Annotated in this window: 51 protein-coding genes and 1 tRNA gene (2 of these 52 cut by a window edge); 17 read left to right on the top strand and 35 right to left on the bottom strand. The window is 68.4% G+C overall.

All coding sequences use genetic code 11. The features are described 5' to 3' along the window. The 8 genes from LRA89_RS04060 to LRA89_RS04025 all read right to left on the bottom strand — a co-directional run. Positions 1-399, bottom strand: partial view of a class I SAM-dependent RNA methyltransferase gene (locus tag LRA89_RS04060; protein WP_230769104.1) — the 5' end (the start) only. It extends 831 nt beyond the left edge of the window; 399 of the gene's 1230 nt are visible here — the first part of the coding sequence; the start codon lies at positions 397-399; the stop codon falls past the left edge of the window. Continuing rightward, on the bottom strand, positions 390-1787 hold the full coding sequence (locus LRA89_RS04055) for an NAD(P)H-hydrate dehydratase (protein ID WP_329958503.1): 1398 nt from the start codon (positions 1785-1787) through the stop codon (positions 390-392). The genes LRA89_RS04060 and LRA89_RS04055 overlap by 10 nt, the downstream gene beginning before the upstream one ends. Then, positions 1784-2185: a hypothetical protein gene (locus LRA89_RS04050; protein ID WP_230769103.1), complete on the bottom strand. Its 402-nt coding sequence runs from the start codon at positions 2183-2185 to the stop codon at positions 1784-1786. The genes LRA89_RS04055 and LRA89_RS04050 overlap by 4 nt, the downstream gene beginning before the upstream one ends. After that, the gene (gene ilvD / locus LRA89_RS04045; protein WP_056494283.1) at positions 2166-3887 is read right to left on the bottom strand and encodes a dihydroxy-acid dehydratase; all 1722 of its coding nucleotides are present in this window, start codon (positions 3885-3887) and stop codon (positions 2166-2168) included. The genes LRA89_RS04050 and ilvD overlap by 20 nt, the downstream gene beginning before the upstream one ends. A gap of 10 nt (positions 3888-3897) precedes the next feature. Continuing rightward, on the bottom strand, positions 3898-4623 hold the full coding sequence (locus LRA89_RS04040) for an N-formylglutamate amidohydrolase (protein WP_230769102.1): 726 nt from the start codon (positions 4621-4623) through the stop codon (positions 3898-3900). A gap of 157 nt (positions 4624-4780) precedes the next feature. Continuing rightward, positions 4781-5608 carry a 4-(cytidine 5'-diphospho)-2-C-methyl-D-erythritol kinase gene (locus LRA89_RS04035; RefSeq protein ID WP_230769101.1) on the bottom strand — a complete coding sequence of 276 codons (828 nt, stop codon included), beginning with the start codon at positions 5606-5608 and terminating at the stop codon, positions 4781-4783. A gap of 14 nt (positions 5609-5622) precedes the next feature. Further along, entirely contained in the window at positions 5623-7206 is a 1584-nt protein-coding gene (locus LRA89_RS04030) for a tetratricopeptide repeat protein (protein WP_230769100.1), read from the bottom strand. A gap of 1 nt (position 7207) precedes the next feature. Next, positions 7208-8869, bottom strand: coding sequence for an electron transfer flavoprotein-ubiquinone oxidoreductase (locus tag LRA89_RS04025; protein ID WP_230769099.1), 1662 nt, complete (start codon positions 8867-8869; stop codon positions 7208-7210). Positions 8870-8991: 122 nt separating this feature from the next. Between LRA89_RS04025 and LRA89_RS04020 the strand changes: the two genes are divergently transcribed. From LRA89_RS04020 to moaB, 3 genes are read left to right on the top strand one after another with little or no spacing between them, the layout of a single operon-like run. Then, positions 8992-9714 carry a uracil-DNA glycosylase family protein gene (locus tag LRA89_RS04020; RefSeq protein ID WP_230769098.1) on the top strand — a complete coding sequence of 241 codons (723 nt, stop codon included), beginning with the start codon at positions 8992-8994 and terminating at the stop codon, positions 9712-9714. A gap of 29 nt (positions 9715-9743) precedes the next feature. After that, on the top strand, positions 9744-11486 hold the full coding sequence (locus LRA89_RS04015) for a lytic transglycosylase domain-containing protein (RefSeq protein WP_230769227.1): 1743 nt from the start codon (positions 9744-9746) through the stop codon (positions 11484-11486). Then, positions 11476-12003 (top strand): molybdenum cofactor biosynthesis protein B, encoded by a 528-nt coding sequence (gene moaB, locus LRA89_RS04010; RefSeq protein WP_230769097.1) that lies wholly within the window; start codon positions 11476-11478, stop codon positions 12001-12003. Before LRA89_RS04015 ends, moaB begins: the two co-directional genes overlap by 11 nt. A gap of 142 nt (positions 12004-12145) precedes the next feature. Here the strand turns inward: moaB and LRA89_RS04005 are convergent, their stop codons facing one another. Continuing rightward, positions 12146-12628: a YbjN domain-containing protein gene (locus LRA89_RS04005; protein ID WP_230769096.1), complete on the bottom strand. Its 483-nt coding sequence runs from the start codon at positions 12626-12628 to the stop codon at positions 12146-12148. Positions 12629-12679: 51 nt separating this feature from the next. Next, a complete protein-coding gene (locus tag LRA89_RS04000) occupies positions 12680-13012 on the bottom strand; it encodes a VOC family protein (RefSeq protein ID WP_230769095.1) in 333 nt (110 codons plus the stop codon). A gap of 158 nt (positions 13013-13170) precedes the next feature. On the opposite strand from LRA89_RS04000, the gene LRA89_RS03995 reads away from it, so the two are divergent. Then, positions 13171-14589, top strand: coding sequence for a M48 family metalloprotease (locus tag LRA89_RS03995; protein ID WP_230769094.1), 1419 nt, complete (start codon positions 13171-13173; stop codon positions 14587-14589). Between the two features lie 114 nt (positions 14590-14703). On the opposite strand, the gene recG is transcribed toward LRA89_RS03995, so the two are convergent. Next, positions 14704-16764, bottom strand: a complete 2061-nt coding sequence (gene recG / locus LRA89_RS03990; RefSeq protein ID WP_230769093.1) for an ATP-dependent DNA helicase RecG — start codon at positions 16762-16764, stop codon at positions 14704-14706. A 75-nt stretch (positions 16765-16839) separates the two neighbouring features. Between recG and LRA89_RS03985 the strand changes: the two genes are divergently transcribed. From LRA89_RS03985 to LRA89_RS03975, 3 genes are all read left to right on the top strand, one after another. Further along, positions 16840-17106 (top strand): FAD assembly factor SdhE, encoded by a 267-nt coding sequence (locus tag LRA89_RS03985; RefSeq protein ID WP_230769092.1) that lies wholly within the window; start codon positions 16840-16842, stop codon positions 17104-17106. Positions 17107-17217: 111 nt separating this feature from the next. After that, positions 17218-20676 (top strand): transcription-repair coupling factor, encoded by a 3459-nt coding sequence (gene mfd, locus LRA89_RS03980; RefSeq protein WP_230769091.1) that lies wholly within the window; start codon positions 17218-17220, stop codon positions 20674-20676. After that, a complete protein-coding gene (locus LRA89_RS03975; protein WP_230769090.1) occupies positions 20673-21293 on the top strand; it encodes a hypothetical protein in 621 nt (206 codons plus the stop codon). Before mfd ends, LRA89_RS03975 begins: the two co-directional genes overlap by 4 nt. A gap of 36 nt (positions 21294-21329) precedes the next feature. Here LRA89_RS03975 and LRA89_RS03970 read toward each other — a convergent pair whose 3' ends face one another. The 4 genes from LRA89_RS03970 to LRA89_RS03955 all read right to left on the bottom strand — a co-directional run bounded on the left by LRA89_RS03970 (position 21330) and on the right by LRA89_RS03955 (position 25404). Continuing rightward, complete coding sequence (locus LRA89_RS03970; RefSeq protein ID WP_230769089.1) at positions 21330-22058, bottom strand: ATP-binding cassette domain-containing protein; 729 nt, start codon at positions 22056-22058, stop codon at positions 21330-21332. Beyond that, positions 22055-23080 (bottom strand): hypothetical protein, encoded by a 1026-nt coding sequence (locus LRA89_RS03965; RefSeq protein ID WP_230769088.1) that lies wholly within the window; start codon positions 23078-23080, stop codon positions 22055-22057. The genes LRA89_RS03970 and LRA89_RS03965 overlap by 4 nt, the downstream gene beginning before the upstream one ends. Positions 23081-23090: 10 nt before the next feature. Then, positions 23091-23321, bottom strand: a complete 231-nt coding sequence (locus LRA89_RS03960; protein ID WP_230769087.1) for a hypothetical protein — start codon at positions 23319-23321, stop codon at positions 23091-23093. Between the two features lie 124 nt (positions 23322-23445). After that, positions 23446-25404, bottom strand: a complete 1959-nt coding sequence (locus LRA89_RS03955; protein ID WP_230769086.1) for a bifunctional diguanylate cyclase/phosphodiesterase — start codon at positions 25402-25404, stop codon at positions 23446-23448. A gap of 103 nt (positions 25405-25507) precedes the next feature. Between LRA89_RS03955 and moaA the strand changes: the two genes are divergently transcribed. From moaA to LRA89_RS03940, 3 genes are all read left to right on the top strand, one after another. Next, positions 25508-26509: a GTP 3',8-cyclase MoaA gene (gene moaA, locus LRA89_RS03950; protein WP_230769085.1), complete on the top strand. Its 1002-nt coding sequence runs from the start codon at positions 25508-25510 to the stop codon at positions 26507-26509. Beyond that, positions 26506-27273 carry an NAD kinase gene (locus LRA89_RS03945; protein ID WP_230769084.1) on the top strand — a complete coding sequence of 256 codons (768 nt, stop codon included), beginning with the start codon at positions 26506-26508 and terminating at the stop codon, positions 27271-27273. Before moaA ends, LRA89_RS03945 begins: the two co-directional genes overlap by 4 nt. A 68-nt stretch (positions 27274-27341) precedes the next feature. Beyond that, a tRNA-Asn gene (locus tag LRA89_RS03940) sits at positions 27342-27416 on the top strand. A gap of 115 nt (positions 27417-27531) precedes the next feature. Here LRA89_RS03940 and LRA89_RS03935 read toward each other — a convergent pair. Then, positions 27532-27870 carry a hypothetical protein gene (locus tag LRA89_RS03935; RefSeq protein WP_230769083.1) on the bottom strand — a complete coding sequence of 113 codons (339 nt, stop codon included), beginning with the start codon at positions 27868-27870 and terminating at the stop codon, positions 27532-27534. Positions 27871-28114: 244 nt separating this feature from the next. Here LRA89_RS03935 and LRA89_RS03930 point away from each other — a divergent pair, with 244 nt between their 5' ends. Further along, positions 28115-28735, top strand: coding sequence for a CC0125/CC1285 family lipoprotein (locus LRA89_RS03930; RefSeq protein ID WP_443024928.1), 621 nt, complete (start codon positions 28115-28117; stop codon positions 28733-28735). A gap of 94 nt (positions 28736-28829) precedes the next feature. Here the strand turns inward: LRA89_RS03930 and secA are convergent, their stop codons facing one another. From secA to LRA89_RS03915, 3 genes are all read right to left on the bottom strand, one after another. Then, positions 28830-31577 carry a preprotein translocase subunit SecA gene (gene secA, locus LRA89_RS03925; RefSeq protein WP_055755779.1) on the bottom strand — a complete coding sequence of 916 codons (2748 nt, stop codon included), beginning with the start codon at positions 31575-31577 and terminating at the stop codon, positions 28830-28832. A 92-nt stretch (positions 31578-31669) separates the two neighbouring features. Further along, positions 31670-31924, bottom strand: coding sequence for a hypothetical protein (locus LRA89_RS03920; RefSeq protein WP_156349025.1), 255 nt, complete (start codon positions 31922-31924; stop codon positions 31670-31672). A gap of 95 nt (positions 31925-32019) precedes the next feature. Beyond that, positions 32020-32745 (bottom strand): energy transducer TonB, encoded by a 726-nt coding sequence (locus LRA89_RS03915; protein ID WP_230769082.1) that lies wholly within the window; start codon positions 32743-32745, stop codon positions 32020-32022. A gap of 128 nt (positions 32746-32873) precedes the next feature. Between LRA89_RS03915 and argJ the strand changes: the two genes are divergently transcribed. Further along, complete coding sequence (argJ, locus tag LRA89_RS03910; protein WP_055755773.1) at positions 32874-34100, top strand: bifunctional glutamate N-acetyltransferase/amino-acid acetyltransferase ArgJ; 1227 nt, start codon at positions 32874-32876, stop codon at positions 34098-34100. On the opposite strand, the gene LRA89_RS03905 is transcribed toward argJ, so the two are convergent. From LRA89_RS03905 to LRA89_RS03855, 11 genes are all read right to left on the bottom strand, one after another. Beyond that, positions 34078-34680 (bottom strand): hypothetical protein, encoded by a 603-nt coding sequence (locus tag LRA89_RS03905; RefSeq protein WP_156349024.1) that lies wholly within the window; start codon positions 34678-34680, stop codon positions 34078-34080. The two genes, argJ and LRA89_RS03905, sit on opposite strands and share 23 nt — an antisense overlap. Then, the gene (gene trxA, locus LRA89_RS03900; RefSeq protein WP_055755769.1) at positions 34680-35003 is read right to left on the bottom strand and encodes a thioredoxin; all 324 of its coding nucleotides are present in this window, start codon (positions 35001-35003) and stop codon (positions 34680-34682) included. The genes LRA89_RS03905 and trxA overlap by 1 nt, the downstream gene beginning before the upstream one ends. Positions 35004-35052: 49 nt before the next feature. Next, positions 35053-38481, bottom strand: a complete 3429-nt coding sequence (addA, locus tag LRA89_RS03895) for a double-strand break repair helicase AddA (RefSeq protein WP_230769081.1) — start codon at positions 38479-38481, stop codon at positions 35053-35055. After that, positions 38468-41437, bottom strand: a complete 2970-nt coding sequence (gene addB / locus LRA89_RS03890; protein ID WP_230769080.1) for a double-strand break repair protein AddB — start codon at positions 41435-41437, stop codon at positions 38468-38470. The genes addA and addB overlap by 14 nt, the downstream gene beginning before the upstream one ends. After that, positions 41430-42185: a nucleotidyltransferase family protein gene (locus LRA89_RS03885; RefSeq protein ID WP_230769079.1), complete on the bottom strand. Its 756-nt coding sequence runs from the start codon at positions 42183-42185 to the stop codon at positions 41430-41432. Before LRA89_RS03885 ends, addB begins: the two co-directional genes overlap by 8 nt. Further along, complete coding sequence (locus tag LRA89_RS03880) at positions 42182-43153, bottom strand: aminoglycoside phosphotransferase family protein (RefSeq protein ID WP_230769078.1); 972 nt, start codon at positions 43151-43153, stop codon at positions 42182-42184. The genes LRA89_RS03885 and LRA89_RS03880 overlap by 4 nt, the downstream gene beginning before the upstream one ends. Beyond that, the gene (tsaE, locus tag LRA89_RS03875; protein ID WP_230769077.1) at positions 43138-43584 is read right to left on the bottom strand and encodes a tRNA (adenosine(37)-N6)-threonylcarbamoyltransferase complex ATPase subunit type 1 TsaE; all 447 of its coding nucleotides are present in this window, start codon (positions 43582-43584) and stop codon (positions 43138-43140) included. The genes LRA89_RS03880 and tsaE overlap by 16 nt, the downstream gene beginning before the upstream one ends. After that, on the bottom strand, positions 43581-45926 hold the full coding sequence (locus tag LRA89_RS03870) for a sensor histidine kinase (RefSeq protein ID WP_230769076.1): 2346 nt from the start codon (positions 45924-45926) through the stop codon (positions 43581-43583). The genes tsaE and LRA89_RS03870 overlap by 4 nt, the downstream gene beginning before the upstream one ends. Before the next feature lie 184 nt (positions 45927-46110). Beyond that, positions 46111-47520: an adenosylhomocysteinase gene (gene ahcY / locus LRA89_RS03865; RefSeq protein ID WP_055755755.1), complete on the bottom strand. Its 1410-nt coding sequence runs from the start codon at positions 47518-47520 to the stop codon at positions 46111-46113. A 97-nt stretch (positions 47521-47617) separates the two neighbouring features. Further along, the gene (locus LRA89_RS03860; protein ID WP_230769075.1) at positions 47618-48451 is read right to left on the bottom strand and encodes a sterol desaturase family protein; all 834 of its coding nucleotides are present in this window, start codon (positions 48449-48451) and stop codon (positions 47618-47620) included. 43 nt (positions 48452-48494) lie between these two features. Continuing rightward, a complete protein-coding gene (locus tag LRA89_RS03855) occupies positions 48495-49055 on the bottom strand; it encodes a YqgE/AlgH family protein (RefSeq protein ID WP_055755751.1) in 561 nt (186 codons plus the stop codon). A gap of 100 nt (positions 49056-49155) precedes the next feature. Here LRA89_RS03855 and LRA89_RS03850 point away from each other — a divergent pair, with 100 nt between their 5' ends. From LRA89_RS03850 to LRA89_RS03840, 3 genes are all read left to right on the top strand, one after another. After that, complete coding sequence (locus tag LRA89_RS03850) at positions 49156-49638, top strand: peroxiredoxin (RefSeq protein WP_230769074.1); 483 nt, start codon at positions 49156-49158, stop codon at positions 49636-49638. An 88-nt stretch (positions 49639-49726) separates the two neighbouring features. After that, positions 49727-50029 carry a hypothetical protein gene (locus tag LRA89_RS03845; protein WP_055755746.1) on the top strand — a complete coding sequence of 101 codons (303 nt, stop codon included), beginning with the start codon at positions 49727-49729 and terminating at the stop codon, positions 50027-50029. A gap of 72 nt (positions 50030-50101) precedes the next feature. Next, positions 50102-51553 carry an AMP nucleosidase gene (locus LRA89_RS03840; protein ID WP_230769073.1) on the top strand — a complete coding sequence of 484 codons (1452 nt, stop codon included), beginning with the start codon at positions 50102-50104 and terminating at the stop codon, positions 51551-51553. A gap of 6 nt (positions 51554-51559) precedes the next feature. Here LRA89_RS03840 and LRA89_RS03835 read toward each other — a convergent pair whose 3' ends face one another. The 5 genes from LRA89_RS03835 to LRA89_RS03815 all read right to left on the bottom strand — a co-directional run bounded on the left by LRA89_RS03835 (position 51560) and on the right by LRA89_RS03815 (position 56431). Next, positions 51560-52927 (bottom strand): porin, encoded by a 1368-nt coding sequence (locus LRA89_RS03835; RefSeq protein ID WP_230769072.1) that lies wholly within the window; start codon positions 52925-52927, stop codon positions 51560-51562. Between the two features lie 65 nt (positions 52928-52992). Continuing rightward, a complete protein-coding gene (gene lpdA / locus LRA89_RS03830) occupies positions 52993-54405 on the bottom strand; it encodes a dihydrolipoyl dehydrogenase (protein ID WP_056494203.1) in 1413 nt (470 codons plus the stop codon). A gap of 58 nt (positions 54406-54463) precedes the next feature. Further along, on the bottom strand, positions 54464-54853 hold the full coding sequence (locus tag LRA89_RS03825) for an acyl-CoA thioesterase (protein WP_055755739.1): 390 nt from the start codon (positions 54851-54853) through the stop codon (positions 54464-54466). Further along, the gene (locus LRA89_RS03820) at positions 54846-55064 is read right to left on the bottom strand and encodes a hypothetical protein (RefSeq protein WP_055755737.1); all 219 of its coding nucleotides are present in this window, start codon (positions 55062-55064) and stop codon (positions 54846-54848) included. Before LRA89_RS03820 ends, LRA89_RS03825 begins: the two co-directional genes overlap by 8 nt. 2 nt (positions 55065-55066) lie before the next feature. Beyond that, positions 55067-56431 (bottom strand): pyruvate dehydrogenase complex dihydrolipoamide acetyltransferase, encoded by a 1365-nt coding sequence (locus LRA89_RS03815; RefSeq protein ID WP_055755735.1) that lies wholly within the window; start codon positions 56429-56431, stop codon positions 55067-55069. A gap of 129 nt (positions 56432-56560) precedes the next feature. Here LRA89_RS03815 and LRA89_RS03810 point away from each other — a divergent pair, with 129 nt between their 5' ends. Together LRA89_RS03810 and LRA89_RS03805 are read left to right on the top strand one after the other, a co-directional pair. Beyond that, a complete protein-coding gene (locus LRA89_RS03810) occupies positions 56561-57016 on the top strand; it encodes a universal stress protein (protein ID WP_055755733.1) in 456 nt (151 codons plus the stop codon). A gap of 409 nt (positions 57017-57425) precedes the next feature. Next, positions 57426-57671, top strand: partial view of a M20/M25/M40 family metallo-hydrolase gene (locus LRA89_RS03805; RefSeq protein WP_230769071.1) — the start only. 1044 nt of this gene lie beyond the right edge of the window; the window shows 246 of its 1290 coding nt (coding positions 1-246); it begins with the start codon at positions 57426-57428; the stop codon falls past the right edge of the window.

The raw sequence follows: 57671 nt of genomic DNA, 5'->3' as shown, positions 1-57671 counted from the left end.
TTCGGCAAGGTCGATGATCCGGTGACTAGCGCTCTCGCTGAACCCCAGCGTCACCTGCCGACCGCGCCGTTCGGCGTGGAGCGTCGCCCGCCGCCGGGTGCGCGGCGGCGACAGCAGCGCCGGGCGCACCATCCCCGACAGCCCCTGCCCGGCAAGTGCCCCGCTCACCCGCTCGGTCACGAACGCCGCTTCGCTGGGTGGGTCGAGGTGCTGCAACCGGCATCCGCCACAGCCCGGGAAATGGCGGCACGGCGGCACCTGCCGATGCGGGCCGGCGATCAGCGTGCCGTCGCCGAGCAGGCGGTCGCCGGGCGCGGCCAGCGGCGCGTGGCGGCCATCGGCAGTCACCCCGTCGCCCTTCGCCGCGACGCGGACGATCACGTCGCCGTCTAGCGACATTCGGAAATCGCCGCCGGCAGATGGTCGATCAGCGCATCGGCGACGAACGCCGGCCCGGCAAGGCGCGCGGCACGGCCGTGCAGCCACACCGCCTGTTCGGCCGCCGCCGCCTGCCCCGGCCGCAGTCGCGCGGCGAGGATACCGGCGAGCACGTCGCCCGTCCCCGCCGTCGACAGCCACGACGACGCACCCGCCGCGACGACGGCTCGGCCATCGGGCGTAGCAATCACGGTGTCGGGTCCCTTGTGGACGATCGTCGCCCGTGCCGCTTTGGCAGCAGCTATCGTCATTTCGAGCTTATTGCTCGATCGTTCTGAAAACATACGCGAAAACTCTCCGGCATGCGGTGTCAGCCATGCCGGCCCGCGTCGCTGCGCGATCCGGCCGACCCCGTCGCTGCCCAGCAGCGACAGCGCATCGCCGTCAAGCACCAGCGGCGCGCTACTCGCCATCGCCGCATCGATCAACCGCCATGCCGCCGTGTCACGACCCAGCCCCGGCCCGACGAGCAGCGCCGCCAGCCGATCGTCACCCACCAGTTCGGCCAGCGCCGCGTCGCTGTCCACCGGGCGATGGACCAGTGCATCGGGTCCGCCCGGCGTCCCTTCTCCGGCAAGGACGACATAGCCCGCCCCGGCCGACAAGGCCGCCCGCGCCGCCAGTCGGGCGGCCCCCGGCATCGCCCCACCCAGCACGGCGACCAGCCCGCGACGATATTTATGCGCGTCGGCTTGTGGCGCGGCGATGACCGGCCGGGCGATGGTGCGGATCGCGTCGGGCAGGTCGATGCCCAGATCGGCCAGCACCACCGTCCCGCAGCGGTCCAGATCGGCGCAGTGAACCGGCTTGAGCGCACCGAGCGCCACCGTGACGTCGGCGCGTGCCGCGGCGGTCAGGTCCTGTCGCGCATCGGCGTCGCACCCGCTCGGCACGTCGATCGCCACGACCGTATCGGCCGCCGCGATCAGCGCGGCGAGCGGCCGGGCGACCTCCGCCGCCAGCGGCCGGTTGAGCCCGGTGCCGAACAGTCCGTCGACCAGCACCGCGCGCGGCGGCGCCTCGGCCGGCGGCGTCGTGCCGCCGCGCCAGCGCGCCCGCATCCGCGCCGCGCTGCCCTCGTTGCTGCCGGGCATCGCCGCGACGGTCACGTCATGGCCCCATTGGTGCAACAGCCGGGCAACGACGAAGGCATCGCCGCCATTGTTCCCCGGCCCCGCCAGCACCAGCACGTCGCGCCCCATCGCCACGCGCTGCACCATCTGCGCCACCGCAAGGCCAGCGCGCTCCATCAGATCGTCCTGATCGACCCCGGCGGCAAAGGCGGCGGCCTCGGCGTCGCGCATCGCCGCCGCCGACAGGATCGGCGCGGCGGATGGCAGACGTTTCAACGCTTCGCCACCGGTCCGACCGTGGCGGGCAGGCGATAGCGTGCGCCGCCAATCGCGACCTCGATCCGGTCCTTGCCCAATATGGCGACCTTTGCCGCTTCCGATCCGTCCGCCGCCACCACGCCGCGACCGTCGCGGGTGATGAGCAGGCGGTGGAATGCCCCGTCGCGCTGGTGGACGGTCAGCACCGTACCCTCGGTCGAGGCGGTCTGTTCGATCGTGCAGTCCCGCGCGAACGGCGCATCCGCACCGGGGGAACATTCGATCAGCCCGCTTTCCTCTGCCGCCGCACGCTGTTCGGCCTCGACATTGGCCAGCACGCCGGTGTCGGCCGTACCGCCGCCGCACCCGCCAACCAGCAGGGCGACGGCAAGACCGTTAAATATCCGCATAGACATGACGTTCGGCTTTCGCCCCCGGGTGCGTCACCGCCCCCTGCCAGGCGGGACCGACCGTCGTCGAATAGCGCCATAGCGCGCCCGATTGATAGTCGTTGACGCGCGGTTGCCAGCGCGAGCGCCGCTCCGCTAGCACGTCGGGCGCGACGTCGAGGTCGATCGTCCCCGCTTCGGCGTCGATCGTGATGATGTCGCCATCCTCGACCAGCGCGATCGGTCCGCCTTCGGCCGCTTCCGGTCCGACATGGCCGATGCAGAAGCCGCGCGTCGCGCCCGAGAAGCGCCCGTCGGTGATGAGCGCGACGCTCTCGCCCATGCCGAGGCCATAGAGCGCGGCGGTGGTCGACAGCATCTCGCGCATGCCAGGGCCACCCTTCGGCCCTTCGTAGCGGATCACCAGCACGCTGCCTTCGGTGATGCTGCGCGCCTCGACGGCGGCAAAGGCATCCTCCTCGCAATCGAACACGCGCGCGGTGCCGGTGAACTGCAACCGCTTCATCCCCGCGACCTTCACGATCGCACCGTTCGGGGCCAACGTGCCGCGCAAGCCGACGACCCCACCGGTCGGCGACAGCGGCGTCTTCACGTCGTAGATGACCTTCTGGTCGGGGTTCCACGTCACTTCGTCGATGTTCTCGCCCAGCGTCTTGCCGGTAACGGTCATGCAGTTGCCGTCGAGCAGGTCGTTCGTCAGCATCGTCTTCATGAGCATGTAGACGCCGCCAGCCTCATACATATCCTTGGCGACATATTTGCCGCCGGGCTTGAGGTCCGCGACATAAGGCGTTGATTTGAAAGCCTCGGCCACGTCGAACAGGTCGAAGTCGATCCCCGCCTCGCTCGCCATCGCCGGCAGGTGCAGCGCGGCGTTGGTCGACCCGCCGGTCGCCGCCACCACGCGCGCGGCGTTGATGAAGGCGGCGCGCGTTGCGATGTCGCGCGGGCGCAGGTTGAGACGCACCAGCTCCATCACCTGTTTGCCCGCCGCGACCGCGATTTCCTCGCGGCTGCGATAGGGGGCGGGGGTCATGTTCGAATTGGGCAGCGACAGGCCGATCGCCTCGCCGACGCAGGCCATGGTGTTGGCGGTGAACTGTCCACCGCAGGCACCGTGGCCCGGACAGGCGACCTTCTCCAGCGCGGTCAGATCGTGCAGCGGACACGTGCCGGCCGCATAGCGTCCCACCGCCTCGAACACGTCGACGACGGTCACATCGCGATCCTCGAACCGGCCGGGCAGGATCGATCCGCCATAGACGAAGATCGACGGCACGTTCAGCCGCAGCATCGCCATCATCATCCCCGGCAGCGACTTGTCGCACCCGGCGAAGCCGACCAGCGCGTCATAGCAATGGCCGCGCACCGACAGTTCGACCGAATCAGCGATCACCTCGCGGCTGACCAGCGAGGATTTCATCCCCTGATGGCCCATCGCGATGCCGTCGGTCACGGTGATGGTGTTGAAGCGGCGCGGCATGCCGCCGCCCGCGACCACGCCGGCACGCGCGGCATCGGCCTGGAAATCGAGCGTCGTGTTGCATGGCGCGCTGTCGTTGCCGGCGGAGGCAAGCGCGACGAACGGCTTGGCAATATCCTCTTCGGCGATGCCCATCGCGTAATAATAGGAGCGATGCGGCGCGCGTTCGGGGCCGACGGACACATGGCGGCTCGGCAGCCGCGACTTGTCGAAGTTCTGGGTCATGGGCGACAGCCTATGTCGCCAAGCCCCCTTCGAGCGCAAGAGAATTACGTACCCGCGCGATCATCCGCGCGAGCAGATCGCACCAGCGGGCCACCCCGGCGTCGTCGGCGATCAGGTCGTTGCGTACCTCGACCGAGAGCGAGGCGATGCCCTGCGCCACGGCATGGCGGTTGAGCGTCGCGTTCAGCCGCCGGCCGGAATAGGGTTCGTTGTCGCCGGTGACGATGGCCTGCTCACGCAGGAAGGCCAGCGCCGGCCGCGCCGCGCGATCGTCGCGGCCATAAAGGATGCCGGCTTCCCACGGCCGCGGGCCGCCGCCGGTTTCGAGGCGCGGCGTGAAGCTGTGAATCGCGACGATCAGGCGCGGCCGGTCGCGACGCACCGCCGCGCGGATCACACGATGATAGGGCGCATGGAACCGGGCGATGTGATCGACCCGGTCGGCACCGACGTTGCCCGGAATCGCATGGCCATCGGACACCACCGGGATCAGCCCGGGATGATCGCTCTCGCGGTGGAGATCGATGACGAGGCGCGAGACGGTGCCGAGGATCGCCGGCGCGTCCAGCCGTTCGGCCAGCGCGCGGGTCAGCGCGTCGGTGCCGAGATCGACCCCGACGTGCAGCGTGAGCAGGTACGGCGGAATGGCGATGTCGTCGGGCACGCCGGCCCCGGCATGGTCGGCCAGCAGCAACAGGCTGCGGTCGCCGCCATCGATGGTCGCGGCGACCGTCATGCGCCGTGCCCGACAGGGCGGACGGCGTCTGACGAGGCCGTCCACGGACGTCCCGCTCCTGGCGTCTGATCCGCGTGGGACTCCCAGCAAGGATCGGGCCAGATGCTCCACCCTGCGGGGCAACACCGGGGCCGTCCCGGATTGATACAAATCGCTGTCACGCGAGTGCCGTTTCGAGACACCACCAGCCCGGTTGCGCGGCGGCGACCGTGGCAGCGGCGGCCCGGCAGTCGGCGGCGTCGGCGAACAGCGCGAAGCAGGTCGCTCCCGATCCCGACATCCGCGCCAGCGTGACCCCCGGCTGCGTCTCCAGCAGCGCCAGCACCACATCGATCGCCGGGGCCAGCGCCCGTGCGGGCGCTTCGAGGTCGTTGCGCCCGGCCAGCGCGATCGTCAGCGCATCGCCGTGCGCCAGCGGGCCGCGATCCATCCGGTCCCAGCCGGCGAACACCGCCGCCGTCGACACCGCGACGCCGGGGTTCACCAGCAGCACCGGCCAATGCGGTGCTTCGATCGGCTCCAGCCGTTCGCCGCGTCCGCGCCCGATCATCGTCCGCCCGACCAGACACGCCGGCACGTCGGAGCCGAGCGCGGCGGCGATGGTCATCAACCGGGGATCGTCCGCCGCCACGCCCGAGCCGCGTGCCATCGCCCGCAGCGTCGCGGCGGCATCGGCCGATCCGCCGCCGATGCCCGAGGCGACCGGCAGATGCTTGTCGAGCGTGATCGCATGGGCGTCGCCCTCACCGAACACCGCGCGGAACGCATCGCGCGCGCGGGTGACGAGATTATCGCCCTCCCCCGCCAGCCCCGCGCCGAACGGCCCGGTGATCGCGAACGAATCGACGTCGGCGGGGGCGATCGTCACTTGGTCGCCATCGGTCACGAACGCGAACAGCGTTTCCAGCTCGTGATAGCCATCGTCGCGCCGGGCGCGGACGTGCAGGGCGAGGTTCAGCTTGGCGGGGGCCGGTTCGACGATCATCGTCCCCGCGCTTGCTACGAAGCCGGGCCGTTCGCAACCTTGTTCGCCAGCCGCCCGGCGTCCGCCTCGCTCGCCGATACCGCCGCCGCGCGCCACGCATAGCGTGCTTCGTAGCGTCGCCCGGCCGCCCAATACAGGTCGCCGAGATGCTCGTTGATCTCGACATCGTCGGGGGCCTGCCGCGCCGCGCCCTCAATCAGCGGCAGCGCGCCTGCCAGATCGCCCTGCCGGAACTTCGCCCAGCCGAGCGAATCGGCAATCGCCGGGTCCTTGGGCGACAGGGCGTGTGCGCGCTCCAGCATCGCCGTCGCCTTGCGCACGTCGCCACCATGTTCGATGTCGGCATAGCCCAGATAGTTGAGCGCCGCCGGCTCGTCGGGCCCCAGTTCGACCGCGCGCGCCAGCATCGGCCGCGCCGCCGCCCAGTCGCCCGCCTGATCGAGCGCCGCGCCGCGTTGCAGGTACAGCGTCCATTCCGCCCCCGCCCCGGCGCGCTCGATCGTCGCGGCATAGGCCGCCGCTGCCTCGCGTGGCTGCCCGGTGTCGAGCAGCAGGTCGGCATATTGCCGCTGCGCCGCGATATTGGCGGGCTGGGTCGCCGCCTGCACCCGCGCCAGTTGCGTCGCCGCCGCCGTGTCGCCGCCACGTTGCAGCAGGGCGATGCGCAGCGCCACCGCGCTGGGGTTGAACGCATCGTCGGGCGGGATCACCGACAGTTCGGCCAGCGCCGCCCTGCTCGCCCCTTCGCGCGCCAGCGAATCCGCCAGCGCGAGGCGCGCGCGGTGATAGCCCGGATCGAGCACCAGCGCGGCGCGCGCCAGCAGGATCGCCAGCGGTTCGGTCCCCTCCGCCGACAGGTCGCCCGCCATGCGCGCATAGAGCCGCGACACGCCGAAGCGCGCATCGCCCTTCTCGCCCCGCCCGATCGTCGCGGCGGCGCGCGCCAGCACCGGATCGCTACCCGCCAGCAACGCCCGCGCGGCATCGCGCTCCCCGGCACTGGCCAACAGTTGCGCAGCGTTGAACCGCAGGTCGAGGTTGCGGCTGTCGCTACCGAGCAAGGCGCGTACCGCCGCCGCGCCCTGTGTCACCGTCCGCCGGTCGGCCAGCAGCAGCAGCGCGCGGTTCTCGGCGCCATAGCGCCGCGCGATCGCCCCGCCGCTCGCCTCGGCCTCCGTCGGCGTCGCCGCGCCGGTCCATGCCGCCATCATGGGGGCGAGGAACGCGATCGGCGTCCCCTGCAACCGCACCAGCGCCGCGCGCTGCCCGGCGGCATCACGTGCGACCAGCGCATCGGCGAAGGCGAGCAGTTCGATGTCGGCCGGCGCGACATCGGCGGCGCGCAGCACCGCGCCCGCCCGCCGCGCCAGCGGCAGGTCGCCGCTCGCCAGCCCCTCGCGCAGCGCGCGCACCGCGATGACCGGATCGCCCGGCTGCGCGGCGAGCGCGGCGGCATAGCCTGCCGCCGCCACGCCCACCTGTCCGGCATCGTCCGCCGCACGGGCGCGGACATAGGCGGACAGTGCGCCGTCGGCGTTGCCGCGCGGCACATCGGCATAGGCCGGCACCGCCGCGAGTGCGGCGGCGATCAGCGCCAAGCTACATGTTCGGATAATTCGGTCCTCCGCCGCCTTCCGGCACGACCCAGTTGATGTTCTGCGTCGGGTCCTTGATGTCGCACGTCTTGCAATGGACGCAGTTCTGCGCGTTGATGACGAACTTCGGCTGATCGGTGTCCGCCCCCACGATTTCGTAAACCCCCGCCGGGCAATAACGTTGCGCCGGTTCGTCATACAGCGGCAGGTCGTATTCGACCGGCACGTTGGGGTCCTTCAGCGTCAGGTGGACCGGCTGGTCCTCCTCGTGGTTGGTGTTCGACAGGAACACCGACGACAACCGGTCGAAGCTCAGCACGCCATCGGCCTTCGGATAGACCGGGGCGCTCACCTGATCCTTGCGCCACAGGCTCTCGTGATCGGGATGATGGCCGAGCGTGAACGGCATCCGCAGGCCCCAATGTTCCGCCCACATCGTGGCATTGGCGACTCCCGATCCGACGAAATCGCCGAACTTCTTCACCAGCGGCACGACGTTGCGCACCTTGCGCAGTTCCTCATACACCCAGCTCGCCTCATAGGCGGCGGTGTACGCGGTCAGCTCGTCGCCCGAGCGGCCGTCGCGGATCGCGGCGAACGCGGCTTCGGCGGCCATCATGCCGCTCTTCATCGCGGTATGGATGCCCTTGATCCGGGGCACGTTCAGGAACCCCGCCGAACACCCGATCAGCACGCCGCCGGGATAGGTTAGCTTGGGCACCGACTGCCACCCGCCGTCGTTGATCGCCCGTGCGCCATAGGACACGCGCTTGCCGCCCTTCAGGATCGCGGCGATGGCGGGATGGGTCTTCCACCGCTGCATCTCGTGGAACGGCGAGAGGTGCGGATTGGCGTAGTTGAGCCATGTCACCAGCCCGAGTGCCACCTGCCCGTTCGCCTGATGATACAGGAACCCGCCGCCGTTGGTGCCGCGCGTTTCGCTGAGCGGCCAGCCCTGGGTATGGATCACCCGGCCGGGCACATGGTTCTCCGCCGGAATGTCCCACAATTCCTTGATGCCCAGACCATAGACCTGCGGCTGGCTGTCCTTCGCCAGATCGAAGCTGCGGATAATCTGCTTCGACAGGTGCCCACGCACCCCTTCGGCGAGGAACAGATATTTGGCGTGGAGTTCGAGCCCCGGCTGCCAGTCGGGCTTGCGCGTCCCGTCGCGCGCCACGCCCATGTCGCCGGTCGCGACGCCCTTCACCGATCCGTCGTCGTGATAGAGGATTTCGGCGGCCGCGAAGCCGGGGAAAATCTCGACGCCCAGCCCCTCGGCCTGTTCGGCCAGCCAGCGGGTCAGATTGCCGAGCGATCCGGTATAGGTACCCTTGTTCTGCATGAACGGCGGCAGGATGCGGTGCGACACCTCGCTGCTGTCCTGCTCGGTCAGCAGCCAGTGATGGTTTTCGGTGACGGGCACCTCCGCCATCGGGCAACCCTGTGTCCGCCAGTCGGGCAACAGCTCGTCCAGCGCGCGCGGATCGAACACCGCGCCCGACAGGATGTGCGCGCCGACCTCCGATCCCTTTTCCAGCACGCAGACCGCGATTTCCTCGCCGGTTTCCGCCGCCACCTGTTTCAGCCGGATCGCGGCGGCAAGGCCGGCCGGCCCCGCGCCGACGATCACGACGTCATAGGGCATCGATTCCCGTTCGCTCATCTCTCTCATGTCCTCTCGGGCGGCCCCGCGCCGACCCCTGTCGTCGCGCCGCTGCAACGGCTTGTCCTTGTACCCGATTTGGGCAGATTGACGGGGAGGTCAAGGACCGCCTTAACGGCGCGATGGGGGCGGACCAGCATATCGATTGGCATGAAGCGGCGGCGAGCACCCTCGAATGGTGGCGCGACGCGGGCGTCGACGTGCTGGTCGAGGACGATCCGCGCGACTGGTTCGCCGCGCCCCTGCCGGCCGCGACCCCCGCCGCCGTCGCGGCGACCGCGCTCGCCGCGCCCGACCTGCCGCCCGACACGCTCGACGCTTTCCTTGCGTGGCGCGGCGGCGACAACGCGCCCGAAGCGGCGTGGAACGCGGCCGTAGTGCCGCTCGCCATCGCGCCGGGGGTGCCGTTGCTGATCGTCACCGATCTGCCCGAGGAAAGCGATACACCCGAATCGGGTTGGATGACCGGCCCGGTCGGCGCGTTGCTCGACCGGATGCTGACCGCGATCGGCCAGTCGCGCGAGAGCGTCGCCATCGCCGGCGTAGCGCTCGCCCGGCCGCTGTCGGGGCGGATTCCTCTCAACGCGCTCGATACGCTCGACGACCTCACCCGCCGCCTCGTCACCCTCGCCCAGCCGCAGCAATTGCTGCTGTTCGGGCGCGAGGCGTGCCATGCCGTGCTCGGCCCCGACGGGCGGCGCGGTGGTTTACGCGATCTTAACCATGGCGGAATATCCTGCCCGACTGTCGCCACCCTTCATCCGCGGTTCCTGCTCGACCGACCGCAATATAAGGGTGAGGTGTGGCGCGACCTGCAGTTGCTTATCAGGGAAACCGACACGTGAAGCTTGCTCCCTTCGTGTTCGCGGCGCTGATGCTGCCCGCCCTGTCGACCCCCGCGCGGGCCGACGACGACGCGCCCCGACGCGGATCGGCCGTCGCCGCCGCCGAACCGCGCATCCCGCCGCAACTAAACCCCGAAGATCGCGAGGCGTATCGTGCGGTCTTCGCCGCGATCCGCTCCGGCGCATGGGCCGACGCACAATTGCGGTTGAACGCGATGAAGCCCGGGCCGCTCCACGCCGTCGCCCGCGCCGAACTGTTCATGGCCAAGGGGTCGCCGAAGGTCGAACTGCCCCAACTGATGGCGCTGCTTACCGAAGCGCCCGATCTGCCGCAGGCCCCCGACCTCGCCCGCCTCGCCAAGCTGCGCGGTGCCGATGCCCTGCCCGACCTGCCCGCGCAGCAACGCCTGATCTGGTTCGATGCCGCCCCGGTGCGCGTCCGCGCCCGCGCGGTGCGCAGCGACACCGCCGCCGCGCAGTTGCTGGAGGCGATGAAACCCTATGTGAAGGCCGACGACGGCGCCGCCGCCGAAGCGCTGATCGCCACCCGCGCCGCCGACCTCACCCCCGAAGCCCTCACCGAAATGCAGGGCCGCGTCGCGTGGATCTATTTCGTCGGCGGCGACGATGCCAACGCCCGCCGCCTGTCGGCCATCGCCCAGCGCGGGCAAGGCGACTGGGCGGCACAAGCCGACTGGACGCAGGGGTTGGCGGCATGGCGGCAGCAGGATTGCGCCGCCGCGCAGAACGCCTTCGCCAGCGTCGCGCAGCGCGCCGCCGACACCGAACTGCGCTCGGCCGGGCTGTATTGGGCGACGCGCGCCGACATCGCCTGCGGCCGGCCCGATCTGGTGCAGGCCCGGTTGCAGACCGCCGCGCAATATGGCGAAACCTATTACGGGCTGCTCTCGCGTCAGGCGCTGGGGCTGGTCGAGGGACGCGGCGACAAGGCCGCCCCCGTTACCGCCGACTGGCGCGCGCTCGAACGCCGCCCCAACGTCAAGGTCGCGGCGGCGCTGGTCGAGGTCGGCGAGGATACGCTCGCCGACCGGGTGCTGCGCCATCAGGCGCGGATCGGCGGGGCGGACGATTATGCTGCGCTCACCCGCCTGTCGGGCAACCTGAACCTCCCCGCGACGCAATTGTGGCTGTCGCACAACGGCCCGCAGGGCGCCCGTCCGCTGGCCGAAGCACGTTACCCGTCGCCCGACTGGACGCCCGAGGGCGGCTGGCGCGTCGACAAGGCGCTGGTGTTCGCCCACACATTGCAGGAATCGCGCTTCGATGCCGACGTCGTCAGCCCGGCGGGGGCCAAGGGGCTGATGCAGGTCCGCCCCGGCGCGCTCGCCGACTATGCCCGTGCCCATGGCCTGACGCTCGACAAGGCGTCGCTGGCCAAGCCGCAGATCAACATGGCGGTCGGCCAAGGCTATCTGGAGCAGTTGCGCGACCGGCCGTTTACCGGCGGGCTACTGCCCAAGGTCATCGCCGCCTATAATGCCGGGCCGACCCCGGTCGAGGCATGGAACCTGCAATCGCGCGACGGTGGCGATCCGCTGCTCTACATCGAATCGATCCCCTATTGGGAGACGCGCGGTTATGTGATGACGGTGCTGCGCAACTACTGGATGTACGAGAAGCAGGCGGGCAAACCCTCGGCCAGCCGCTCGGCGCTGGCGCAGGGGATGTGGCCGAAATTCCCGGGGCTCCCCGGTGCCGCCGCCGTCCGCGTCGTCGCCAACCGCGCGACCCGGGTGGCCGATGCCAATTGACGAAAGCCGGGCGTTCGTTCCGGTCCGCATCGCCGTCCTGACCGTCTCCGACACGCGCGGACTGGCCGAGGATCGCTCGGGCGACACGCTCGTCGCGCGGATCGAGGGTGCGGGCCATGTCCTCGCCGACCGGGTGATCGTGCGCGACGATGTCGAGACGATCGTCGCGCGGCTCCATGCGTGGATCGACGATTCGGCGATCGACTGCATCATCACCACTGGCGGCACCGGCGTCACCGGTCGCGACGTGACCCCCGAAGCGGTCGAGGCGGTCGCAACCAAGCTGATCCCCGGCTTCGGCGAACTCTTTCGCTGGCAGAGTTACGCCAAGATCGGCACCTCGACCATCCAGTCGCGTGCCACCGCCTGTGTCGCGCGCGGCACCTATATCTTCGCGCTCCCCGGCTCCACCGGCGCGGTCAGGGACGGCTGGGACGGCATCCTCGCCGAACAGCTCGACATTCGCCACCGCCCTTGCAACTTCGTCGAACTGATGCCGCGCCTGCTGGAGCGGTAGTGTCTGATCCACCCAACCAGAAGCGTCGCCCCAGCGAAGGCTGGGGCCTCAAGCGGCTCCTGCTGTGTGCTACGACGGGGAGATCTCAGCCTTCGCTGGGATGACGCCTGTTGCGAGGTGGAAGGATTAATTTTAAGGTCCCCTATTTCCCCGCGACCTTGCCTTTCGCCGCCTCGCGCTTCTCTTTCAGGAACGTCGCGAACATGCCGTCCATGTCGCTATACCACTGGACGACCTCGGCGAACTGCGCCTGGCTCATGCCGCCGACCACCGTCGCGTCGAGAAACTGGCGCATGTCGCCGTCCGAATCGACCGCGACCTTCAGGAAGCGCCGCTTGGCGTTCCATTCGTTGGCGACCGCCGGGGTGAAGATCGGCTCCTTCTTGTACCATGACGAAAACTGCATCGACTTGCAGTCCTTCAATCCGTCGCATTCATAGAAGTCGATGGTGAACGGGTCGCCGTTGGTCGCGCTCTCGATAAAGGGTTCGCCGTCCTTGTTGAGCTTCAACTGCGCCTTGTAGCCCGCCGCCTGCAACGCGCTTACCACATTGCCCGGCTGGCGCAGGTCGGCCGCCCCCGCCGCCTGCACGCCCAGCACCAGCGCCATCATCGTCCCGATCATGCCAATCCCCCCGGCTGTTCGCTACAACCTATCGCAGTGATCGGCCCGCTGTCACGCCTCTGCCACCATCGCCGCCAGCACATGGCCGTCGGGATCGCGGAAGTGGAACCGCCGCCCGCCAGGAAAGGCGAAGATGGGCTGCACCACCACGCCGCCCGACGCCTCGACCGCCGCCAGCGTCGCCTCCAGATCGTCGACCTCGATCACCGGCAGCAGCATGGTCAGCACCGTATCGGCGTCCAGTCCGACATCGGTATCGCCGCTGGTCGTCGCGGCGTAGTCCGGCCCGAAGTCGGTGAACGACCAGCCCATCACCGCCGCATAAAAGTCCTTGGCCGCCCCCGTCGCCGCGACCGGCAGTTCCAGATAGTTCAACCGCGCCATATCACTTGCCCCGTTCTTGCTTCGTTCCATACAAACCGATACGTTTGCGCAATGCAAGCGCAAAGGCCCAGCCGGCTCCGGCGTGCCGTTCATCCGCCATACGGAACCGTTGCCCTATCGCAACGTATTCGAGGGAAACGAACCAACGGGGACGACGAATGACGGCACGGATCTGGACGGCGGCGATGCTGGTGGCGGCAAGCGTCAGCGCACCCGTCATGGCGCAGACGCGATCGATTTCGCAAAGCGACCGCGCGCAGGGCGCGCAGGCCAATCCGCAGCTCATCGCCCAATATGGCGGTGCCTATGGCGGTCCACAGTCGGCCTATGTCGAACGCATCGGCAAGCGGGTCGCGCTGCAATCGGGCCTGTCGAACGCCAGCGGCGACTTCACCGTCACCCTGCTCAACTCGCCGGTCGAGAACGCCTTCGCCATCCCCGGCGGCTATGTCTATGTCACCCGCCAGTTGCTGGCGCTGATGAACAGCGAGGCGGAACTGGCCGCCGTGCTCGGCCACGAAGTCGGCCATGTCGCCGCGCGCCACAGCAATTCGCGCAGCACCCGCTCGACGATCGGCAATCTCTTCGCCGCCGGCCTTGGCGCGGTGACGGGCAGCGACATCCTCGGCCGCGTCGCCGGTATCGGCTCGCAGCTCTATACGCTGTCGTACAGCCGCAATCAGGAATATCAGGCCGACCAGTTCGGCGTGCGCTATGCCACCGCCGCCGGCTATGCCCCGATCGGCATGGCCGAGGCGCTGTCACAACTGAACGAGGCACAGGCGCTTGGCCAGCAGACCTCGGGTCGCGACGCCACTGCCGTGCCGACGTGGATGAGCACCCACCCCAATGGTGCCGAGCGCGTCCGCCGTGCCGAGGCACTGGCTGCCCAGGCCGGCGGCACCACCACGCAGCCGGCGCAGGACGTCACCTATCTGCGGATGCTCGACGGCCTGCGCTACGACGACGATCCCGCGCAGGGCGTGATCGACGGCAGCATTTTCCGCCACCCGGCCCTGCGCATTCGTTTCACCGCGCCGTCGGGCTACACCATCGCCAACGGCACCGATGCGGTGACGATCGCCGGTCAGGGCGGGCAGGCCGAATTCCGCATGGCGGCCGCCGGCGATCCGGCCAGCGTCGCCCGCCAGCGGCTGACCGCGCTCGGCGCGCAGAACGTGTCCGAACCACGGGTCACGCGGATCAACGGCATCGACGTCGCGATCGCCTCGACCCGCGCCACCGCCAACAACCGGCAGGTCGACGTGACGGTCGCCGCCTATCGCTACCCCTCGGCAACCTATCTCTTCCAGATCGTGACCCCGGCGGGCCAGGGCATCGGCCCGTTCGAGTCGCTGCTGCAAAGCCTCGCTCCGCTGACCCAGGCCGAAGCGGGCGCGATCACCGGCAAGCGCATCCGCATCGCCACTGTCCGCGCGAACGACACGATCGACAGCCTCGCCCGGCAGATGGCCTATGGCGACTATCAGCGCGAACGCTTCCTGACACTGAACGGGTTGGGTGACGACGCCCGGCTGGTGCCGGGGCAGTTGGTGAAGCTGGTGGTGAAGGGCTGACGTTCTCCCCTCCCTGAAAGGGAGGGGACGGGGGTGGGTAGGTTCGAGGCGGATGCTACCGTTCCCTCGCAGACCGACCCACCCCCAACCCCTCCCTGTCAGGGAGGGGAGTCATCATCCCGATCGCAACCGTTTCACACCACCATCGCGCTCGAACAGGTACAGCGCCACCCGCGCCGCCTGCCCCCTCGGTCCCGTCAGCCCGCCGTCGCGATCAATCAGCAGCCGCGCATCGTCGTTCGCGACCGGCAGCAATGCGCCGAGCATGTCGGGTTCGGCCAGCCGGAACATCGCCTCGCCTGACTGCCGCGTGCCGAGCAGTTCGCCGCCGCCGCGCAGCCGCAGATCCTCCTCGGCGATGCGGAAGCCGTCGTTGCTCTCGCGCATCAGCGCCAACCGCGCCCGCGACGTTTCCGACAGCGCATTCCCGCGCAGCAGCACGCACACCGACTTGCCGCCGCCGCGCCCCACCCGCCCGCGCAACTGGTGCAACTGCGCCAGACCGAAGCGGTCCGCCGCCTCGATCACGATCAGCGTGGCGTTGGGCACGTCGACGCCCACCTCGATCACCGTCGTCGCCACCAGCACGCCGGTCCGCGCGGCGGCGAACTCGGCCATCACCGCGTCCTTTTCCAGCGGCTTCATCCGGCCGTGGACCAGTGCCACCTTGTCGCCGAACCGCGCGCGCAGCGCCTCCGCCCGCGCCTCGGCGGCGGCGAGGTCGGACTTCTCGCTCTCCTCGACCAGCGGGCAGACCCAATAGGCCTGTTTCCCCGCCGACAGATGCCGCGCGAGGCCGTCGATCACCGCGTCGAGCTTCTCCTCGGGCATCACCGCCGTCTCGATCGGTTCGCGTCCCGGCGGCATCTCGTCGAGCCGGCTGACGTCCATCTCGCCATATTGCGCCAGCGTCAGCGTGCGCGGGATCGGCGTCGCGGTCATCACCAGCAGATGCGGCGGCACCGCCGCCTTGTCCTGCAACATCATCCGCTGCGCCACGCCGAAGCGGTGCTGCTCGTCGACCACCACCAGCCCCAGATCGCGGTAGCCGACCGCTTCCTGAAAGATCGCATGCGTGCCGATCAATATGTCGATCTCACCCGCCGCCAGCCCCATCAGCACGCCCTCGCGCACCCGCCCCTTGTCGCGGCCGGTCAGCACCGCCACGCTCACGCCGGTCCCGGCCAGTTGGCGTTGCAGCGTCGCATAATGCTGCCGCGCGAGGATTTCGGTCGGCGCCAGCAACGCCCCCTGCGCGCCGCCTTCGACGGCGATCAGCAGCGCCATCAGCGCGACCAGCGTCTTGCCCGACCCCACGTCCCCCTGAAGCAGCCGCAGCATCGGCTGCACCTGCGCCATGTCGCCCTCGATCTCACCGATCGTCCGCGCCTGCGCCCCCGTCGGCTTGTACGGCAGGTCCAGCCGCCCACGCAGCCGCCCGTCGCCGGTCAGCGCCCGTCCTTTGCGCGAGCGCGCCTCGCCGCGTACCAGCATCAGCGCCAACTGGTTGGCGAAGACCTCGTCATAGGCCAGCCGTTCCTTTGCCTTCGCGTCGGATGGATCGGCATGGACCCGCGTCAGCGCCTCGCGCCATGCCGGCCAGTCGCGCTTGGCGAGCAAACTCGGCTCGATCCATTCGGGCAAGTCCGGCGCTCGCTCGATCGCCTGCGCCGCCAACTGCCCCAGCCGGCGCGAGGTCAGTCCTTCGGACAGCGGATAGATCGCCTCGCGCTCGGGCAGGCTCGCCGCCTCTTCGGGCGGCAAGACATAGTCGGGGTGGACCATCTGCAATTCCTGGCCATAGGTTTCGAGCTTGCCCGACACCAGCCGCGTTTCGCCAAGCGGCAGCAGCTTCTTGGCCCAGCCCGACGATCCGCCGAAATAGGTCAGGTTCACGCTGTTGCCATGCGCGTCCTCGGCACGCACCCGTGTCGGCCCGCGCCCGGCGCTTACCCGGTAGTCGACGGCGGTCAGCGGAATCGCGATCACCCGCCCCGCATCCTGCGCCATCAACTCGTCGCGTTTCAGCCGGTCGACCCAGCCGTTGGGGCAATGAAACGCCACGTCGACGACGCGGTGAAGCTTCAACCGGTCGAGCGGTTTGGCAAGCGCCGGCCCCACGCCCTTGAGCGAGGTGACTTCGGCGAACAGCGGGTTGAGGAGTTCGGGACGCATGACTATCTGCCCTCCCTATCGCGAGTTTGCCGATCGGGCGAGCCTCGCTGTCCCTTTGCCCCCAAGGAAGCGTCGATGGATCGCGACATTCGCCTCAAACGCCTGAAATTCCGAAGCTGGCATCGCGGCACGCGCGAGGCGGACCTGATGATCGGCGGCTATTTCGACCAGCATTCGGCGACATGGAGCGACGCCGACATGGACTGGTTCGAAACGTTTCTGGAGGAACAGGACGTCGACATCATGGCATGGGCGATGGGCGTCCAGCCCGCGCCGGCGCAGTTCGACCACCCCGTCCTCCACGCGATGCGCGCGATGGATTTCGTACCGGTCGCCAGATAACTCCCTCTCCCCTTCAGGGGAGAGGGCCGGGGAGAGGGGAATGCCACGAACGCCGTCCTCGCCCCCTCTCCCAACCCTCTCCCTTGAAGGGGAGAGGGCTATAGGATCAAAATGCCCGACCTTTCCAAGATCCTGTCCGCCCCCCGCAGCCTCACCCTCGCGGGCGTGGCGGCAGGCTTCCTCCCCGTCCTCCTCGCCGATCTCGCGCGGGGAGCGAAGGGCGATCTCGTCCATATCGCCCCCGACGAATCGGCGATGCGCGCGATTGCCGCGACCGCGCCGTTCTTCGCGCCCGACCTGACGATCCTCCAGTTCCCGGCGTGGGACTGCCTCCCCTATGACCGCGCCAGCCCCACGCTGCGATCCATGGCCGAACGCCTCGCCGCGCTCCACGCGCTCCAGAGCAAGCCCAAGGGTCCGCGCCTGATCCTGACCACGGTCAACGCCGCGACCCAGCGCACGCTGACCCCGTTCCGCATCCGCCAACTGGTCGCGCGCCTTGCACCCGGCGAGCGCATCTCGCTTCCGCGCCTCTCCGCGCTGCTGCAAGCCAATGGCTACAACCGCGTCGACACCGTTCACGATGCGGGCGAATTCGCGGTGCGCGGTGGCCTCGTCGATCTGTGGCCCTCGGGATCGGAGATGGGGCTGCGCCTCGACTTCTTCGGCGACGAGATCGAGACGGTTCGCACCTTCGCGCCCGAGGATCAGCGCACCACCGGCCGCGTCGACGGCTTCACCCTGCTCCCCGCGTCCGAAGCATTGCTCGACGAGGAATCGATCAAGCGCTTCCGCACCCGCTACCGCGAGAAATTCGGCGCGACCGCGACCGGTGATCCGATCTATCAGGCGATCAGCGACGGCCGCCGCCTGTCGGGCATGGAACACTGGCTGCCGTTCTTCGAGGACCGGCTCGAAACCTTCTTCGACCACCTCTCGCCCGATGCGGTGATCGTGCGCGACGCCGGCGTCCCCGCCGCCGCCGAGGCGCGGTTCGAATCGATCGCCGACTATCACACCAACCGCGTCCGCGCGCAGACCAGTGATCCGGGCAGCTACCGCCCGCTGCTGCCCAACGCGCTCTACCTGTCGGCCGACGAATGGACCGACCGCCTGTCGGATGCCGCCGCGCACCAGCTCACGCCGTTCCACGAACCGGAAAGCGCCACCGTCGTCGATTTCGACGTCGCCTCCCCGCGCGACTTCACCCCCGAACGCACGCAACAGGCAAATATCTACGAAGCCGTCGTCGATCACATCGCGGCGCTTCGCAAACAGGGTCGCAAGCCGATCCTCGCCAGCTATTCCGAAGGCGCGCGCGAACGGCTGATGGGTCTGCTCGCCGATCACGACCTGACCGGCGTGTCGACCGTCGAAACCTGGCAACAGGCGCTGGGCGGGGCGAAGTCGACCGTCTCGTTCGTCGTCCTGCCGCTCGACCACGGTTTCACCGGTGCCGACGTGGCCGTCCTGACTGAACAGGACATGCTCGGCGACCGCCTCGTCCGCCGTGCCAAGCGTCGCAAGAACACCGACGCCTTTCTGCAGGAACTCGCGACGCTCTCGCCCGGCGATCTCGTCGTTCATGCCGATCATGGCATCGGCCGCTATGTCGGGCTGACGCAGGTGCCGGTGGCCAAGGCTCCTCACGACTGCGTCGCGCTCGAATATGCCGGTGGCGACAAGCTCTACGTGCCGGTCGAGAATCTCGAAGTCCTCAGCCGCTATGGCGCGGGCGAGGAAGGCGCATCGCTCGACCGGCTGGGCGGCGAGGCATGGCAGCGGCGCAAGGCGCGGATGAAGGAGCGCATCCGCGAGATCGCGGGCGACCTCATCGCCACCGCCGCCAAGCGCGCGATGCGTCCCGCCGACATCGCCGAACCCGACAGCGGCGGCTATCCCGCCTTCGTCGATCGCTTTCCCTATCAGGAAACCGAGGATCAGGAACGCGCCATCGCCGACGTGATCGAGGATCTGGGCGCGGGCCGCCCGATGGACCGGCTCGTCGTCGGCGACGTGGGCTTCGGCAAGACCGAGGTGGCCCTGCGCGCCGCCTTCGTCGCGGCGATGGCCGGCATGCAGGTCGCGATCGTCTGCCCGACCACGCTGCTCGCCCGCCAGCATTACAACAATTTCAAGGCGCGCTTCGAGGGCTTCCCGATGGAGATCGGCCGCCTCAGCCGCCTCGTCACCGCGACCGAGGCGAAGAAAGTGCGCGAGGGCCTTGCCGCCGGCACGATCGACGTGGTCGTCGGCACCCATGCCGTGCTGTCGAAACAGGTCGACTTCAAGCGCCTCGGCCTCGTCATCGTCGATGAGGAACAGCGCTTCGGCGTGACCCACAAGGAACGGCTGAAGGCGATGAAGGCCGACGTCCATGTCCTGACGCTGACCGCCACCCCCATTCCGCGCACATTGCAGATGGCAATGTCGGGCCTGCGCGAGCTGTCGGTGATCCAGACCCCGCCGGTCGATCGCCTCGCGGTGCGCACCTACATCATGCCATGGGACCCGGTGGTGCTGCGCGAGGCATTGCTGCGCGAACATTATCGCGGCGGCCAGGCCTATTTCGTCACGCCCCGCATTGCCGACCTGCCCGAGATCGAGAAGTTCCTGTCGGAGGAAATCCCCGAGATCCGCTATGTCGTCGCCCACGGCCAGATGGCCCCGACCGAGGTCGAGGAACGCATGTCGGCGTTCTACGACAAGCGCTACGACCTGCTCGTCTCGACCACCATCGTCGAGAGCGGCCTCGACATCCCCTCGGCCAACACGCTCATCATCAACCGTGCCGACAAGTTCGGCCTGGCGCAGCTCTATCAGTTGCGCGGCCGCGTCGGCCGGTCGAAGACCCGCGCCTATGCCTATATGACCACGCCGCCCGAACGGCTGGTGAGCGAAGCGGCGGAAAAGCGCCTGAAGGTCCTCTCCGACCTCGAATCGCTGGGCGCGGGGTTCCAGCTCGCCTCCCACGACCTCGACATTCGCGGGGCCGGCAACATGCTCGGCGATGAACAGTCGGGGCATATCAAGGAGGTCGGCTTCGAACTCTACCAGTCGATGCTGGAAGAGGCGATCCTCGACGCCAAGGCCGGGGGCTTACGCGACGACGCGCCCAAGGACTATTCGCCGACGATCACCATCGACGCGCCGATCCTGATCCCCGAGGAGTATGTCCCCGATCTCGACCTGCGCATGGGCCTCTATCGCCGCCTGACCGATGTCGAGGATCGCGCCGGGATCGATGCCTTCGCCGCCGAACTGATCGACCGGTTCGGCAAGCTGCCGCTGGCGACCGCCAATCTGCTGCAATTGATCGAGGCGAAACTGAACGCCAAGAAAGCCTGCATCGCCAAGATCGACGTCGGCGCGAAAGGCGCGATCGTCAGCTTCCACGAGGATAAATTCCCCAACGTCGACGGGCTGCTCGCCTATGTCGACAAGCTCAACGGCACCGCCAAGCTGCGTCCCGACATGAAGCTGGTCGTCAGCCGCAGCTTCGCCGATCCGCAGGCGCGCCTCAACGCCGCGCTCCAGATTTCGCGCGGGCTGGCGAAGGCGGCGTCATGAGGAAGCTGCTCGGCATCATCGTGCCGCTGGCGATCCTCGTCGGCCTGACGCTGGCGGCCTATCTCCTCGTCAACGATCCGCGCGAGGCGCGCGACGCCAAGGCGTCGACCGCCTACAGGACCGCGCCGATCGACACCCCGACCCGCGATCCGCTGCGTAAAGGCCAGGCGCGCCTCGCCCACACGCTCGCCCCCGCGCCGCTCGACGGGCTGCGCTTCGTCGCCCAGCCGAGCTTTTCCGACCACGCCTATGCGTTCCAGATCGCGGTCCATGCGCTCGGCGCCCCGGCCAAGGCGGTGCTGGTCGTGACCCCGAGGGACGGCGGCCGTCCGCGCGAACGCTACCGCTTCAACGTGCCCCGGCAGGAAGAGCGCGCCTTCTTCCTGCTGGTCGACAGCCTCCTGCCCAAGCTTACCCGCGACAACGGCATGGACGTCGACGGCACCCCTGCCGCGCTCGAACGCATCGCCGGCGGGCAGAGCCGGACGTGGACCACCAATCTCGACAATCCCGAATGGCAACCGATCAACGAAGCCATCCGCACCCTGATCCGCCGCCACGCCCCGCCGGAGGCGCTCCCGGCCGGGTCGGACTGGCACGAGGCGGCGGCGCGATAGCCCGGACGATCGACGTAACGCGATTCTCCCGGGCCGCTATCCGCCCGACGCGGATCGCAGCCGGTCGATCGTCTGCCGCTCGAACGCCTGCGGGTCCCGCGCCGCTGCCCGCAGCCTGCCCTCGTCCAGTGCGAGCGCGACCTTGCCATCCGCCAGCATCAGCCCCGCATCACAGGCGGTCGCCAGCGTGTGGAGATCATGCAGCGCGGTGATGAGCGTCAGCCCCGCCCCCACCCGCCCGCGCAACGCCGCGCGCAGATCGAAGACGGCCACGGGGTCGAGCCAGTTGAACGGCTCGTCGAGGATCACATGGGCGTGACCACCCGCGAACGCCGCGGCGATCGCGATCCGCTGCCGCATCCCCGCCGAACAATCACCGACCCAGTGGTCGATCAACGCAGCCAGCCCCAGCGCGTCGTACAAGCCCCCCAGCCGACGCCGTACATCCTCACGACCGCCGCCGACCAGATCGAGAATATCGCGTGTCCGCAGCGCGTCGGGCAGCTTGTCGGCCGGCGGAGCGAACCCGAAGCGCGTCGCCCGTGCGACCCGGTTCTCCACCAGTTCCTCCCCATCGACCCGGCACGATCCGCCCGCGAAGGCCAGCCTGCCCGCCAACGCTCGGAGCAGGCTGGTCTTGCCCGATCCATTGGCACCGATGACACCGAACCATGATCCACGCGCGATCGTCAGGTCGATGCCCTGCACGACGCGCTGCCCGCCGCGCTCCACCGCGACACCGACGAGGTCGATGGCGGCAATCATGCCAGCAGCCACATCCGGGCGCGTCCCCGGCGATGCAACTGCCACAGCATCGCGACCACGATCACCGGCAGCGCGACCGGCAGCGAATAGGCGACGGCCAGCAGCAACCCTGCGAGCAATGAGACGAGGACATCGGCAAACCGCCTTGCGTGCAACCGGTATGCCAGAATGCGCAGCGTCACCAGCAACAGGACCGCGACGCCGATGGCAGCGCCGATCCCGGCGGCGACCGGCCCGACCATCGCCCAACACCCCGGCAGCGCGACCGCAAACAAGCCGGCCAACCCTCGCGCATGACGCGCGACGATGCGCCACACGCCGTACCCGGCGAAAGTCATGAAGCGGACGACGGCATCGTCGATCCCGGCCAGCAACAGCGAGAAGAGCAGCACTTCGGCGCCGACGATCCCCATCCGCGCCTCGATCCCCAGCGTGCGTGCCGCCAGCAGCGACAGCAGCAGGATCGCAGCGGCGACGCCCCCGGCGGCCGGACGGTGCGACCATGCTCGAACCGTCCATCCCGGCCGCGACATGCCGGCGACCCGTTCCGGCATCGTCAGGCTGCCCGCCGCCCCGGCAACCAGCACGCCAGCGATATAGCCGACGCCGCCGAGGGGCGACAGCGAAGCCCGCGCGACCAGCATCACCGCGACGAACACCCCCAGTCCGATACCATGCCACGCGACACGATAGCGCCGGCGTTGTACGGCATCGAGCGCATCGGCCGCCAGCAACCCGTCGCTGGCGTGGAACACGAGGCGCGCCGCGACCAGCCGTTCCGCCCCGACACCGGACAGGGCACCGACCGCGAGCGCCGCCCATGCCGCGACGATCGGGGGACGCTCGGCGAACCACGCCTGCGCGATCGCGAGCGCCGCCAGCAGCAGGAAGGCGGCGATCGCACGGTCGTGCCAATTGGCGAACGTCGCGCGGGTCACGTTCCACGCGATCCGCCGATCCTGCCGGAACAGCCGGCCCGTTCCGTTCCGCGCCTTTTCGCTGCCGGCTGACCATCGTCCCATGCCGCCATTCTTAGAGTCCCCGGCTGGCAAGCCAAGACCGGTCGTGCCCGACCCGGTCGAAGCGGCGGTCCTGCAGCCCGCGCATCGTTCGGGGCGGATCGACATGCAGCAATGCCGTTGCCGAACCCGTCACCCCGGAACAGGTCAGGGGCGACGACGGATCGGGAGTGAGGAAGCCTCCCGGATCGTTGGATGTCGATCCCGCCTTGGTATCGCGTAGTTCTTTGAAAACCGCATCCATATCCGGCCCGTCGGCGCTGCCGCTCCCGAAGGACGCGACGGTTGCACCAAGGTCACACGATGGTTGCATGAAACGCCCGAAAGCGCGCCGGCGCAACCTTCGATACTATCGCAATATCAGCGCCCTAACCAACCAACGCCACCAACGCGCTTACTTCCAGCGGTTCCGCGCACAAAAATCCCTGATACAATTGGCACCCCTCCGCCGCGAGCGCGTCGCGCTGCGCCTCGGTTTCGACCCCTTCGGCGACCACCGTCAGCCCCAGCGAACGCGCCATGTCGATCACGCCGCGCACCACCACCCGGTCGCGTGGCGACCCGACGATGTCCTGCGCCAGTTTCTTGTCGATCTTGAGATAGTCGAGCGGCAGCGCCTTGAGATAGGCGAGGCTCGAATAGCCCGTGCCGAAATCGTCGATCGCCACCCGGCACCCCGCCGCGCGCAGCGCCGCGAGCAGCCCCGCCGCCTCGCCCAGTTCGGCGATCAGCCCGCTCTCGGTCACTTCCACGGTCAGCCGTTCGCGCGGAAACCCGCTGGCATCGGCGCGCGCCAGCAGCGTGTCGGCGAAATCCGCCTGCGCCACATCCTCGGCGGTTACGTTGATCGACAGCCGCAGGTGGCCGAGCGCCCCGGGCCAGCCGGCGGCGATCCGCATCGCCTCGCGCTGGACATGCGCCGACAGCCGCCCGGCAAGGCCCGCGCGCGCCGCCGCGTCGAACAACAGCTCGGGGCCCAGCTCGCCCTCGCGCCCGTGCCGCCAGCGCGCCAGCGCCTCGACCCCGATGATCCGACCGCTGGTCAGCTTCACCTGCGGTTGAAACAGGATCGCGATCTCGCGCGTCTCGATCGCCCGCGCAATATCCGCCGCCAGCCGCTGCGCATCCAGCACCGCGACCGGCCGGTCGCCGTCGCCCGCCCTGGCGCCGGGCAACAGCGCCTGTACCCGGCGCACGAGCGCCGCGCCGTCCTCGCCCGGCTGCACCGTGTCACATGCCTGGCGCAGCGTCAGCGCGACCATGTCGTCGCCCGCCACGAACGGCCGCGCCACCGCGCGCGCCAGTGCCGCCTCCAGATCCTGATCGGCGCCATGCGGCAGCAGCACCGCGAACTCGGTGCCGCCCAGCCGGGCGACGGCGGCGCGGACCAGCCCGGCATCACGCACCGCCCGCTCGATCCGTCGCTCCACCGCGCGCAGCAGCGTGTCGCCGACGCTGCGCCCCTGCCGCCGGTTGACCGGATCGATCCCGCCGATCGCGATCACGCGGATGCCGGGGACCTCGCCCGCCTCGATCCGCCGGTCGATCCAGCGCAGCGTCCCCGCCAGATCGCGCACCGACCCCAGCGCCTCGCGCACCACCGCGCCAATATCGCCGACCCGCGCCAGCGGCTCGACCAGCGCGTGCAGCCGCTGGCTGTGCGGATCGCGCGCGACATGCTGCACCACCCGCCCCAACCCCGGCAGGTCGTGGGCGAAGGCGGTGGCGGGCGATGCCGCGCCCAGCCGCCGGATCGCCGCCAGCGCGGTCCGCCGCCCGTCCTGCCCCAATTGCCGCAACAGCCCGCGCGGCGTCGCCGTCTCGCCGAAGCCGGTCGCCTCGGCCAGCGCCGGGGTCAACTGCACGCTGCCCCGCACGCTATCGAGCCGCCAGCCGAGCGGCGCGCCGCCGCCGGCCAGCGGATCATGCCACCCGCCGCCCATCCGGTGGACGTGCCGCTCGGCAAAGCGCACGCCCTGCACCAGCATTTCCTCGGTCACGGGACTGATTAGGAAATGGGTCGCCCCCGCCTCGTACAGCGCGCCCAGCCGGTCGACATCACCCTTGGCGACCAGCACCAACACCGCATCGCCATGCCCCGCCACCTGCGCCAGTTCGGCGGTGGCGGTGATGCCGTCGTCGATCGCGCCGCGCGCATCGACGATCGCGATCGCCGTCCCGCTCGCCGCCACCCGCTGGCGGATGCCGTCCGCGCGCCGTGCGGCCACGATCCGCCAACCGGCGCGCGACAGGATCGCGGTCAGCTCGTCGCGCTGCCGGAACGACAATATGAACAGCGCGCGCTCGTGCGCCGCATCATGACCCATGCCCGCGGTTTTCCCCCCACCCATCACGCGACCCTAGGGCCGCGCATCGGGGGCGGCAATGGACACCTTGTATGGCCGGTGAACGCACCCTAGCTTCGCGGTAATGACCTGCGCCCCTTCCCTAATCGATGCGCATGGTCGAACCATCCGCTACCTGCGGATTTCCGTTACCGACCGCTGCGACCTGCGCTGCCGCTACTGCATGTCCGAAGCGATGACCTTCCTGCCGCGCAACCGCTTGTTGAGCCTTGAGGAAATCGCGGTCATCGCCGAACGCTTCGTCGCGCGCGGCATCGACAAGATCCGCCTGTCGGGCGGCGAGCCGCTGGTCCGCCGCGACGTAACCGAGTTGTGCCGCCGGCTTGGGCGGATGCTGGACGGCGGCGGCCTGTCGGAACTGACGATGACGACCAACGCCACCCGGCTGCGCGATCACGCGCCCGCGCTGGCCGATGCGGGCATCCGGCGAATCAATGTCAGCCTCGACAGCCTCGATCCCGCTACCTTCCGCTACGTCACCCGCCACGGCGACATTGCCCAGGTGCTGGACGGCATCGCTGCCGCGCGCGACGCTGCAATCGCGGTCAAGATCAACATGGTGGTGCTGAAAGGGCTGAACGAGGATCAGGTCGGCGACATGCTGGCATGGTGCGGCCGCGAGGGCCACGACCTCTCGCTGATCGAGACGATGCCGCTCGGCGCGATCGACGAGGACCGCACCGACCGTTTCGTGCCGCTCACCCGCGTGTTCGAGACGCTCGGGCAACGCTTCACCCTGACCCGCGACCAACATCGCACCGGCGGCCCGGCACGCTATTGGCGGGTCGGCGGACAGGGCAACCGCCTCGGGCTGATCTCGCCGCTGACCGAGAATTTCTGTGCCGGCTGCAACCGCGTGCGCCTGACGACCGAAGGGAAGCTGTATCTGTGCCTCGGCCATGACGATCATGTCGACTTGAAGGACGCGCTGCGCACCGGTGGCATCGACGCGCTCGACGCCGCGCTCGACGCCGCGTTGCCCCGCAAGCCCGCCGCGCACGACTTCCGCATCGAGGCCGGCGCCGCCCCGGCCGTCGCCCGCCACATGAGCGTGACCGGCGGATGACCCGCCTCGCCCTGCTCGCCTCGCCCACCCCGCAGGCCCGCGCTGCCGAGGATATGCTGCGCGAGCGCTACGACTGGTGTGGGATCGAGGATGCCGACCTGATCGTCGCGCTGGGTGGTGACGGCTTTTTGTTGCAGGTGCTGCACACCCTGCTCGAACGGCGGCGGACGGTGCCGGTGTTCGGCATGAATCTGGGCACCATCGGCTTTCTGATGAACGAATGGCGGCTCGACGATCTCGAGCGGCGGCTGAGCCGCGCCAAGCCGTTCCGCGTCTCGCCGCTCACCATGACCGCGACGACGATGGACGGCGAGGTCCGCGTGCTGCCGGCGATCAACGAAGTCTCGCTGCTGCGCGAAACCCGCCAGACCGCGAAGCTCGAAGTCGCGGTCAACGACCGCGTCGTGATGCCCGAACTGGTGTGCGACGGCATCCTCGCCGCCACGCCCGCCGGCTCGACCGCCTACAACCTGTCGGCCAACGGCCCGATCCTGCCGATGGGGTCGGCGATGCTGGCGCTGACCCCGATCAGCCCGTTCCGCCCCCGCCGCTGGCGCGGCGCGATCCTGCCCGACAAGGCGCGCATCTCGCTGCGTGTCCTCGAACCGGACAAGCGCCCCGTCTCGGCGGTTGCCGACCAGCGCGAAGTGCGTGACGTGGCGCAGGTCGACATCGTGATCGACCGGGTGCGCGACCTGACGCTGCTGTTCGACCCCGAACACGCGCTCGACGACCGCATCACCATGGAGCAGTTCGCCGGCTGATGCGTAAAAAGCAAAATTAGGCATTGCAAAGCCTGATTCGGCTGCTAAAGACCCGGCCTCGCAGTTGTTCCCTGATAGCTCAGCGGTAGAGCTCTCGACTGTTAATCGAGCGGCCGTAGGTTCGAATCCTACTCAGGGAGCCAGCGACACCCCGGAAGACGCGATCTGTTCTTCCTTCCGGGCACAGCCGCACGGCGGCGTTGTTACTCATCCCATGATATTGTCTGCGATTGCTTGGCCCGAACCTTCGGGATGCAGTCAAACGCCGGTATCGCGGATCTGCGCTCGCGCGAGTGCGGCGAACAGTTCGTTGCAGGCCGCGTTGCCGACCCGGATACGGTCGCTGACATTCGGGATGAACCGCGAAAAATTGCGGGCGAGGATCGTCCCGATCGTCAGCCGGTCGACCGGCCCTGCCGCCACGACCGGTGCCGACGCGGCGCGATGGCGGGCGAAAAGCTGAACGTCGAAATCATCATCCTCGATCGCGATCAGCCCCGAACTCGGGCCGATCTGCCGCTGGATTTCCTCGCGCAGCCGGCGGGCGGCTTCCCGGTCGCAGGGTTCGACCGTTACCGGTGTCTCTGCCATCGTCATGCGTCCCGCTCCCGTCGGCTGCCTCGCGACTCCCATAGACCGCGTCGGTTATCACGACGTTAACCATGAACAGCACCGCAGTTGAAGCAATTCGAACGCTGCGACGGATGCCGTTCAGCCACCGCTAATCTCATATCCTGCACGGTCCGCCGGTCCGGCCTACGGACCCGAACCGGCGACCGTTCGTTCAAACGATCAGGATACTCGCCATCGGTCGGGAACCATGGCGGCATTGGAGAAACTGATGTTGCTGCACCCTACCCCCCGTGCCCGCCTTCGGGCGATCGGCATGACCTTCGCCGGAGCGCTGGCCCTCGCCGCCTGCGCCACGCCGACACCCTATCAGCCAGCGACCGGCACCGGCTTCTATCGCAACGGCTACAGCGACCAGCAGGTCGAGGCGAACCGCTTTCAGATCAGCTTTTCGGGCAACAGCCTGACGTCGCGCGAGACGGTCGAGCGTTATCTGCTCTATCGTGCGGCGCAATTGACGCTGGAGCGCGGCTTCGACAACTTCATCCTTGCCGACCGCGATACCAACCTGCGCAGCCGTACCTATTCGACGCCGGGCTTCGGCGGTGGCGGGTTCGGCCCCGGATGGGGCGCGGGCTTCGGCTGGGGTGGCTGGGGTCCGGCATGGCGCTATCGCAGCCGGGCGTTCGGTTGGCGGAGCTGGGACCCGTTCTGGGGCGACCCGTTCTTCGACCGTTCGGTCGATATTCGCACGGTCGACAAATATGAAGCGGTGGCCGAGATCGTGCTGGGCCGTGGTCCGAAACCCGCCGACAACATCCGCGCGTTCGACGCCCGCGATGTGTTGCGCAGCCTCGGTCCGACGGTCGAGGCACCGGTCGAACGCCGCTGATCTCCTTCCCCGATCGATAACCAAAAGGCCGCTGTCCATCGGGACAGCGGCCTTTTTTGCGTCACTGACGGGGCGTTGCCGCCCCGCCCCCGCCTCACGCCACCAGCGCGCCGTGGCAATGCTTGTACTTGCGCCCCGATCCGCACGGGCACGGCGCGTTGCGGCTGACCCGCCCTTCCCAGCTTGCCGGATCGTCGCCCAAGGCTTCCGCGTCGCCGATCGGCATCTGCAGCGTCGGCACATGCGTCGAGATCAATCCGCGCGTCGCCGCATCGATGTCCCAGGTGTCGTCCTCGCCGGTCAGCGGATCGATATGCATCGTCAGGAAATCTGGCAGCTCGGGCAGTTCGGGCGGGGCGGAGAAATTGAAGTTCGCATGCGCCATCGTCCGCGTCACATCCTCGCGAATGCCCGACAGCATCCGCTCGAACAGCGCGAACGCCTCCTGCTTATACTCGTTGATCGGCGTCTTCTGCGCATAGGCGCGCAGGTGGATCACCGCCCGCAGCGCGTCGAGCATCGCCAGATGCTCCTTCCAGTGATGATCGAGCGTCTGGAGCAGGATCGACTTCTCGATCTGCGTCCAGCCCTCGGGATCGAGTTCGGCCGCCTTCTGGTCGACCAGCGCGTCGGCCTCGACGCGGACCCGCTCCTCGATCGTCTCGGCGTCGAGCCCGTCCTCGTTGGCGACCCAGTCGGCGACCGGCGCGTCGACGCCCAGCAGCTCCTGCGCCTGTTCGCGCAGACCCTCGACATTCCACTGTTCGGGATAGCTGTCGGGCGGCACCGCCGCGCCGACCACCGAATTGACGACCGCATGGCGCATGTCGATCACCACGTCGCCGACCGCATCGGCATCCATGATGTCGGCGCGCTGTTCGTAGATGACCTTGCGCTGGTCGTTCATCACGTCGTCATATTCGACAACCTGCTTGCGCACGTCATAGTTGCGCGCCTCGACCTTGCGCTGCGCCGTCTCGATCGCGCGGCTCAGCCACTTGCTGCCGATCGCCTCGCCGTCCTCGATGTTGTTGCGCATCATCTTGGCGAACAGCGTGTCCGGCCCGAAAATGCGCAGCAGATCGTCGTCGAGACACAGGTAGAAGCGCGACAGGCCCGGATCGCCCTGACGGCCCGAGCGGCCGCGCAACTGGTTGTCGATGCGGCGGCTCTCGTGCCGTTCGGTGCCGAGCACGAACAGGCCACCGGCGGCGAGCACCGCCTGTTTTTCCTCGATGATCTCGGCACGGATACGCGCAGCGACCGCGTCATATTCGCTGGTGCCCTCGACCAGATCGGGATGCTCGTCGAGCATGCGGAATTCGAGGTTGCCGCCCAACTGGATGTCGGTGCCGCGCCCGGCCATGTTGGTTGCGATCGTGACCGCGCCCAGCCGCCCGGCCTGCGCCACGATATGCGCTTCCATCTCGTGATAGCGCGCGTTCAGGACCTTGTGATCCACCTGCTCCTGCGTAAGAAAGTCGGAGAGCAGTTCGGACTTCTCGATCGAGACGGTGCCGACCAGCACCGGCTGCCCCTGCGAGGCATGGTCGCGGATCTTCTTGGCGATCGCCCGGAACTTGTCCTCGAGCGTCTTGTAGAACTCGTCTTCCTCGTCGACGCGGCGGACGGGAACGTTGGTCGGAATCGACACGACGTTCATCTTGTAGATGTCGAAGAATTCGGGCGCCTCGGTCGCCGCCGTGCCGGTCATGCCCGACAGCTTGGGATACATGCGGAAATAATTCTGGAAGGTGATCGATGCCAGCGTCTGGTTCTCCGGCTCGATCGTCACGCCTTCCTTGGCCTCGGTCGCCTGGTGCAGACCATCGGACCAGCGGCGGCCGTCCATCATCCGCCCGGTGAACTCGTCGATGATGACGACCTTGCCGTCCTTGACGATGTAATCGGTGTCGCGCTTGAACATGATGTTCGCGCGCAACGCTTGGTTGACGTGATGCACGACCTGCGTGTTCTCGAAATCATACAGGTTCGCGCCGATCAGCAGCCCGGCGTCCTCCAGCATCCGTTCGACCTTTTCGGTGCCGTCCTCGGTCAGCACAATCGACTTCTGCTTTTCGTCCTTCTCGTAATCGTCGGCCGACAGCCGCTGCACGACCTCGTTCACCGAACGGTACAGGTCGGACTTGTCGTCGGTCGGACCCGAGATGATGAGCGGAGTGCGCGCCTCGTCGATCAGGATCGAATCGACCTCGTCGACGATCGCGAAGGCGAACGGCCGCTGCGTCATCGACGCACGGTCGAACTTCATATTGTCGCGCAGGTAATCGAAGCCGAACTCGTTGTTCGTGCCATAGGTGATGTCGCTGCCATAGGCCGCACGACGTTCGCCATCGCTCAGGTTCGGCACGATGACGCCGGTGGTGAGCCCCAGGAAGCCATAGACCCGGCCCATCTGCTCGGCATCGCGCCGCGCCAGATAGTCGTTGACCGTCACGACATGGACGCCGTCACCCGGCAGCGCGTTGAGGTAACAGGCCAGCGTCGCGACCAGCGTCTTGCCTTCGCCGGTGCGCATCTCGGCGATCTCGCCACGGTGGAGCACGATGCCGCCGACCATCTGCACGTCGAAATGGCGCATGCCGAGCACCCGGCGCGACGCCTCGCGGACCGTCGCGAACGCTTCGGGGAGCAGCGAGTCGATCTTTTCGCCGTTCGCCAGCCGTTCGCGCAACTTCGGCGTCTGCGCCGCCAGATCCTCATCGGACAATGCGGTCAACCGCGCTTCGAACTCGTTGATCTTGGTGACGATCGATCCGAGCGACTTGACGTACCGGTCGTTGGACGACCCGAACAGGGATTTGGCGAGACCACCGAACATGGGCTGGTATTCCTTGAAATGGCGAGCGCGCACCGCAACGGGTTCGGCGGCTGCGCGGAAATAACGGGAGGACGAAAGGCGCCGGGTACGCGCTATTCGTGGGTGCGCAGCGTCCGCGCGCGCACCGCGACATGGGGCGCGGGCGTCAGGAACAGCGGTTGTGGATTGCGCAGCAATGGCTGATCGGGACGCGCGACGGCCATCGACGGTGCCTCGACGATCGCGACCGCGATCTGTCCGGCCACTGCCTGCGCCTCGGCTACCTGCCGCGCCTGAAGCGCGCCCACGCCCGGCAACAGGCCGGTCAGGCCCGTCAGCAGCGCAGAGAGAAACAGCAGCAAACGCAAGCAGGTCGTCCAGACGTTGTCGTTTCGCGACGGATGACCGGTCGCATAGGTTCGAGACATAGGGAAGCGGTGGCCCCGCGTCCAGCCGGGGCGCGTTACTTCGCGGGCTGGAAGGCCCAGCGGGTTTCGTAGGAAACCCGGTGCGGGCGGCCGTCCAGTGGCGGCGCATAGCTCCGCCCTGTCTCGCAGGGCACGATTCCCTTGCCTGACTCCCGCTGGGAACAATCGGCGACGACCCCGTCCGGTTGCAACGTGAAGCTGCGCTCAACCGTCCAGTTCGGTGGCACGTCGCTCGTGGGCGCGTTCAGCGGCATCGTGTCGCCTTCCACGATCTGCGTCACCATGCGCGTCGCCACCCCGTTACGGTATCGGCCGGTCATGAACTGGCTGACGGCCAATGAGTCGCCCACCCGCAGGCAAGCCGGCATTTCGGCACCGATGTCGCCGGACGCACGACCGGTACAGCCGACGATCTTGCCATCGCCATCGAACGTCAGTTGTTCGATCAGTGCAAAGGAGTGTGCCGGCGCCGGACTGGCGACAGTCGATGGCAGGGTCCATCGAACCCGCCGTGGCGAGGTGCCGGCAACCGCCTTGCCGCTCGCGTCCCTTGCCGGTTCAAAGCGGGCGCGGGGGATCATGGCGTTGCATGCGGCATCATCCAATATCGTGCTGCCGCTGGATATGACGATCGAGCAACCCGTTGCCCGGCCTGCCGGATCGACCGCAAAGGCAAGCTCGACCGTGCCGGCCAGATTTTTCGTCAGTGCCTCGGCCGGATAATCGTCGTGCGTTATCCACGACGCCGGATCGATCGGCACCGGCGCGCTTTGTCCCAAAGCCCCGCCACCCCAACAAAGCGTTGCAACCGCCGCGCCCATGCGTAGGAACCGCCGCATATCCATCCCCTGCCCCATGTCCGGTGCAGGCTAGACCGGGACCCACGCCCATGTCGACTGCCACCTCCCCGCTCGCCACGCCGTTTCCCGCGCTGCCGCCGATCGGCGGGGTGACGCTGCGGGTCGCGCGCGCGCGCTACAAGACATGGGACCGCACCGACCTGACCTTCGCGACGCTGGCCGAGGGGACGGCAGTGGCCGGCGTGCTGACCAACAGCAAATGCCCCTCGCCCGAGGTCGAATGGTGCCGCCGGGCGCTGGTGCTGGGCCGCGCACGCGCGCTGGTGGTCAATGCCGGCAATTCGAACGCCTTCACCGGCGACCGCGGCCGTGCCGCCGTGGAGGCAATCGCCGCGCGCACCGCGCAGGCGGTCGGCTGCCAGCCGTCCGACGTGTTCGTCGCCTCGACCGGGGTGATCGGGGTGCCGTTGCCGATCGACAAGGCGGAGGCGGGACTCGACGCCGCCTTCGTCGCCAATCCGTGCGACTGGGAAGCGGCGGCCGAGACGATCGGCACCACCGACACCTTCACCAAGGGCGCGTTCGTCACCGCCAAGGTCGGCGACCGCACGGTGAAGCTGGCCGGCATCATCAAGGGGTCGGGGATGATCGCGCCCGACATGGCGACGATGCTCGGCTTCATTTTCACCGATGCGGCGGTCGATCCCGCCTTCCTGCAATCGGCGCTGGAAGCCGCCAATCGCCAGACCTTCTCGTGCATCACGGTCGACGGCGATACCTCGACCAGCGACACCGTGCTCGCCTTCGCAACCGGTGCGGCGGGCGGCGATCCGATCGCGTCGTTCGACGATGACGGCGCGGACGCGTTTGCCGCCGCACTGCACGACCTGTGCCGTCAACTCGCGCATCTGGTGGTCCGCGACGGCGAAGGCGCATCGAAGTTCATCGCCGTGACCGTCGAGGGGGCGAGCAGCGATGGCAGCGCCCACCGCATCGCGATGAGCATCGCCAACTCACCCTTGGTCAAGACCGCCATCGCCGGCGAGGACGCCAACTGGGGCCGCGTGGTGATGGCGGTCGGCAAGGCGGGCGAGCCGGCCGAACGTGACAAGCTCGCCATCCGCTTCGGCACGACGCAGGTGGCCGAAGGCGGTCTTGCTGTCACCGGCTACGACGAAGCCCCGGTCGCCGCGCATCTCAAGGGGCAGGACATCGAGATCGGTGTGAACCTGAACCTCGGCGAAGGCCATGCGACGGTATGGACCTGCGACCTGACGCATGGCTACATCTCGATCAACGCCGATTACCGGAGTTGATCGTGCGTAGGTCGAAGGCATCGGGTAGATAGCCGTCGTAGGTCGCGAGCTGATCGGCCGATACCAGTCGATCGATCAGCACCATCCGACGGCTCATGCCCATATGGCCATAGCGTCCCGTTCGTTTGGGTTCCCGACCAACAAAGCGAACACGCCAGACCCGGGTCCGGCCATCGCCTTTGTCCGTCCGCTGCATTCCGACGAGCGGTTCGATGCGAAGGTCAGACCGTTCATCCATGCTGAACCAGATTCGGGGAACCTGGTCATATCGTCCGTTCAGCCTTTCCTGCGGCACAAACCGCTGGCCCTCGAACTCGTCGATATAGATGCCATCATAGGATTTGGGCGGCGCGAAGTCGTAGCAGCGACGGGCACCGATGAAGGCGTCAAATTCGAATGAGCCGTCTCGTTCGCGTTTCCAACATCTGGTGAGAGGATCGTTCCCGGTCAGGAACAGGACGCTTCGGTCGTACAGCGCTTTGACCGAAGGCCTTTGGGTTCGTGACGCCAACGCCACGACCAGACACGCCAAAACCAGAAGGGCGAAGATCGCGGAACCGATCTTCGCCCTTCGTGTCATCAGCCCAGTTCACCCTCGAGCCACGCCTTCAACTGGCTCTTGGGCCGCGCGCCGAGCAGGTCGGCGACCGGCTGGCCGTTCTTGAAGAGCTTGAGCAGCGGAATCGACTGGACGCCCATCGACCCGGCAATTTCGGGGTTGGCCATGATGTCGACCTTGGCGATCGTCACCTTGTCGCCCAGTTCGTCGGCGATCTCTTCGAGCGCCGGGGCGATCATCTTGCACGGCCCGCACCAGTCCGCCCAGAAATCGACCAGCACCGGCTTGTCGGATTGCAGCACGTCGGCGGAAAAGCTGGTGTCGGTCACGGTCTTGGTCGGCATGGGAAATTCTCCTTCTTGACCCCGTATCTATGGGCGGCGGCGTGCGACCTCAAGCTTCGCCCGCGTAGCTTTGTTCCCCCGCGCGATAGCCCGGCTTGTGACGGGCAAGCAGCGCGTCGGGCAACACGAACATCGTCGGCCCGGCGGTGTAGAGCAGCGCCGCCTCGATCGCATGGTCGGGAAAGATCACCGTCAGCGCGGCGGCATAGGCCGCCATCTGCTTGAGATGATAGACCGGAATGTCCTCGATCGACGCGGGCACCCGCCGCCCGGTCTTGAAATCGACCACACGAACCCGCGTGTCGCCGATACACAGCCGGTCGACGGTGCCGGCAACCACGTCGCCACCGGGCAGCGCGGCGGCGATCGGCGCTTCGGCTAGCGCGTCGGGGCCGAACAGGTCGGCGAACTGTGGATCGTCGAGGATCGCCATCGCGTCGCGCGTCATCCGTCGGCGCAGGCCGGCATCGCTCACCCCCGCCGCCCCGGCCAGCCAGCGCTCGGCCGCATCGGGGCGCGCGTCGCGCGGCAGGTCGGGCAGGCGTTCGAACAACTGGTGGAGCAGCCGCCCGCGCTCCGCCGCCGCGCGCATCGTCGCCGATGGCGGCGGATCCGCCACCTCGTCCTCGCCCAGCGCCGACGGGGCCAGCGGGCGCGACGGCCGCGCCTCGCGCGGGGCGGCCGTGTGCAGCCAGTCGGGCAGCGCGGCCGTATCGGGCCGGCTTGCGGCACGTCGCAGCCGCGCGGGGGCTGGCGCTTCGTCGCGCGTGCCGGTGAACACCCGCTCGCCGTCCTGCTCCACCACGCCCAGCGAATCGAATGCCGCCGCCGCCGCGCTGTACCAACTGAGCGCCGGCGGAATGCCGGCGCATTGGGCCGAGGGTGCGCCGGCGATCACCAGCCGTTCCTCGGCACGAGTCGCCGCGACATAGAACAGCCGCCAATGTTCCTGAAGCTCGCGCGCGTCGACCGCCGCCGCCGCATCGTCGACCGGCGTCCCGAGTTCGGCGGGACGCGGGCGGAACACCGGGAACGCCTCGCCGTCGTGCCCCTCGGGGCGCCAACGGATGATGTCGCGCCGACTTTTGGCGGGATCGATCGCGGCGTCGGCAAGCAGCACCAGCGGCGCCTGCAATCCCTTGGAGCCATGCGCGGTCATCACCCGCACCGCGCCGCCCGCAGCACCCGCGTCGCGCTTGATCTCCACCTCGCCCCGGTCGAACCATTCGACGAAGCGTTGCAGCGACGGCGTCGCCACCGCCTCGAACGACAGCGCGGCGTTGAGCAGTTCGTCGATCGGATCGTGCGCCTCCGCGCCCAGCCGCGCGACCAGCCGCCGCCGCCCGTCCAGCTCGCCCGACAGGATTTCCTCGAGGAAGCGATAGGGCGTGGTGAAATCGGCGCGGCGCAGGATGCGCGACAACGGCTCGACCGCGTCGCTGTCGCGCTGGCGCAGGTGCCGCCACAGACTCCCACCCTCGCGCAGCGCGCCGGCCAGCAACTGCTCCTGCGTCCAGCCGATCAACGGCGACACCAGCAAATTGGCAAGGCTTAGATCGTCGTCGGGCTGGAGCGCGAAGCGGATCGCCGCCAGCAGATCCTGCACCGCCAGCGGCGCGTCGAGCCGCAGCCGGTCGACGCCCGCCACCGGCACCCCCTCGGCATAGAGCCGGGCGACGATCAGCGAGGCGAGGTCGCCGCGGCGCTTCACCAGCACCATCACGTCGCCCGCCTCCAGCATCCGCCCTTTCGACGCCAGCGGCAGCGTGCCGATCCATCCCTTGATCGCCCGCGCGATGTCGCGCGCGATGACGCGGGTCGAATCGTCGATCCAGCCTTCCTCGTCGTCTCCCGCCGCCTCGACCACGGTCGGCGCCCACAGCGTCACGCTGCCCGGCCCCGGCACCTCGCTGGCGTGCGCCTCGGGCCGATCGATGCCCATACCGTTGCCCGGCAAGGCGGCAATCGCCGCGTCGACGAATTCCAGCACCGGCCGCGTCGTGCGGAAGCTGTGCGTCAGCGACAGCGTATCCAGCTCGCGGGCAGCGCCATGATAGCCCGGCGGCAGTTCGGCACGGCGCGTGAAGTCCCGGTGCGCCGCCTCGAAGAAGATCGGATCGGTGCCCTGGAAACCGAAGATCGCCTGTTTGTAATCGCCGACGACGAATAGCGTCCGCATCCCCGCCGCGCGCACCGCGTCGCCGCTGAAATATTCCTCCACCAGCGACCGGACGATCGCCCATTGCTGGGGATTGGTGTCCTGCGCCTCGTCGATCAGGACATGTTCGGTCGTCTGGTCGAGCTTGAAGCGCACCCACTCGCCGATGCCGGGTTGCGCCAGCAGCTTCAACGTCTCGCGGATAAGGTCGTCGAAATCGACCCCGCCGACCCGGCGCTTGGCGCGGGCATAGGCATCGGCATAGGCCCGCCCCGCCTCCAGCGCGCCGGCCAGCGCATCGGCATAGCCCGCCTGGCCCCGCAGCGCGATCAGTTCGGCGGCGCGCGTCCCCACCCCGGTCGCCAGTTCGTCGTGATCGGGTTCGGCGGCCAGCACCTTGGGCTTGGCGACTTTCAGCGTATCCTTCTGGGTGAAGAACATCGCGCGGACCTCGTCCAGTCGCCGCGAACGGTCGTGCGGCGTCGACGCCAGCCAGCCCAGGATCGCGCCGGACAGTTTCGTCCCGGTCGGCGTTCCCCATGCCCGGTTGGCGGCGGCAAGCCGTTCGAGCGCATCGGTATCGAAGGCGTCGTCGCTGCATTCGCTCGCGATCACCTGCTCGATGTCGCCCATCGGCAGATCGAACGCGCGGCGGAGGAACGGCTGAATGCCGCTCGACAGTTCCGCCATCGCCTGCGGCTGCCTCGCACATTCGCGCAGATACGCCTCGGCCGCGCCCTCGCCCATGCGCAGGCTCATCGCCGCGATCGCATCGCCGATCCGTGTCGATCCGCCGCGCTGTTCCGCGACCAGCAATTCGGCCAGCGCCTCGCGCGCCATGCCCGCTTCCTCGCGCGCCTCCAGCGGACGGAAGCCCGGCACCAGCCCCGCCTCGACCGGGAAGCCGGCGAGCAGGCTCTGACAGAAGCCGTGGATCGTCTGGATCCGCACGCCGCCGCCCGGCGCATCGAGCACCCGCGCGAACAGCGTCCGCGCGCGCGCGATCAGCGCGTCGTCGTTCACGTCCTCGCCCAGCGCGAACAGGTCGAACTTCAACTCCTCGCGCGGCAACCGCACCCAGCGGGCGAGGCGCGAGGAAATCCGCTCGGCCATTTCGGCCGCGCCCGCCTTGGTAAAGGTCAGGCACAGGATCGCCGCCGGATCGACGCCGCGCAGCAGCAGCCGGAACACCCGCGCCGACAGCACATGGGTCTTGCCGGTCCCCGCCGACGCGGAGAGCCACACATGGCGATGCGGATCGCTCGCCGCCGCCTGATCGTCCTTCAGACGCTGGAGCGCCTTTACCTCACTCACGGCCATACCATTCGTCGCGACGCATCAACTGGTCATATTCGGCATAGGGGGCGTGTTCGGGCACCAGCTTGGCGACGAACGCCTCGTCGCCAGTCAGGAACCGCCCGACCGCTTCCTCGAAATGCCGCTTCGCCAGCGCGACGAAGTCGGCGGTCGCCACCTTCCTGCCGCCCGATCCATCGGCCGACACCGGGGTCGCCATCTTGCCGAACCGGTCCTTGTCCTTGGTCAGCGACCAATATTCGAACGCCGCCGCCGTGCCCGTGATCCGCGGAAACGCCCCGCGCTCGGCCATCAACCCCAACAGCCCCAGTTGCAGGCTGTATCCTGCCGCTACCGCCTTCGCGCTCGGTGCCTTGCCGGTCTTGTAGTCGATGATCGCCAGCGTGCCGTCCGCCGCCCGGTCGATCCGGTCGGCCTTGCCGGTCAGCTCCACCCCGGCGATCTCCAGCCGGCCCGCCGCCTCGACACCGATGACGCTGCGCCCCTCGGCCAGCTTCTCGTGGGTGAACGCCGCCACCCAGTCGATCGCCTCGCGCAACCGTGGCACCCACAAGGCACGCAACAGCGGATGGGTGCGCGGATCGTCGCGCAGCGCCTCCAGCCGGCGGTGCAGCTTGGCCGGGTCCAGCCCGTCCTCGACCGCCCAATGCTCCAGCACGCCATGCACCGCTGTGCCGCGCCACGCCGCGCTCGGATCGGCATCGACCGCGTCTAGCGGCACCAGCCGCAACATCCGCCGGGCGTAGAAGGCATAGGGGTCGGCCTTCAGCCGGTCCACTTCCGTCACCGAAATCCGCCGGGGCCTGAGCGCCACCGGCGGCCGTGGCGCCGGGCGCAGCGCGGCGGCGAACGCCCCCGGCGTATCGATCGCCCGCGCCCAGTCGCGCAACGCACCCGCCCGCTCCAGCCCGTCGTCGAGCGCCTGCAACCGCAGCCACAGCCGCGATGCGATCGTCGGCGCGGTCGCGTCGCGCGCCGCCCGCGTCAGCACCACCTCGCGCCCGCCCAGTGCCGCCGCAAAATCGAACGCCGACAGTCCGATCCGCCGATCGAGCCCGGCCAGCCCCAGTTCCTGCCGGATACGCGGTGCCAGCCACGGATCGGGCGCGGGCAGCGCAGGCCACACCCCCTCGTTCAACCCGCCTAGGATCATCAGGTCGGCGCTCTGCAACCGCGCTTCGAGCAGGCCGAGGATCGCCAGCCGGGGATGCGCGCCCTGCGCCGGCCGCACCGCCACCTCGTCCAGCAGCAACCGCAGCAGCATCGGCAGCGCCGCCGGATCGATCACCGGCGGCCCGAGCGACGCCTGCGCCTCCAGTTCGGCGATGCGTTCCGCCGCGCCGCGCCCTTCGGGCCGCCGCCACGCCGCATCGCCCGCCAGCGCGGTCGCGCTCTCGCGCACCACCGCCAGCAGATCGGCCAGCGGCTGCGGACCGCCGGCAAAGGCGCGCGCCAGCGGCATCAGCAACACCCGCGCCTCTTCCCAGAACGGCAGCGCCGCCGCGCGGATCGCCGCGTCGCGCGGATCGCCCTCGCTCAGATGCCGGTCGATGCCCGCCAGTCCCGCCGCCGGGCGCGGCCCCCTGAGCGCGCGGTCGAGCCGGCGTACCCCGTCGAGCCAGCCGATCCGGTCGCCGTCCTGTCGCACCAGCGGATGCTTGAGCAGCGCCAGCAGCGCGACCGGCGCGAACCCCTGCGTCGCCGCCTCGACCAGCGCGAGCAGCAGCGTGCCCGGTGCCATCAGCGACAGCGGCTGCCCCGCCGAATCGTCGATCGCGATGTCCCACCGCGCCATGTGCGCCGCCACCCGGCGCGCCAGCGTCCGGTCGGGCGTCACCAGCGCGGCGGTGCGCGCCGGCGTCTCCAATGCCTCGCGCAGCGCGATGGCAATCGCCTGTGCTTCCTCGGCCGGGGTGGCGAGTTCGACCATCCGCACCCCCGACAGCCGCCGGTCGGCAGGCGGTACGTCGATCCAGTGATGGGTGCGATCGGCCGGGGCCAGCGCGGTAGCGATCGCCCGGCTGCGCGTCGGCGTCGCGTCATGCTCGCTCGCTGCCTGCCAACGCAGGAATTCGGCCCGCCCGACGCGCATCCGGTCGAGCAGCAGTTTCAGGTGGAATTGCGGATGCGTCTCGATCGATCGCTTGCGCCGCCCCGTCACCGGATCGGGTTCGTGCGGCCCGAGCGACGCCCATTCGCCGTCGTCCATCGCGGTATCGAGGCCGGGCAGCACCACCATGCCGCGCTCCATCCCCGCGATACAGCGCAGCAACTGCGCCACGGCGGGCGCATTGGTGGTGATGCCCGCCGAACAGACGAACCCGCGCGGCGGCGTGGCGGTCCAGCGGGCGCACAACCGCCGCAACAGCAATGTGCGCCGCTCGGCCATGTCGATCTGCCCCAGCGCCGCCAATTCGAGCGGCCAGCGATCGAGCACGATGCGGAACAGTTCGAGCGAGCGTTCCCAATGCGCCGACAGCGATTCATCGACGTCGAGCGTGGCCAGCCGCGCCGGATCGACTTCCTCGACCAGCAACTGGTCGAGCGTGTTGGCGAGATCGCCCGCCAGCCGCATCGCCTCCGCCCCGTCGACCGGGCGACCGGCGCGCGTCCGCTCCTCGCTGACCAGCCGGGCGAGGATCATCCGCCGCGCCAGCGGATCGACGGCGGGCGGCACCGGTTCGGGCGCGTCGGCCGGATCGGCGAAGGCACCGGCGGCTTCCTCGACTTCGGGGTCGCCGATCGCGACCAGTCGGGGGAGCAGCAACCCGCCGCCGCTCGCGCGGACGAATGCTTCCTGCACTGTCCGCTTGGCGCGGTTGGTCGGCACCAGCACCACGCCCTGCGCCAGCCGCATCCGGTCGCCGCCGAACCGCCGGATCAGCCCGACTGCCAGCGCATCGGCGAACGCCCGGTGGATCGGGATGGTATAGAGGTTGAGGCGCTTCGCCTCAGCCATCGGCGAGGACTGCCTCGGTATAGGGGATCGCCGCCGGCGTACCGACGTCGAACCACAGCCCCTGATGCACCGCGCCGAACGCGCGGCCCGCCTCGATCGCGCGGTTCCAGAACAGGTTGGTCGAGAACGCGCCTTCGGGCCAGTCGGCGATCACCCGCGGCGACAATATCTGCACCCCGGTGAACACGAACGGCGCCAGCCGCCCCGGCTTGCGCCGCCCGGTGATCCGCCCCAGCGCGTCGAGGTGGAAATCTCCCTGTCCGCCGTGGCTCTGCGCCTGCGCCAGCGGCACCAGCAGCAGCAGCGCGTCCATCGTCGCGTCGTCCCACAGCGCGCTCAACAACCGGATCGAATCGATCGGGCCGTCGACCCACAGATTGTCGCTGTTGACGCAGACGAACGGCTTGTCCCCGATGAGGTCCCGCGCCTGCACCAGCCCGCCGCCGGTTTCCAGCAACCGGCCCCGTTCGTCGGACACCGCGATGTCGATGCCCTTCACCCGGTGCTTGAGGTGCGCTTCCATCGCATCGGCAAGGTAGTGGACGTTCACCACCGCACGCTTGACGCCCGCCCCACGCAGCCGGTCGAACACATGGTCGATCAGCGGCTTGCCCGCCACCTCGACCAGCGGCTTGGGCCGCATCGCCGTCAGCGGGCGCATGCGCTTGCCCAGCCCCGCCGCCATCACCATCGCGGTTTCGGGCACCGCTGCCTGCGGATTGGGACGGATCGAACGAAGCGTGGTCATGCGATTTCCTGTGGATTCCCGCGCCGGTCCGCCGGGATATTGTCGTCGAACCAGCGCCGCAGTTCCCCTAGCGCCGGGTGCCGCAGATCGCGCTCCAGATAGGCCCAGACGCGCGGGCACAGCGCGCCATAGCGCAGCTTGCCGTCGCGCCGCCACAACCGGGTGAAGATGCCGAGAATCTTGGCGTTCCGCTGCGCGCCGAACAGATGATAGGCCGCATCGAACCCCTCGCCCGCCCCGGTCGCGGCGCGGTAGCGCGCGAGCATTGCCGTCTCGATCGCCGGGCTCACGTCGCGCCGTGCGTCCTGCAACAACGACATCAGGTCATAGGCGGGATGGCCGGCCAGCGCGTCCTGAAAATCGAGCAGCCCGAGCCGGCCGTCGGCGAGCAGCATCAGATTTTCGGCATGATAGTCGCGCAGCACCGTCGTGACCGGCATCGGCTCGATCGCGTCGAACGCGCGGTCCCACGCCGCGCGATACCCCGCCGCATCGACGGTCAGCTTCAGCGCGCCGCAATACCATTCGATCAGCAGATCGGCTTCGCGCAGGATGAAGGCGCGGTCATAGGGCGGAACCGGCGCGGCCCCATGCTGCTGCAACCGCAGCAACTGGTCGACCGCCGCCGCATAGAGTTCCCCTTCGCGTGCCGGTGCGGCGTCGAGCGCCTCGCGCATCCGGTCGTCGCCGAAATCCTCGACCAGCATGAAACCGGCGTCGGGATCGTCGGCGAGGATCGCGGGCGCGGGAAAGCCGCGTGTCGTCAGCCATGCCGCCATCCGTGCGAACTTGCGCGTGTCCTCGGGCGGCGGCGCGTCCATCAGCACCGCGCTGCGCACGCCGTCCCCCACCCGGTAATAGCGCCGGAACGACGCATCGACCGCCAGCGGCACGACACGCGCGTCGCCCCGGCCGGCGGCGGTCAGGAAGGCGGATGCCGCGTCGCGCGGGTTCAGGTCAGCGGCCATCGATGTTCCCAAGCGGGCGGCACCCGCGCTGTCAAGACACGCCCGCCGCCGTCGGCGAACGCCAGCGTCAGCCACAGCGCATCGTCCCATTGCGCATCGGGCAACCGCTCGGGCCATTCGATCAGCAGCACCGCCGTATCGCGCGCCTCGTCCAGCCCCAGTTCGACGACCTCGTCCGGCGATTCGATGCGGTACAGGTCGACATGCAGCACGCCGATGGCGACTTCGGGCGGATCATAGGGCTGGACGATCGCGAAACTGGGCGACGGTGCCTCGCCTTCCAGCCCCAGCCCGGCCAGCACGCCGCGCGCCAGGCTGGTCTTGCCCGCGCCCAGCGGCCCGGACAGCGCCACGACATCGCCCGCCCGGACCACCGTCGCCAGCCGTTCGCCCAGCGCCAGCATCGCCGCCTCGTCCGCCAGAACGATCATGGTTCGCGCGGCAGGTCGATCGTGACCAATGTCCCCACGCCCTTCTCCGATACCAGTTCGATCGTCCCGCCATGCGCCTCGATCGCCTGCCGGGCGAGCGGCAGGTCGACGCTCAGCGCGCGTTCGCCGACCCGCGACGCGCCGGCCTGCGCGAACCGGTCGAACGCGCGCGCCACCGCCTCGGGCGACATGCCGGGGCCATCGTCGGACACCACGATCCGCACCCGCGCCGCATCGCCGTCGATATGCAGCAGCACGCGCCCACCGGGCCTAAGCCCGGTGATCGCATGGTCGAGCAGATGCCCCATCGCCTGCCGCAACCGCCGCGCATCGCCCAGCATCACGCCGGCCGACGGCGCGATCTCGCTGACCAGTTCGATGCCCCGCGCCTGCGCATCGCCCTGCACCGCCTCGACCGCCTGCCCCGCGATCAGCTTCAACGGCACCGTCGCCCGCGCGATCGGCGCGGTTTCGTTGGCGGTCAGGTCGAGCGTGTCGTCGATCAGCCCACTCAACCGCTCGACCGATTCGAGGATCGCGTCGGTATAACGCCCACCATCCTCGCTCAGCTTCCCCGCATAGCCGCCCTGCAACATCTCGGCGAACCCCTTGATCGAGGTGAGCGGGGTGCGCAGTTCATAGCTCATCGATGCCACGAACGCGGTCTTGACCCGGTCTGCCGCCTCCAGCGCCTCGTTGCGGTCGCGCAGCGCCTGTTCGACGCGGCGGCTGTCGGAAATGTCGAGCATCGTCAGCAGCGCGTTGCCATCGGGCAGCGGCACCGCGCCGAATTCATAATGCCGCCCGTCAGCCATCGCGAACCGGCCCGATCGCTGCATCCGCTGTTGCGTGGCGAACCGCACCAGTTCGGGGATCAGCGTCGCCCGCCCCGGATTGGCGAGGCTGTCCGCCACCCGTTCGGCCAGCGCGTCGACGCGCGGATGGCTGTCGAGAAACGCATCGTCGAGGCCCCATACCTGCCGGAACTTGGCATTCCAGATCTGCAACCGCCCGTCGGCGGCGAACACGCCCAGCGCCTCGAACAGATTGTCGAACGTCGCGGTCCGCACGCGCAGCAGCGTGTCGCGCGCGCTGGCAAGCTGCACCTGTTCGGTGCGATCCTCGAAGATCAGCAACAACCCTCCCTCGGGCAGCGGCTGCGCCACGACGCGCAGATGCGTGCCGCCGGGCAGGTGCCATTGTTCCTCGATCGCGCCTTCGGCCGCGCGGAACCAGTCGCGCCGCTCCGCCTTCCAGCCGGGAAAGTCGCGCACTTCGGGCAGGCGCTTGGCCTCGCGCATCCGCTCCAGCACCCGGTCGAACTCGGGCCGGTCGGCGAGCCATTCGGGGCGCATCGCGAAGGTGCGCCGGAACGGCTGGTTGCAGAATTCCAGCGTACGGTCGGCGGAGAATTGCGCGACCCCCGCCGACAGCCGGTCGAGCATCGATCGCTGCGCATCGCGCGCGCGCTTCAATCCGCCGCGCGCCTCCTCGATCTCGTGGACGTCGATCGCGAAGCCGCCGGTGCCGCCATCGCGCAAGGGGGTATCGTGGACCCGAAGCATCCGCCGCGCGCCGCCGATCGTCGCCGGCATCGCCGCCGCCTGCGGCTGTCCGGTATCGCGCGCGATCGACGCGCTGGCCAGCGGCCCGCCCAATCCGACCCCCTCGACCAGTTCGACCTGTCGCCCGATCACCTCCGACGCATCGGCCGCGTCGACCGCGCGGACATAGGCGGTGTTGACCATCGCCAGACGCAGCGTGTCGTCGCGATACCACATCGGGATCGGCGCGGCTTCGATCAGGCTGGAGAGCGCCTCGAACGCCGCGCGATATTCCTCGGCCTCATGGCCCAGCGTCGCGATCTCGTCGTGAAATTCGGTCGCGTCGAAGAACCATACCAGCACGCCACCGGGCGCATGGAGTTCGTCAGGCGCACGGTCGCCGATCGCGAACAGCGAGCGCGCCGATCCGGTCGCGCGGACGACGGTGCGGAACGGCCGCCCACCGCGCTGCGCGGCGGTGATCGCCTCGACCAGCCGGTCGGCGCTGCCCGGCTCCAGCCCGTCCTCGCCGCCCGACAGGTCGCCGAGCATCGCCGGCATCGCCGCATGGCCCAGCCGGTCGGCCAAGGGCTGCGACAGATACAGCCGTCCGTCGGCGCGCACGATCATCGACAGCGCGGGCGATGCCGCCAGCGTCGCCTGCAGCGAATCGAACAGCGCCGCCTGCGCCCGGCCCGCGCGGGCGGCGGCCAGCCCGCGCCACAACGCCCAGCCGGCGGCCGCCACCAACACCGCCAGCACGACGCCGCACAGGATATTGACGAGCAGGGTCGTCATGACGGGTTCGTTCGCAAGGACATGGCAACGATGCCTAGTCGAGCCGGTCGTCGGGAGAAAGGGGCGGAGTCACATCGCACACCGCGCCTGTCGCCCGATCCGCGCAGTCGGGCGCAACGAAAAAGGGCCGGCCACCCGATAGGATGGCCGGCCCCTTCGTTGATCGACGCGATGCCGCGCCGGATCAGTAGCGGTAGTGGTCCGGCTTGAACGGCCCTTCGACCGGCACGCCGATGTAGCCCGCCTGCTTCGGCGTCAGCTTGCTGAGTTTCACGCCCAGCTTTTCGAGGTGGAGCGCCGCGACCTTCTCGTCGAGGTGCTTGGGGAGGACATACACTTCGTTGTTGTACTGCTCGCCCTTGGTCCACAGCTCGATCTGCGCCAGCACCTGGTTGGTGAACGACGACGACATCACGAACGACGGGTGGCCGGTCGCGCAGCCGAGGTTCACGAGGCGACCCTTGGCGAGCACGATGATCTGCTTGCCGTCGGGGAACTTCACCAGATCGGTGCCCGGCTTCACTTCGTCCCACTCATAGTTGGACAGGGCAGCGATCTGGATCTCGCTGTCGAAGTGGCCGATGTTGCACACGATGCTCATCGGCTTCATCGCCGCCATATGCTCGGCGGTGATGACGTCGGCGTTGCCGGTCGCGGTGCAGAAGATGTCGGCGCGGGTCACGGCCTCTTCCATCGTCACGACCTCGAAGCCCTCCATCGCCGCTTGCAACGCGCAGATCGGATCGACTTCGGTGACCATCACGCGCGCGCCGCCGTTGCGCAGCGACTGGGCCGAACCCTTGCCGACGTCACCGAAGCCCGCGACGCAGGCGACCTTGCCGGCCAGCATCACGTCGGTCGCGCGACGGATCGCGTCGACCAGCGATTCCTTGCAGCCGTACAGATTGTCGAACTTCGACTTGGTGACGCTGTCGTTCACGTTAATCGCCGGGAACGGCAGCTCGCCCTTCTTCGCGATCTCGTACAGGCGATGCACGCCGGTCGTCGTCTCTTCCGACACGCCCTTCAGGTTCTTGACCGTTTCGGTCAGATAGCCCGGACGCTTGGCGATATAGGCCTTGAGCGCGCGCTGGAACTCGACTTCCTCTTCATTCTCCGGCTCGCCGAGCGTCGCACCGGCTTCGAGCTTCGCACCCCACAGCGCGAACATCGTGGCGTCGCCACCGTCGTCGAGGATGATGTTGGCGGTCTCGTCGCCCCAGTTGAAGATGTCGCCGACATAATCCCAGTAATCGGCAAGGCTCTCGCCCTTGATCGCGAACACCGGAATGCCCTTGGCGGCGATCGCGGCGGCGGCATGATCCTGCGTCGAGAAGATGTTGCACGTCGCCCAGCGGACGTCGGCACCGAGCGCGGTCAGCGTCTCGATCAGCACGGCGGTCTGGATCGTCATGTGCAGCGAACCGGTGATCCGCGCGCCTTTCAGCGGCTGCGACGCGCCGAATTCCTCGCGCAGCGCCATCAGGCCCGGCATCTCGGTTTCGGCGATCTCGATTTCCTTGCGGCCGAAATCGGCGAGGCCGATGTCCTTGATGACGTAATCGGTCTGCTTGTCAGCGATGGCGGTGGCCATGAGAACTCCTGCGCGTGGGGCCATGGGCACGCCCATGGCGAATGCGCGGCCTCTACTAAGCCAATGGTCGAAACGCAAACCCTATATAAAGATTTCTTTATATCCGCTGCGCGGCCACCGGCCGCTCGACGTTCCGGCCGACCGCGCGATCGTAATCGGCCGGCAGCATCACCCAGTCGCGCAGGGTTCGCGGCTGATCGACCTCGGCGATGCCGGTGTCAGGCCATTCGTCGCGGGCCGGCATCCATACCGTACCGAACAGCCGGTCCCACAGCGTCGTGAACGCGCCGAAGTTGCGATCGAAATGCCGCTCCTCCACCGAATGGTGGATGCGGTGGAACCGGTTGTCGACCAGCACCGCCGCCGCCGGGCCGAAATGCCAGCGGGTCGGCGAATGGATGAACTGCGACTGGAGCTGCATCAGCATCAGCGCGACCGGCACGACCGGTGCCGCCTCGCTGGCGATCAGGCTGGTCGGGATGGCGATCAACAGGACCTGCAACAGCGGTTCGACCGGATGATGCCACGCATTGACCGCCGACATTTCGCGGATCGAATGATGCACCGCATGATAGCGCCACAGCCAGCGATGCTGGGCACGGTGGCACCAGTAGAAGAAGAAATCATACACCAGCGCGCCGAGGATCGGCGCAACGACGACCGCGAGCGGCCCCGCCCACCGCGCGCCGGTCGGCAGGACGATCAGCGGCGCAACGCCGATCGTCGCCCAGATGCCGCGAAACAGCGCATAGGTCAGCGCGCTGATCGCCAGCCAGATCGTCCAGAACAACAGCCCGTGCAGCCGCCCGTCGACCGGGTAGCGGCTGCGCGGCGCGAGGAGTTCGATCGCGGTGACGATCGCGAAGCTGATGCCCCAGACGTGGAGCGACGCGACGAACGCTGTACGGGCCTGTTCGAGCAACGGTATCACGCCCGGCGGCGTAGCACCGGAGCGTTGACGAAAGCTGAAAGGATCAGGCCGTCCCGCCCTCGGGTGCCAGCAATTTCGGGTCGATTCCTGCGCGGGTGAAGCCCGCCTTCCAGCGGCCCTGCGTCGGCACGTCGAACAACAGCGCGGCATCGCCCGCGACGTTCATCCAGCCATGGCGCGACAGTTCGGATTCGAGTTGTCCTTCGCTCCAGCCGGCATAGCCGAGCGCGATCAGGAAGCGGCCCGGCCCGTTCCCTTCGGCGATCGCGCGCAGTACGTCGACCGATCCCGACAGCGCCCAGCGCCCGGCGACGTCGATCGTGTCCTGCCCGCCCCAGTCGGCATCGTGCAGCACGAAGCCACGCCGCGGCTCGACCGGCCCGCCCATATGCACCGCGACGTCGGGGGCCGCGCCCGGTTCGATGTCGAGCTGGTCGAGCAGCGTGTGCAGCGTCAACCCGTCGATCGTATCGCCGATGCCGACCCCCATCGCGCCGTCCGTGTCGTGGCTGCAAATGGCGATGGCGGCGTGATCGAACCGGCGGTCGCCGATACCGGGCATCGCCAGCAATATCTGTCCGGCTAGGAATCGCGTCTGGTCCATGGTCCGTGCGACGCTACCGTGCGGCACGACCGAGCGCCATGCTTGAAAACGGCGCGCGCCGCACCCAAGCTGCCTGTATCCCCCGTACCCGGAGACACGCATGACCATCCAGACCGGCGACCGCCTGCCCCATGCCACGCTCGCCAAGGTAACGCCCGACGGCCCCGATCAGGTGACGACCGGGGATTTCTTCGCGGGCCGCACGGTCGCGCTGTTCGCCGTGCCCGGTGCCTTCACCCCTACCTGCTCGGCCAAGCATCTGCCGGGCTTCGTCGGACAGGCGGCGGCGTTTCGCGCCAAAGGCGTCGACGAAATCGCCTGCACCGCGGTCAACGACGCCTTCGTGCTCGCCGCATGGGGCAAGGCGAACGACGTCGACGCCCGCGTGACGATGCTGGCCGACGGCAACGGCGATTTCGCCCGCGCGCTCGGGCTGGAGGTCGATTCGTCGGCCTATGGCATGGGCGTTCGGTCGAAACGCTATGCGATGTTGGTCGAAGATGGCGTCGTTCGCCTGCTCCATGTCGAACAACCCGGCGCGTTCGAGGTCAGTTCGGCGGAGCATCTGCTCGCGTCGCTGTGACCCTGTCCGACGATCGGTACGGAACCGTACGACGACGATCGAGTTACGGAATGGTTACGCAACCATATCGAAGCGACAAGGAGCCATCATGACCAAAGTGCCCCCGGCCGATCCGCTGGCCCCGACCGAAAAGACGCTGGGCGAAAAGGCGTCCGAAGCGCTCGCCTCCACCAAGGAAAGCGTTAGCGACGCCGCCGCCCGGTCGCGCGATGCGGTGGCCGGTGCCGCCAAGTCGACTGCCGAGACGGTCAAGGCGCATCCCGGTGCTACCGCCGCGATCGTCGCCGGTGCCGCCGCTGCCATCGCCGGTGCCGCCTTCGGCGCATCGAAGCTGATGGAAAAGAAGCGCGAAGCGGATGCCGAACCGACGGTTCCGCCCCCGGCCATCTGATCCCCGGCCCCGGCACGCGCCCATCGCGTGCCGGGGCTTGCGTCGCACCGCGCGACGCCTTAGCCACGGTCGATGACGCAGGCTTCCCAGATCGTCGCCGAACTCGATCGGCTCTATACCGCTTCCGTCGCGCGGCTGCGCGCGGCGCTCGACCGCTATCTTACCGATGGCACGCCGCCATCGTCGTCGGCACGGATCGACGGATCGTTCGCCTATCCCGAAATCCGCCTGACCTATCGCGGCGGCAGCGACCGCCCGACCCCGTCGCGCGCCTATGGCCGGCTGACGACGCCCGGCGACTATCGCATCAGCGTGACCAAGCCGGCGATGTTCGCCGCCTATCTGACCGAACAGCTCGACCTGCTGATCGCCAACCATGACGTCAGCGTCGAAGCGGCACCGGGGCGGCAGGAAATCCCCTTCCCCTATGTGCTCGACGCCGGTCATGCGCTCAGCCTCGACGCGGTATCCGCCACCGAACTGGCGCGCCATTTCCCCGCGACCGAACTGGCGCATATCGGCGACGAGATCGCCGATGGCCTGTGGGCGACGCAGGACGATCACCGCCCGTTGGCGCTGTTCGACGGCTTGCGCACCGACTTCTCGCTCGCCCGCCTGCGCCACTATACCGGCACCCCGCCCGAACATATCCAGCGCTATGTGCTGTTCACCAACTATCACCGCTATGTCGACGAATTCGTCCGCTGGGCCGGCGAGCAGTTGAAGCCCGCCGCCGATGGCACCCCCAGCCGCTATACCGCGCTGTCGGGGGCGGGCGGTGTGCTGGCGACCGCCGACGACGATGCCGAACGCATGGTCAGCGACAGCGCGTGGCGGCGCCACCAGATGCCGGCCTATCACCTGATCGCGCCTGACGGCACCGGCATCACCCTCGTCAACATCGGCGTGGGGCCATCGAACGCCAAGACGATTTGCGATCACCTCGCGGTGATGCGGCCGGAGGCGTGGCTGATGATCGGCCATTGCGGCGGCCTGCGTCCCAGCCAGCGGATCGGCGACTATGTGCTCGCCCACGCCTATCTGCGCGACGACCATGTGCTCGACGATGTGCTGCCGCCGGAAATTCCGGTCCCCGCCATCGCCGAGGTGCAGGTGGCGATGGCCCGCGCGGCGGAGATCGTGTCGGGCCAGTCGGGCGACGAGCTGAAACAGCGGCTGCGCACCGGCACCATCGTCACCACCGACGATCGCAACTGGGAATTGCGTTTCAGCCGCTCGGCGCTGCGCTTCTCGCTGTCACGCGCGGTCGGCATCGACATGGAATCGGCGACGATCGCCGCGCAAGGCTATCGCTTCCGCGTCCCCTACGGCACGCTGCTGTGCGTCTCGGACAAGCCGCTGCACGGCGAACTGAAACTGCCAGGCCAGGCCAACCGCTTCTACGAACGCGCGATCAACGAACATATGCGCATCGGCATCGAGGCGTGCGAGCAACTCCGGCAGGAAGGCGCACGGCTCCACAGCCGCAAGCTGCGCGCGTTCAACGAACCGCCGTTCCGGTAAGCCGCTTCAATAATTCCACTGCAACTGGGTGCGCAGGAGGCTGCCCTCCGCGCGCCCGGTACGCCGCTCGTCGGCCTCGGCACGGTCCATCTCGGCATAGGCGATCGTCAGTTCGAGCGGCGCGAACGGCTGGAACTCGATGCCCAGTTCGACCTCCTCGGTATCGAGCGGCGGGGCATTGAGCGCGGCTTTCCACCCGCCGCGATAGCGCTGCCAGCGGGCATAGGGCATGAACGGTCCGAGCGGGGAGTGCTTCACCCGCGCCATCGCCTGGACATAGCCGCCGCTCAGGTCCCGGTCGACGATGCGGCGCAGGCTGCGATCATATTCCGGCCCCCGCCCCCAGTTCCACTCGGCCTGCAACCCGAACGGCTTGGGGTACAGGATGGCATGAAGCGCCACGCGCTCCTCGGTGAACGGCGTGGCGCTGACCCCGCCGCTGCGCACTTCGGGCTGCACCCGGTTATGCAGCGCCGATCCGCCCAACTCGACCACCTGTCCGCCGACCGCGAACGGCCATGTCGCCATCGCCGTCACCATCACCGCATCGTTGGTTTCCTCGCGATTGACCCCCTGCCCGTTGAACAGCCCCAGGCCAAAAGCCCCGTAATTGCCGAACAGTTTCTGACCATCGGCGTTCAGTGCGTCCCAGATCGCCTGGGTCCGCGCCGGGGTGTAATAAGCGATGACGCCAATATCGCGCTCGCTCGGCACCGCGCTGTTGATCGCATCCGCCCGGTCGAGCGTCAGGCGGTTGCCCGACGATTGCAGGTTTTCCCAGCCATAAGGAATTTTCGACTGGCCGAAGCGCAGCCGGAAACGCTTATCCTTGTCGAGAAACACATCGGCATAGGCGTCGCGCAACTGCACGAAGCTTTCGCGCCGCTCGCTGACCGACTGGTTGGCGACGTTCTGCGCGAAATCGGGCTGGAGGTAGAAGGATACCCGGTCGTTGAGATCGCCCTGCAATACCAGCCGGATGCGGCGGAAGGTGAAGCCGGTATCATCGCCGATCCCGCCGTCATGCACCGACCGCAGCCGGGCGATGCCGTCGGGCGCGGTGCGGTCGCCCGAAATAACCTCGTTCAGCCGCAACTGGGTATAGCCGCGAACGCTGATCCGCTCATACCATGGCTTGCGCTTCGGTGCGGCGGGCGCGGCGGCAAGCTGTGGCGGGGGAGCAGGAACCACCGCCGGTGCTATGGCCGGAACGGCGGTGAGCGGTGCCGTGGTCCGTGCCTGCTGCGCCTTCATCTCGGCGATAACCGCCTTCAACTCGTCGATCTGGCGCTGGAGTTCCTTCACCGTCTGCGCGGCGGCAGGCGGGGTGGCCATGAGCGATACGGCCAACGTCGCCGGGAGCAGGTGCTTCATGGACCCGCGCCATGCCGTCGGGCACCGGCGCGGGTCAAGCGGTCAATATGACGTTGGCGTTACACTTACATGTGCAGCGTGCGGCCGTAGGCGCCCAGCACCGATTCGTGCATCGATTCCGAAATCGTCGGATGCGCGAACACCGTCTCGGTCAGTTCCTTCTCGGTCGTCTCAAGCTGACGGGCGATGACATAGCCCTGGATCATCTCGGTCACTTCCGCGCCGACCATGTGCGCGCCGAGCAGTTCGCCGGTCTTGGCGTCGAACACCGTTTTGACGAAGCCTTCCGCCTCGCCGAGCGCGATCGCCTTGCCGTTGCCGATGAACGGGAATTTGCCGACCTTGACGGTGTAGCCCGCTTCCTTGGCCTTCGCCTCGGTAAAGCCGACGCTCGCCACCTGCGGGCGGGCATAGGTGCAGCCGGGGATGTTGTTCTTGTCCATCGCGTGCGGATGAACGTCCTTGTTGCCCAGCGCCTTGGCGATCGCCTCGGCGGCGATCACGCCCTCATGGCTCGCCTTGTGCGCCAGCCACGGGGCACCGGTCACGTCGCCGATCGCCCAGATGCCGTCGACATTCGTCTTGCCATAGCCATCGGTCTTGATGTGGCCGCGCTCGGTTTCGATCTTGAGCGCTTCCAGCCCGATATTCTCGGTGTTGGGGACGATGCCGATCGCGACGATCGCATGGCTGAACTCGGCCTGCTCGACCTTGCCGTCCGGTCCCTTGATTGCGGCCTTGACGCCCGACGCGGTCGCTTCGAGCTTTTCGAGGCCCGACTTGGTGCGGATGGTCATGCCCTGCTTGGTCAGCGCCTTGTGCATGAACTCGCTGACCTCGGCGTCCTCGACCGGCATGATCCGGTCAAGCATCTCGACGATGGTCACGTCCGCGCCCATATCGTTGTAGAAGCTGGCGAATTCGACGCCGATCGCGCCCGATCCGATGACGAGCAACTTGGTCGGCATTTCGGGCGGCACCATCGCATGGCGATAGGTCCAGATCTTGGAACCGTCGGCCTTCGCGAACGGCAGGTCGCGGGCACGCGCACCGGTCGCGACGATGATGTGCTTGGCTTCGAGATCGGTCTTCTTGTCGCCCTGCGCGACGGTCAGCTTGCCCTTGGCCGTAATGGTGCCGATGCCCTCATGCACCGTCACCTTGTTCTTCTTCATCAGGCCCTTGACGCCGGCGTTGAGCTGGCCCGCCACCTTGCGGCTGCGGTCGACCACCTTGTTCAGATCGAACGCGGGCTTTTCATTGGAAAGGCCGTATTGCGCGGCGTGCATCATGTAATGATAGATTTCGGCCGAGCGCAGCAGCGCCTTGGTCGGGATACAGCCCCAGTTGAGGCAGATGCCGCCCAGCCGCTCGCGCTCGACGATCGCGACTTTCAGGCCCAACTGGCTCGCACGGATCGCCGCGACATAGCCGCCGGGGCCGGACCCGAGCACGATGAGGTCGTAAGATTCAGCCATCACTTTGCCTTTATGCTCGATGCTGCCCGGTCGAGCAGCGTGATCCAAGAAATGAAATTCAGGCGTCGATCGGCCTGGGTTTGCGGTCCGCGTCGATCGCGACGAACACGAATCGCGCCTGCGTCACCCGGTCAAGCGCCTCGCCGAAGCGGTCGCGACGCCATGCCTCGACCTCGATCGTCATCGACGACCGGCCGACCTTTATCAGATCGGCATAGACCGACACTTCGTCGCCGACCGCCACGGGGGCGTAGAACTGCATCGCGTCGACCGCGATCGTCACCGCCCGCCCCTTTGAATGGCGCGCGGCAACGAGGCCGGCGGCCATGTCCATCTGCGACATGATCCAGCCGCCGAAGATGTCGCCATAGGGATTGGTGTCCGCCGGCATCGCGGTGACGCGGAGCGCGGGCTGGCCGGTCGGCGGCGTGGCGCTGTTCTCAACCATCGCGGTCCGCTCCCTTCGCCCGTTCCTCGGCGATCGCGCGCTGCACCTGCCGCATGCCCAGCAGCGCGACGACCGCCATCGATACCCATGTCACCAGCCAGATGTCGCGCCGACCCAGCGGATAGGACCACGCCGACAGCGACCCGATCGCCCATGCCGCCGCGAGTCCCGCGACGGCAGCGACGATCTCGGTCAGCAGCCGGGCGCGCACGGTCAGGCGATCAGGCCCAGCGGCGATTCCACCAGTGCCTTGAACAGCTTCAGCATCTCGGCACCGTCGGCACCATCGATCGCCCGGTGATCGAAGCTGCCGGTCGCGGTCATCACCGTCGCGACGCCCAGCGCGTCGTCGACGATGTACGGCCGCTTCTCACCGGCACCGACCGCGAGGATCATGCCCTGCGGCGGGTTGATGACCGCTTCGAACTGCTTGATGCCGAACATGCCCATGTTCGAGAGCGACGCGGTGCCGCCCTGATATTCCTCGGGCTTCAGCTTGCCTTCCTTGGCGCGACGGCCAAGGTCCTTCATCTCGGTGCTGATCTTCGCCACGCCCTTGTTGGCGGCGTCGCGGATGATCGGGGTGATGAGGCCGGTCGGCGTCGACACCGCCACCGACACGTCGGCGCGGCTGTACTGCACCATTTCGTTGCCGAGGAAGGTAACGTTGCACTTCGGGCTGTTTTCCAGCGCGACGCCCAGCGCCTTGATAAGCAGGTCGTTGACCGACAGCTTCACGCCGCGCGCATCGAGCGACTTGTTCAGATCGCCACGCAGCTTGAGCAACGCATCCAGACGGATGTCGACCGTCAGATAGATGTGCGGCACCTGCTGCTTCGATTCGGTCAGGCGACGCGCGATCGTCTTGCGGATGTTCGACAGCTTCTCGACCGTGTGCGGGATCGAATCGTCGAACCACACGGCGGCGGGCTTGGGCGCTTCGGCGGCGGGCGCCGGTGCGGCTGCGGCGCTCGGCGCGGGAGCGGACACGGCGGCTTCGGCCTTGGGCGCGGTCTTTTCGCCGGGCTTGGCGCTTTCGACATCGGCCTTGACGATACGGCCGTTCGGGCCGCTGCCGGTCACGTCGGACAGGTCGAGGCCCTTGTTGGCGGCGATCCGGCGGGCGAGCGGGCTGGCCTTCACGCGACCGCCATCGCCCTGCGCCGCGCCGGCACCGGCGGGACGGCCATGATCCGACGTGCCGGCGGGCGCGGGCTGCGCCTCGCTGCCGGTCTTGTTGGGATCGGTGGCGTCGGGCTTGCCCTTGAACTGGTCATCGGCGGGCTGCGGCGTTGCCGACTTGGCGGGAGCGGCGTCGACTGCCGAAGCGTCCTCGCCCTCTTCGAGCAGGATGGCGATCACCGCGCCAACCTTCACATTGTCGGTCCCTTCGGCGATCAGCACCTTGCCGATCACGCCTTCGTCGACCGCCTCGAACTCCATCGTCGCCTTGTCGGTTTCGATTTCCGCCATGATGTCGCCGGATTTGACGGTATCGCCTTCCTTCACCAGCCATTTGGCCAGCGTCCCCTCTTCCATCGTGGGGGACAGGGCGGGCATCTTGATCTCGATCGGCATGGGGCAGATTGGTCCTCTCAGGCTCGTCGCGCCTCTTCGCCGCCGGGCGCGTCCGGGTCAAGCCCTGCGCGCCGTCTTGCGTGAGCGGCAGGGTCGTGCGCATGAATATCGGCTTAAGGGGAGCGATGGATGCGGACCTATCTGGTGGTGGTCGACGAGAACCCGGAAAGCGCGGTCGCGCTGCGCTTCGCCGCCCGCCGCGCGGTGAAGACCAACGGCGGCGTCGAGGTGCTGGCGCTGGTCGAACCGCAGGAGTTCGCGCCGTGGGGCGGCGTGCAGGCGACGATCGAGGAGGAAGCCAAGGAACGCGCCGAGGCATTGTTGCAGGCGGCGGCGGGAACGCTGATCGCCGAATCGGGGCTGCAACCGCATCTGACCGTACGGATCGGTGATGGCGCGCGAATCGTGCGCGAGATGATCGCCGCCAATCCCGAGATCGCCGCGCTGGTGCTGGGCGCCGCCGCGACCGGTGCGCCCGGACCACTGGTCAGTCATTTTTCGGGCACCGATGCCGGCGCGCTGCCGGTGCCGGTGATGATCGTCCCCGGCAGCCTCGACAGCGACGCGATCGACCGGCTGAGCTGATTCGTTCGGGCGGGGTTCAGGTAGAACCGCTGAAGATGAATGGTGGGAGATGCCGTGCGGGGGAGAGCCGCGGAACGCCATTCGCGCTCGATCCCCCGCAAGCTGCTGCTGTTTGCCGGAATTTCCGGCCGCATCCTCTATTATTATCAGCGCAGCGCTGGCGAGAGGTCCGTTAGCGCCACGCGCGCACAAAAAAAAGGGCCGGCGAAGCCGACCCTGAAAGTTTTTAGGAGAGGATGCCTGAAAGGCACAGTCGTTGTGCATCGCACGCGGTCCGTTAGCAATTGCAAAAAACGAAACCAAACATTCTATTTCTGCATCAACCCTAGTTCGATAGTAGGTTTTGGCATGCCATGGGTATCGCATGAAACCGGTTGAGCTTCGCGACGCGCGGCGGCATCCTGTTCAAATGCGCCACTTTCTCCTGCTGCCCGCCCTTGCCCTTTCGTTCCCTGCGATCGCCCGCGATGCCCCCCGCCCCGAACGGCTCCGTGCCGATGTGGCAACGCTCGTCGGATTCGGCACGCGGCACACCGCGTCGGACCCCGATCATGCGACCCGCGGGATCGGCGCGGCGCGGCGCTGGTTCGCCGATGCGCTGACCCGGATTGGCAGCACCTGCGGCAATTGCATCACCGTCGCCAATATCGCGCGG

This window comes from Sphingomonas sp. Leaf4, assembly GCF_920939515.1.
Lineage (GTDB): Bacteria > Pseudomonadota > Alphaproteobacteria > Sphingomonadales > Sphingomonadaceae > Sphingomonas.
Note: the sequence above shows the minus strand (reverse complement) of the source record. Positions and strands in the feature narration are given on the sequence as shown.

Coding starts and splice junctions, on each gene's coding strand:
- LRA89_RS04050 (WP_230769103.1), bottom strand. CDS start 2,185: ATGTCTATGCGGATATTTAACGGTCTTGCCGTCGCCCTGCTGGTTGGC.
- ilvD (WP_056494283.1), bottom strand. CDS start 3,887: ATGACCCAGAACTTCGACAAGTCGCGGCTGCCGAGCCGCCATGTGTCC.
- LRA89_RS04040 (WP_230769102.1), bottom strand. CDS start 4,623: ATGACGGTCGCCGCGACCATCGATGGCGGCGACCGCAGCCTGTTGCTG.
- LRA89_RS04035 (WP_230769101.1), bottom strand. CDS start 5,608: ATGATCGTCGAACCGGCCCCCGCCAAGCTGAACCTCGCCCTGCACGTC.
- LRA89_RS04025 (WP_230769099.1), bottom strand. CDS start 8,869: ATGAGCGAACGGGAATCGATGCCCTATGACGTCGTGATCGTCGGCGCG.
- LRA89_RS04020 (WP_230769098.1), top strand. CDS start 8,992: ATGGGGGCGGACCAGCATATCGATTGGCATGAAGCGGCGGCGAGCACC.
- LRA89_RS04015 (WP_230769227.1), top strand. CDS start 9,744: ATGCTGCCCGCCCTGTCGACCCCCGCGCGGGCCGACGACGACGCGCCC.
- moaB (WP_230769097.1), top strand. CDS start 11,476: ATGCCAATTGACGAAAGCCGGGCGTTCGTTCCGGTCCGCATCGCCGTC.
- LRA89_RS04005 (WP_230769096.1), bottom strand. CDS start 12,628: ATGATCGGGACGATGATGGCGCTGGTGCTGGGCGTGCAGGCGGCGGGG.
- LRA89_RS04000 (WP_230769095.1), bottom strand. CDS start 13,012: ATGGCGCGGTTGAACTATCTGGAACTGCCGGTCGCGGCGACGGGGGCG.
- LRA89_RS03995 (WP_230769094.1), top strand. CDS start 13,171: ATGACGGCACGGATCTGGACGGCGGCGATGCTGGTGGCGGCAAGCGTC.
- recG (WP_230769093.1), bottom strand. CDS start 16,764: ATGCGTCCCGAACTCCTCAACCCGCTGTTCGCCGAAGTCACCTCGCTC.
- LRA89_RS03985 (WP_230769092.1), top strand. CDS start 16,840: ATGGATCGCGACATTCGCCTCAAACGCCTGAAATTCCGAAGCTGGCAT.
- mfd (WP_230769091.1), top strand. CDS start 17,218: ATGCCCGACCTTTCCAAGATCCTGTCCGCCCCCCGCAGCCTCACCCTC.
- LRA89_RS03975 (WP_230769090.1), top strand. CDS start 20,673: ATGAGGAAGCTGCTCGGCATCATCGTGCCGCTGGCGATCCTCGTCGGC.
- LRA89_RS03970 (WP_230769089.1), bottom strand. CDS start 22,058: ATGATTGCCGCCATCGACCTCGTCGGTGTCGCGGTGGAGCGCGGCGGG.
- LRA89_RS03965 (WP_230769088.1), bottom strand. CDS start 23,080: ATGGGACGATGGTCAGCCGGCAGCGAAAAGGCGCGGAACGGAACGGGC.
- LRA89_RS03960 (WP_230769087.1), bottom strand. CDS start 23,321: ATGGATGCGGTTTTCAAAGAACTACGCGATACCAAGGCGGGATCGACA.
- LRA89_RS03955 (WP_230769086.1), bottom strand. CDS start 25,404: ATGGGTCATGATGCGGCGCACGAGCGCGCGCTGTTCATATTGTCGTTC.
- moaA (WP_230769085.1), top strand. CDS start 25,508: ATGACCTGCGCCCCTTCCCTAATCGATGCGCATGGTCGAACCATCCGC.
- LRA89_RS03945 (WP_230769084.1), top strand. CDS start 26,506: ATGACCCGCCTCGCCCTGCTCGCCTCGCCCACCCCGCAGGCCCGCGCT.
- LRA89_RS03935 (WP_230769083.1), bottom strand. CDS start 27,870: ATGACGATGGCAGAGACACCGGTAACGGTCGAACCCTGCGACCGGGAA.
- LRA89_RS03930 (WP_443024928.1), top strand. CDS start 28,115: ATGTTGCTGCACCCTACCCCCCGTGCCCGCCTTCGGGCGATCGGCATG.
- secA (WP_055755779.1), bottom strand. CDS start 31,577: ATGTTCGGTGGTCTCGCCAAATCCCTGTTCGGGTCGTCCAACGACCGG.
- argJ (WP_055755773.1), top strand. CDS start 32,874: ATGTCGACTGCCACCTCCCCGCTCGCCACGCCGTTTCCCGCGCTGCCG.
- LRA89_RS03905 (WP_156349024.1), bottom strand. CDS start 34,680: ATGACACGAAGGGCGAAGATCGGTTCCGCGATCTTCGCCCTTCTGGTT.
- trxA (WP_055755769.1), bottom strand. CDS start 35,003: ATGCCGACCAAGACCGTGACCGACACCAGCTTTTCCGCCGACGTGCTG.
- addA (WP_230769081.1), bottom strand. CDS start 38,481: ATGGCCGTGAGTGAGGTAAAGGCGCTCCAGCGTCTGAAGGACGATCAG.
- addB (WP_230769080.1), bottom strand. CDS start 41,437: ATGGCTGAGGCGAAGCGCCTCAACCTCTATACCATCCCGATCCACCGG.
- LRA89_RS03885 (WP_230769079.1), bottom strand. CDS start 42,185: ATGACCACGCTTCGTTCGATCCGTCCCAATCCGCAGGCAGCGGTGCCC.
- LRA89_RS03880 (WP_230769078.1), bottom strand. CDS start 43,153: ATGGCCGCTGACCTGAACCCGCGCGACGCGGCATCCGCCTTCCTGACC.
- tsaE (WP_230769077.1), bottom strand. CDS start 43,584: ATGATCGTTCTGGCGGACGAGGCGGCGATGCTGGCGCTGGGCGAACGG.
- LRA89_RS03870 (WP_230769076.1), bottom strand. CDS start 45,926: ATGACGACCCTGCTCGTCAATATCCTGTGCGGCGTCGTGCTGGCGGTG.
- ahcY (WP_055755755.1), bottom strand. CDS start 47,520: ATGGCCACCGCCATCGCTGACAAGCAGACCGATTACGTCATCAAGGAC.
- LRA89_RS03855 (WP_055755751.1), bottom strand. CDS start 49,055: ATGGACCAGACGCGATTCCTAGCCGGACAGATATTGCTGGCGATGCCC.
- LRA89_RS03850 (WP_230769074.1), top strand. CDS start 49,156: ATGACCATCCAGACCGGCGACCGCCTGCCCCATGCCACGCTCGCCAAG.
- LRA89_RS03845 (WP_055755746.1), top strand. CDS start 49,727: ATGACCAAAGTGCCCCCGGCCGATCCGCTGGCCCCGACCGAAAAGACG.
- LRA89_RS03840 (WP_230769073.1), top strand. CDS start 50,102: ATGACGCAGGCTTCCCAGATCGTCGCCGAACTCGATCGGCTCTATACC.
- LRA89_RS03835 (WP_230769072.1), bottom strand. CDS start 52,927: ATGAAGCACCTGCTCCCGGCGACGTTGGCCGTATCGCTCATGGCCACC.
- lpdA (WP_056494203.1), bottom strand. CDS start 54,405: ATGGCTGAATCTTACGACCTCATCGTGCTCGGGTCCGGCCCCGGCGGC.
- LRA89_RS03825 (WP_055755739.1), bottom strand. CDS start 54,853: ATGGTTGAGAACAGCGCCACGCCGCCGACCGGCCAGCCCGCGCTCCGC.
- LRA89_RS03815 (WP_055755735.1), bottom strand. CDS start 56,431: ATGCCGATCGAGATCAAGATGCCCGCCCTGTCCCCCACGATGGAAGAG.
- LRA89_RS03810 (WP_055755733.1), top strand. CDS start 56,561: ATGCGGACCTATCTGGTGGTGGTCGACGAGAACCCGGAAAGCGCGGTC.